Origin of the sequence: Sphaerospermopsis sp. LEGE 08334, assembly GCF_015207205.1 — a bacterium.
Classification (GTDB): domain Bacteria; phylum Cyanobacteriota; class Cyanobacteriia; order Cyanobacteriales; family Nostocaceae; genus Sphaerospermopsis.
Map to the genome: position 1 here is coordinate 1 of NZ_JADEXH010000046.1, position 45742 is coordinate 45742.

The following is a 45742-nucleotide window of genomic DNA, read 5'->3' on the forward strand; positions in this document are numbered from 1 at the left end:
CTGAATGCTGCAATTAATTTATCGCGTTTGGCTAAAGCGTGAAAGTCTACCGAGGGATAACTGCTCCCATGCTCCCGTTGAAGTAGAAAGTAAAGTCTAGTTTTGTCTAGGTTTTATATAGCAGTTAGTTAATAATAAACAAGAATGGAAAACTTGTACCCAATCATTGAGCATTTTAGAGCTATTTAAGTGGTACGAGTGGGATTAGTTACAAACTTCAACAAATAAGACTTATGTTGCAACCACTAGGATTTGAGCAATTCTCTATAAATACCTCTCTAGGTAGGATGGCATACTATATTGCTAGTGGCTCTCCTTGGCAGGACAATAACGAAAAATCTGATCGGGAAACTTTGTTGTTTCTGCATGGTTTTGGAGGTGGTTCTTCTGCTTATGAGTGGTCGAAAGTATATCCAGCTTTTGCGGCTGAATATCGGGTTATTGCACCAGATTTAATCGGTTGGGGTCGCTCTGATCATCCGCAACGCAGTTACAAAATTGAGGATTATTTGACAACCATTCAAGAGTTTATTGAGCAGACTTGTACAAAGCCAGTGATGGTAATAGCCTCTTCTCTTACCGCAGCTTTTATTATTAGATTGGCGATCGCCTGTCCCGATTTATTTAAGTCTTTAATTCTTGTCAGTCCTGCTGGACTTTCTGACTTTGGCCAAGACTACTCTCGCAGCTTTTTTGCCCAGTTGATCAGTGTACCTGTAGTTGACCGCTTGTTATATAGTACAGGTATTGCCACTGATGCAGGTATTCGCAGCTTTTTGGAGCAACGACAATTTGCCCAGTCAAATCGAGTTTATCAAGAAATTGTCAACGCTTATTTACAATCTGCCCAACAACCAAATGCTGAACATGCAGCTTTATCTTTTGTCCGGGGAGACTTATGTTTTGATTTGTCTCTTTACATTCAACAGTTAGCAACTCCTACTGCTATTATTTGGGGACAAAAATCACAATTTACTGGACCTGATATTGGTCGTCGTTTTGCAGAAATGAATCCCCAAAGTGTTAGATTTTTTCAACCTTTAGAAAATGTCGGATTAACTCCCCAATTAGAATTACCTGCGGTGACAATTGGATTAATTCGCAAGTTTTTAACTTTACTAAATGGGTGATTGGTGACTGGTGACTGGGGAAAAAATTTTAGATTTTAGATTTTAGATTTTAGATTGGAGTTCATGAAATACAATCCAAAATCCAAAATCCAAAATCCAAAATCCAAAATTGAATTACCCATTACCAAAATATTATTTATCTTGTAAACGAATATCAATGACAGAAGCGTTGAAATTATAGTTAAACCCTTCTAATTCAAAAGGCATACCTATTTTAACTTTACTATTACCTAAAACTGGACCACTATCAGTAACTTGAGCTTTGCCTTCTAATGTCAAAAGAAAATCTGTACTAAAATTGTTTGCCCTGGGATCTGCTAATTCTTTAACTGTACCATCTGGTTGGGGAACAGTGACAGTTCTTGCTAGTTGTTGAATAGATTTAATCCCAATTTGTCCGTAGGGTTGATTACGAATAATTACGTTTGTTTTACCGCCCTTAGTAAATCCTTGTTTAAATAACTGCTCAGGATCGCGGACGTTTAAACCACGTACTACTAAGTCTACTTCTATAGGTACTGTCTTTGTGCCAACTTGAGCGACAGAACCGGATGTTCCCGGAAATATAAAGATGCCGATGATCACTAATAAGATTACTAATGCAGCACCCAAATCTAGTAAGTTGATTTTGCCGAATAAGCGACCTTTGGAATCTAAAATACGCATAACAAGTTTTTTGAGGTTGGGGTGAATTAAAACAGAGTTTTCAAGGGAAGTAACAATTGTGCCTACTAGATAATCAATTAATACGGTTGTGCAGTTATGCGACAGTCTATCATGGCTGGTATAGTTAGGATCAGGCTGGCTGATATAACAGTTGACAATTTCTGATTTTTAATCATAGCGTAGACTTTAGGGGTTTTTTGTCTTGCCATTGTAGTGTGAAATAATTTCTTTCTGAATTAGGACTTACGCAAGATTGGAATAAAAACCTGATTTTTGCCTAGGGGTAATTCATGAATTACCCCTAATTTAGTTCTGTTTTGCGTAATTCCTGTGAATTTTGATGGTTGTTTGCTTACGGCTAAATGCTTACTCACAAATAAACAGGTATTGAGTTGAGAATGCAACCTAGTAAGCTGTAAATGCGTCCTTATTTTCAATTCTCACACAACTCTCTTTTCACGCTGATTATGATTAACTGGAATAAATTTTTGGCAAGTTACCGTGTATGGCGGCGGCGCTGGTTATATCCGTTGATTTCGGTAATTGTGGCTATAAGTTTGTGCTTGAGTACACCCTTGCCCAGCAAAGCTATCGACTTACTACCGCTGTTATTCCAAGGTGTACAAATATTTCAATTATCTAATTTATCTACTCGTCAGGAAGTTGAGCTTGGTAGGCAGATGAATAATGAACTGCGCCAAGAGGTGAGAATTTCCCGGAATCGGCAGCTTACTAGCTATATAGAGGAAGTTGGTAGAAGGTTAGCAGCTAATAGCGATCGCCCTAATATTCCTTATACTTTCCAGGTAGTTGAGGATGATGCTGTCAATGCTTTTGCAACTTTAGGCGGTTTCGTGTATGTAAATACAGGGTTGATACAAGCTGCGGAAAATGAAGCAGAATTAGCGAGTGTTATTGGCCATGAAATGGGGCATATTGAGGGTAAACACTTGGTTAAGCAGATGCGACAAAGAGCGATCGCTAGTGGTATAGCAAAAGCAACCGGCTTAAATCGCAGTCAAGCTGTAGCTATAGGTGTTGATTTAGCTCTCAACCGTCCGCGCAGTCGTCAGGATGAATATGATGCTGACACAAGAGGACTAAAAATTTTAACACAGGCTGGTTATGCACCCTCCGCAATGGTTTCGTTTATGAAAAAGTTACAGGGAAGAAGTGTTATTCCCACCTTTTTGAGTACACACCCTGGAGCAAGCGATCGCGTTAAGTCACTCCAACGCCAAATAGACGATCTGCCAAGTAATAGCAATTATGGCTTAGATAATGCAGATTATAAAGCTAATATCCGAGCTTTGCTCCTTTAGGACGCAGAGTGTCAATAGACTCGTTGCTTATGACGACGACTGACTTGGATCTGATGTGGTAAAATCCTCGTAACTGCTTTTTCCAAAGGCAAAGTACGAACGGTGTGATTAAAAACATTGGCTTGATAAACTAAGTTGTTGGTAATATCCAATCCGGTTAACCAACCACTACGGGGATGATAAGCACCTGTATCAATATCTAACCAGCCTTCTCCTTGTGCTAATTGACCAGGGGCAACCCCTGGTAAAGTGAAGGTGATGGTATGACCGACGATGATTAACTTGTCAGTAAAGTACGGTAGTTCCATGCTGTGAAATTCATTACGTATCCAGCAAAGTTCCTGGGAGGTTTGTTCAGAGACAGACTTGCTGGGATCAACACCTGCATGGGTTAACCAAACATCTCCTAAGTCAAGATATGTTGGTAAATTTGCAAACCAGTCTAGATGGTCTTGGGGAATTTGCGCTGATTTATAACTGGTCATGGTTGCTTGTCCGCCACTATAAAGCCATGCCTGTATTATTTTATTAGAGTTAAAATCCTTACTCATTACACTTAAAAGCATCTGCTCATGATTACCTAGAAGGCAAGGATAGTTATTGCTCTTAACAAAATCTACTACCTGTGCGCTTTGTGGTCCACGATCTATTAAGTCTCCCAAAAAATAGACTTGATCTTCTGATGTGGGGGCAAATTCCTTCAGAAGTATCATTAGACCTTGATAGTAACCATGTACATCACCAATAATTATTCTGCGTGGCCTGGTTTCACTCATTTGTTCTAGTTGGGAATCAATAAATTGACTGATATAGTTTTACTACAGTTTTATTTAGGGAGCATCCAAATTTTGAAAAAATAAACGCAGACACACTCAAAATCCTCTTAAACTCTCTTAACTTTGTGTACTTTGCGTTCTTTGCGGTTCAATCATATCAAGCCCTGGATGAATTGCCAGATTTCAAAAAAATAAACTTACACATTTGGGATGCTCCCTTTATTTATGGTATTTTCATCTGTAAAGTTGACTAATATCTAATTAATTATATAGTTAATTTTTAACAAATATATTCATTGACCAGGTGAAAACTTTATCAGATACAAGATGATGATAGCTTAGAATATGAACAAGATCCGTTAGCCCAACTTGATAGGTGAAAATGTCTGATCAGTTCTCTCCAGAGTTCTCTCCAGAAATTAGCTCTCGTATCTGCAAACATATGAACGAAGATCATGCAGATGCTGTGGTTATCTATGCTGAGGTTTTTGGTAACGTCAAAAATGCCACAACAGCCCAGATGCTATCAATTGATGCTTTGGGTATGAATTTAACCGCACAGGTGGATGGAGAAACAGTACAAGTTCGCATTCAGTTTGATCACACCTTAGCTGATGCTGAAGATGCTCATCAAACTTTGATTGCGATGGTGAAGCAAGCGCGAGTCAAGATTAGTAGCTAGTTAGGAATAGGAGTCAGTGGTTCGACTTACTTCGACTTCGCTCGGAAATTGTTAAGTGATATTACAAACCTTGGAAAAATATTGAGAAATCGTCCGTCAGCTAAACATGGTTCTAAGGTAGAACCTATAGGATAGACTTGAGGCAAATAATGATGAATAAGAATAATATTCAAAACTATCGCTTTGTCTGCACCTTGACATTTGGCGATATATACGGTCAAATCATTGCTTGGTTAATTACAATTACCATTAGTTTGGCATCAGCTTTGGCATTGATGGGGGCTAGAAGACCAGTCTATGCTTTAGCTACGGTAGGACTTGTAATTGTTCTGACTTTGCCTTTCTTGCTGTTTGCTTTTGTTACCACGTTGTTAAATCATATCGAATTGGCTGCCGTAGAACCGGGAACAAAAACTGAACCTATACCTGGGAATGTTTCTCAACAACAGCCTATTGAAGCTACCAGTTAATATTGGTGACTAGTGACTAGTGACTGGTGATTGGTGATTGGTGATTGGAATTAAACTAATAATTAAAAGCATCATCCCTGTTTATGGACAGGGTATTTTTTTGAGATTGAGGTATTAAAGAGGTGTTAAAAATGTTAGAACATGATGTAATTATAGTTGGTGGTGGTTTAGCGGGATGTCGAGCAGCTTTAGAAATTGCGAGAACTGATCCCAGTTTAAAAGTTGCCGTCGTTGCTAAAACCCATCCTATTCGTTCCCACTCTGTGGCCGCTCAAGGGGGGATGGCAGCATCTCTAAAAAATGTTGATCCTGAAGATAGTTGGGAAGCACACGCTTTTGATACGGTTAAAGGTTCTGATTATTTAGCGGATCAAGATGCTGTAGCTATTCTAACACAAGAAGCGCCAGATGTGGTGATTGATTTAGAACATTTAGGAGTTTTATTCTCCCGGTTGCCTGATGGGAGAATTGCTCAAAGGGCTTTTGGTGGCCATTCCCACAACCGTACCTGTTACGCTGCTGATAAAACCGGTCATGCTATTTTACATGAATTAGTCAATAATTTACGCCATCATGGTGTGCAAATTTACCAAGAATGGTATGTAATGCGCCTGATCTTAGAAGATGGTGAAGCTAAAGGTTTGGTGATGTTTCACCTGCTAGATGGACATATTGAAGTAGTGCGGGCTAAGGCGGTGATGTTTGCAACGGGGGGATATGGTCGCGTTTATAACACTACTTCTAATGATTATGCTTCCACTGGTGATGGTTTGGCAATGACAGCTTTGGCTGGTTTACCGTTGGAAGATATGGAATTTGTGCAATTTCACCCAACGGGGTTGTATCCAGTGGGGGTGTTAATTTCCGAAGCTGTGCGTGGGGAAGGTGCTTATTTAATCAATGCTAATGGCGATCGCTTTATGGCTAATTATGCACCAAGTCGGATGGAACTAGCACCCCGTGATATTACATCTAGGGCGATCGCCTACGAAATTCGCGCAGGTAGGGGTATTAATTCTGATGGAAGTGCAGGAGGTAAATTTGTTTACCTGGACTTGCGACACATGGGTAAAGAAAAAATTATGAGTCGTGTACCCTTCTGCTGGGAAGAAGCACACCGTTTAGTTGGTGTAGATGCAGTCACCCAACCCATACCAGTACGTCCTACTATTCATTATTGCATGGGTGGTATACCAGTGAACACAGATGGACAAGTGCGCCGTAATGCAGATGAGTTGGTGGAAGGCTTTTTTGCTTCTGGGGAAACGGCTTGTGTATCTGTGCATGGCGCGAACCGTTTAGGTAGTAACTCGCTGTTAGAATGTGTAGTTTATGGCAGACGTACCGGGGCGAGTATAGCGAGATATGTGCAAAACCGCAAATTACCAGCAATAAATGAACAACATTATATAACAGAAGCAAAACAAGAAATTCAAAGTTTATTAGAACAAAAAGGAAAATATCGCATAAATCAAATTCGCCAAGAATTTCAAGATACAATGACCCAATTTTGTGGAGTATTTAGAACTTCAGAATTAATGGGTGAAGGGTTGGAGAAAATAGGAGAAATACAACAGAAATATGAGGATATTTATTTAGACGATAAAGGCAATTGTTGGAATACGGAATTAGTAGAAGCTTTAGAATTAAAAAGTTTAATGGTGGTGGGAAATACAATTTTAAAATCAGCATTTAATCGTCAAGAAAGTAGAGGGGCGCATTTTCGAGAAGATTTTTCAAATCGAGATGATGAGAAGTTTTTGAAACATACAATGGCTTATTATTCACCTGCGGGAATTGATATTCAATATATGCCGGTGGTGGTGAATATGTTTGAACCGAAAGAGAGGAAGTATTAAAGTTATGTAGAGGAATTTTCTCACGCAGAGGCGCAGAGGCGCGGAGGAAGAGAAGAAGAGAAAAATTCTCTTTCTCTGTGTTCTCTGCGTCTGGATTTTTCTAATTCCTAACTTTTCATGCCCTTAAACCGTTCTTTTGCCCCTTCAAACGCCTCTTGCATGACATTTTGAATTTTTTGAGGATCTGGCTTTTTCCCACCCATTAAATCCCCAAAATACACACAAGCAGCTTCACCCAAAGACCATGTATAAGCACCTGCCCAAGATGCTGCAATAACAGTACCCAAACCAGGAACAAATTTAATTAATTCCCGTGCAACAGCTTGAGCTAAAAAACCACCAGCGATCGCACTCACAATACCCCCAGCTTGAGAAGGTGTCAATGTCTGACCATATAATTTACCCAATAACCCCACCATTGAAACTTGCAAAGCTGTTAAAACCGGCATAGTTGCAAAAGGTAAAGGTACAGCAGCTAAAGTCCCTGCCATAATCGAAAAAGGTAAAATATATCTTCTGGCAGTATCACGAAAAATATTACCTAATTCCTTACCTGCTTGTTTATCTAATAATTGATAAATTGCTTTTGCTTCTGCTTCAGGTAACATTTCTGCTAAATTATCTCGCAGTGCTTCTAAACCATAAAACACTGGATCATAACCATCTGCTTCTAAAGTAAAATCAATCAAAACTGCTCGATCATATAAACTAGTAAAATTATTTTTAATTTCTGTAAAAGCTCGGTTTAATTCCTCAAATTCTGGGGGATAATGGGGATGATTTTCTATTTCTAGTGGATAAATTTCATGCAAACAAGTTACCGCTAAAAAACAGGGAATATTTGGAAATTGTTGGCGTAATTTTTGGGCAATATTTCGCAGAGTATCCGTAGCGAAATCATTAATTTTCACCGTCAAAATGAAAACCCTAGCACCATTAATTTCGGTTTTTAAATCAGTGATTAACTCTTGAATAATAGTTTCCGTATTTTTATTAACATCACCCAAACCAACCGTATCAGTAAAAACAATTAAAGGTAAATCATCAGCAGGATAAGCATAACGTTGGGTATTTTGAGTATGGGGACGAAAACCCTGTCCAATAATTTCCGCAGAAACCCCCGTTAAACCACGAACAATAGAACTTTTACCAGTTTGGGGTTTTCCGATTAATAAAGCTTCTGTAGTGGGTAACTGAGTGCGGATAGTTGCTAAAATCTCTGCTACTTGAGCATCATTGACACTAAACCATTTTCCTATAGTTTGTGTTACTTGATCCACCGGTAAAAGTTGGGTTAATTTAGCGGTAGTTTTACTAACAACACCAGTGATGCGGTTTTTCCAAGAATCATTGTCTGACTTGGGTTGTGGTGCATCCGTTGGTGTGTTTAATGAGTCTTTGTTAGGTTGTTCAGTCATGGGCGTAATTTCAACAGGCCACCATTTCTAGTATAGCTCTGATTCCTGTGATCAATAATGGACAATTAATTACCTCTCCCTTGAAGGGAGAGGATTGAAAAGCTGAATTTTTTGCTGTTTTTCCCCTTGAAAGGGGAGGTTTTAAACCGTATGGCTATAGCTTGCGTGACGACGTAGGAGTCATACGCCACGCTACGCTATCGGCTGACGCTCACGGCGGAAGCCTTGAATTAAACAATTATCAATTATCAATTGTCAATTATCAATTGATAAATTAGCTACTGACAAAGGCGGTGACAGCTTTGCTAAACCTATTATATAGAAAGTATCACCCTAAATTTTTTTTCTGAAAAACAGAAACATCTTTTAAAAACTGTGGAACATAAGAAATAAATTTTCTATTACTATTTTTTTCTTGTTCTTTTAAATCTTGATAAATTGCCTGTAAATCATTATTAAATTTATGAGAATGTGCCTCTCTAACTTGATAAATCTCTTGGATAATTGGATCTTCCCACATAAATTTTACCTCTCTATCAGTTCTTCAGGTGTACAAATTATTACTGGTTCATAGCCTTGGTAACGACAAATGCGTTCAATTTCTCTCCGAATTATAGCATTAGCAATATGCTTACAATTCCATGTTAACAAATAATTGATACCATTGGTTACGGCAATAGCAATATGTAAAGCATCTTCTGCCGCTTTTTGGGGCATGATTTGAAAATCAAGAAAAGATTGGGCTAAAACTATTGCCTCTTTTCTTGTTTCTAATAATTCTATTGTTTCTAAAATTTTCAGTCTTTGTTCGGCTGCAATAGAGTCCCCAGCACTGGCTTCTTGAATAACTAGCTGTGAAGCGACCAGAGTAAATTTTTCTCGATAATTTTGCCACCATTCTTGGGTGATTTGTTGATGTCCTGCAATCACAATATCTCGGCTAGGACGAGAAGTTAGATAACTTATGACTGAGGTTTCAATATAGACTTTTTCTTTCATTGTTAATTTTTGATCGAATTGAGATATTGTTATTTATTCAGCAAACCCTAAGTATCTTGTCGAAATTTACAGCACTTTCCGGTGTAATGAGGTACACTTTGGGTGGGGAAGACTTGTACTGAGCGGTTAGTGAGCGCAGTCGAACTATGTCGAAGTATGCCCACCCCACAAGAGTTTCATGATGATAATTTGTACCTCGTAATAACGAAATCTGCTGTATATACTTCCTCGCAAAGCGATCGCACTACTAAAACCTCATCAATCTTCCTGGGGGCAATCATCCCACAAAGTAGTAATTTCTCGCAAACTCTGATGAGTACCATTACCCAAAATCAAATGGTCCAATAACGGAATATTTAAAAGTTGCGCTCCTGATAATAATTGCCGAGTTAATTCTATATCTGCTTCACTAGGTTCTAGATTACCAGAAGGATGATTATGGGCAACTATCATCCGTGTTGCACCATGTCGAATAACTTCCCGAAAAATATCACGGGGTGAAGCTAAAGTTTCGGTTGCAGTACCAATAGTAATTATTTTTGTCCCCAAAAACCGATTTTTCACATCTAATAATAAGACTGCAAACCGTTCTTGACTTTGCCACATTAAGTCTTGACTTAGGGTAGCGGCTGCCGCAAGGGGACTATCAATAACCGCACCCTCCGCAGGGCGGGATAAAAAAACCCGTTTACCTAATTCTATCGCAGCCAGAATTGATGTAGCTTTTGCAGAACCCACACCATGAATTTCCATTAACTCTGCGGGGGTAACATCCCGTAAAGCAGCTAAAGGATCTCGTTGATCTTTACCTAATTCTTGTAACATAAGTTGCCCTAAACCGACGGCTGAAAGTTTACCTGGTCCTTGTCCAGTTCCTAGGAGAATGGCAATTAATTCCGCAGTGGCTAATATTTTCGCGCCATGAGTCATCAATCTTTCGCGGGGACGCTCATTTTCAGGTAGGTCGGCAATTCTGAGGCAGTATGTCATATACAAACCAAGGGATTATGCACCAAGATGGAACTATATTTTAGTTATCCCTTTTTTAAGCTCAAAATTATATCCGAGAAGAAAAATATTTATAGGAGGGAACAGGGAACAGGGAACAGAAATAAGGCAAAAGGTAAGAGGCAAAAGTGAATGTTCTTCCCCTGCTTCCCCTTCTTTCTTCACTGTCACCTGTCACCTGTCACCTATCAACTAATAGCTTCTTGATAAATTATCTCTTGAAACTGAATGATGTCTTTTTGAGGATCAGCAATGCTGACTTTTACTAATACTTGTTCACCTAAACTTACAGAACGCCTAAAGACCATTGGTAACTGTAAACCTAAGTCTTCTAAAAGAATTAATGCTAAGTTGCTATCTTCCCGTAACCACATCAAAACGGTGACTTCCCATATTTCTTCAGGATTACGACGCAAATATTCTAAAGCATAATATCTATTAGTTTGCCGTTCTACCATTGTTAGTTCTTGGGTTGTAGTGGTGACGGTCATCATCACTTCTTTGAGTTGTTCAGCAGAAAATGGCAAATCTTCACCCCGTAAATGTGCTTTGAGTTGAAAGTGGGTGAGTAAGTCGCTGTAACGACGAATAGGCGAAGTTGCTTGAGTGTAAGTATCTAAACCTAAACCCGCATGACGTACTGGTGTAATACTCATTTCACTTTTGGGCATACACCGACGCAGGGCGCAAAAACGCACAAAACCGGCAGGAAGTTGTAATAGTTCTTCTTCTGGGGGGAGTTCCGGTTGGGGTTGTCCGCGAAATGGTAGGGGGATGTTATGGGTTTGACCGTATCGTGCTGCTACTTCCCCGGCTAAAATCATCATTTCGGCTACTAATTGCCGAGATGGGGAATCTTCTAATATATCAATGCTGATATCATCGTCTTTGACTTTGATCATCGCTTCTGGCATATTGATGCTAATCGCGCCTTGGTTATATCGCCAAGTTTTCCGCTTTTGTGCCAAATTTGCGATCGCCTCTATTTCTGGTTCTGCTTGTACTCCCAACTCCAGCATTTCATCTACATCTTCGTAGGTGAGGCGATAGGTAGGTTTAATCAAACTGGGATGAATAGTATAATCTTCTACAGCCCCAGTGTCATCTAAAACTACACCAAAACTCAGGGCGCAACAAATTTTCCCCTGTACCAAACTCATTGGACCTGTAGCTAAGACTTCGGGGAACATAGGTATCATTCCCGTAGGTAAGTAAACTGTACTACCCCGTTTTCTCGCTTCTAAATCTAAGTCATCTTCTGGCATTAACCAACGGGTAGGATCAGCAATATGTACCCAAAGCCGTTGTCTTCCATCGGCGAGAATTTCGCAACTTAAACCATCATCTATTTCTGTGGTACTTTCATCATCAATAGTGTATACCTTGAGATGTGTTAAATCCAGACGATTGGTGTCTAAGTCTGCTGGTGGAAAATCCAAATGTTGTTGCGCCACTTCTAATACCTTACTAGGGAACTGAACGGGAATTGAAGAACGACGCAGGAACAGGTTTTCATGAGGACTCCACCAACCCAAGTCGATCAATAGTTGCAGGGCTGCTTGGGGAGTTGCAGAACGTCCCAGCATATTCATGGTTTCTAATACTGGGGCTGGTGGTGGATAATTTCGCACTAAGGCATCCGCATTTATCCCCATTCGCACAATATCCGCCACGAAAGTTGCATATTTTTCTAATGCTTCCAAACGCTGGCGGTCTGGTTTTTGCCATTCTACGCTTTCGCCTTGGAGTGCCTGTTCTACACGCGCTAAAAATTCCTGCTGTCCCTTAGCTTTCTGCGCTTCTACTTCTATTTGGTGTTTCCGTTCTGCTACTTGTGCGGCGCTGCGTGGTTCGTAAACATCGCCTTTTTGCTTGAAATACATTTTGTCATCGGATAACAAGCAATGAGCGGCGTAAGAGTGCTGTGGTTCTGATTCTGAAAACAGCAAATTGGCCATTTGACTGGGGGTGACTGTTTCCCCGTCTTCTACCAATATTTCCCAAGCTACTTCTAAACTAGATGGATCTAGATAGGGTTGAACTTGACTTAAAAAGCTGGGAATATCAGCAGGTTTATAAGTTTGTCCATTAACTGTATAGGTTAGTTGTCGCGGCGCGAGGCTGTGGGATTGACCTCGTTCATCTACCACAAACCAACGGGTCTTTCCGTCTGGACGATCTACCACTCCCAGACGGCGATCGCCTTGAACCCTAAATTCAACTAGCGTCCCCTTCTCCACAACTCTCGCACTCTTTAGTAATTTTAGATTTTAGATTTTAGATTTTGGATTTGTTTTAGGTTGGTAATGGGTAATGGGTAATTGGTAATGGGTAATTGGTAATTGGTAAACACTATTTACTGTCACCTGTCACCTGTCACCTGTTCCCTGTTCCCTGTTCCCTGTTCCCTATTTCCTATAACCTAAATCCAAGGGTTTGAAATCTGGAATGAATTATACACTCCTTTTGGATGAATCAAATTTTAGATTTTGGACGGAAAGTAAACGTTTCATTTTTACCAACGTTACTTTTTTTGGACTTTATCTCAAAATCCTTTCATCCAAAATCCAAAATTTTCTTAGCCTTCGGCGTTGATAAATGGTAACAATGCCACAATCCGAGCGCGTTTAATCGCTAATGTTAATTGGCGCTGTTGTTGTGATGTTAACCCTGTAATTCTTCTGGGTAGAATTTTACCACGTTCTGTAATAAATTTACGTAGTAAATCAACATCTTTATAATCTATTGGTTCTCCTGGCTTAATTGGTGACAGGCGACGACGATAATAGCTCATCTCTTACTTAATTTCCTTGTGAACAGTGTGTTTGTTACAGTGGGGGCAGAACTTTTTCAGTTCTAAACGGTTGGTGGTGTTCCGGCGGTTCTTGGTGCTGGTATAGCGAGAAACGCCTGGAGAACGCTTGTCTGGGTTGGTTCGACACTCGGTGCATTCTAGTGTCACTATTATGCGGGCACCTTTACTCTTAGCCATAATTTTACAAACAGTAAAGCCGGGAGAGATTTAACACAAATGACTATCTTCTCACATTTCGCTGCACTTTTTCAACTAATCGCTTAATTTTTAGCTTAATTTTTAAATCCAGCGAATAGCCACGCCGTGAGGAAACAATTATAGTTCTAGCATAGCGGTCATGGAAAGCCTGTCGCATCTGAGAATCTGACAAGGCCGCACCACAGTCAATTGCTAGGGGTAGCACTAGCAGTATAGCAGTGGGATTAGTTATTATATTCGTTAAGCAGATGGAAACCAATAAGCAACTACCGCCAATAATCGCTTCACGCTGTAATAATGCTTGTAATTCGGGTATTCTGCTCACTGGTTGTCCGTTTTCTATTTCTAACACTTTTAAATTTACTGCCCATCTACCTAAACTTTGCCCATGATTGTTGTAAACTATGATGACTCGTAGAATTAACCAAGCAAGGATAAAAACGAAGATTTGGACAAATTGAATACCTAGATTATTTGTTCCTAAAAGAGAACTAATTAACCATGCTCCTGTAAAATCTATTCCTAATGCCATCCCCCGGCGGATAATTTCTGGCTTGGGGTAGTGTTTTTGTGGTGTTTTAATTATAGTCATATAATAATACCCGCTCTTAATGAGAATATGAATTTTCAGTTATAAATACTTAAAGAATCACGTAAAGCCGAGCTGAAAAACTATTGATTGACAATTTTTATACTTTGCGTCTTTTCAACTCAGCTTAATCAAGTAATTTTCCGCTCCCTAGTCTAAAGTCCAGGAAAGAGGTTTTTTAGTTCCTCTGAAAAGCAGGTTTTATTGCTTATCACTTGACTTCCAACTACTTGTGTTTCGCCGCATTCTTTTCCATTTCTGAAAATTCTAACGTCTTGAGAATTACCAGCAGCCGACACAGAAGCTCCTTTGGGTAATTTAAATTTAACTATGTGTGGAGTCTTTGGTACTGATTCTAGTCTGGAAGGTTTATCTTTTTCAACAATGCTGTAATTTCCATAGAAAAAGTTGTTTGTTGCTTTACCAATCCATCGGATTTCAAAATTATCAATTTCACCAGATAATGCTGTCTTCACTGCGTTTCTTACTGGTGCAACTTCAGTATTATAAATTTCATCAGATGATGCTTTATTTACTGAGGTTTGCACAGGTAAGGATTCGGTAGAGGTTTTATTGGCGGTCAGGTAATAAGTAGTGGTGCTTCCGATGCCGACCCCAATAACTAACGAGATAATTGTAGTTAGTAAACTTTTCATGTTGGTAAATTAACTTGCCAATGTTAGTTTACCCAGCAAAAGGCGATTAATCTCTATTTGCTAAAGTGTGATCTTGATTATCTCAAAAGGAGTTATGCCGATTCTTCCCCCTACTGACAAGCAATGTTTACAGCACGGAGTTTGATCCGGTAATTATCTGGTAATTTTTTATATTAAAATAACCAAAACTATCATCATTAACTATAACTATGCTGTCAGTCAGAGATGTAGAAGCTACTATTTTAAATGCTGTAAAACCGTTAGATAACCAGCTAGATGTGGAATTTGTTGATTTATTAATGGCGCATAATCGCATTTTAGCAACTCCTGTGATCAGTTCTCTGGATTTTCCCCATTGGGATAATTCGGCGATGGATGGTTATGCGGTGCGTTATGCAGATGTGCAGTACGCTAGGGCGGATAAACCTATTATTTTGCAGGTTGTGGAAGAAATTCCGGCTGGGTATAAACCTCTAGTGACAATTAAACCAGGACAAGCGGCAAGAATTTTCACCGGTGCAATGATGCCCCCTGGTGCGGATACAGTGGTGATGCAAGAAAGAACCCACCGTCAGGAAAATCAAGTTTTTGTGTTTATTGCACCTCAACCCCAGGAGTTTGTCAGACATAAGGGGGATTTTTATCAAGCCGGAAACGAAATTTTACCCACTGGTATTCCCTTAACTGCGTCCGAAATAGCGGTTTTAGCGGCTGCTGGACGGGAACAAGTGAGTGTTTTCCGTCGTCCCCGTGTGGCTATTTTATCAGTTGGCGATGAGTTGGTGATGCCGGAACAATTGCTAAAACCTGGGCAAATAGTTGATTCTAATCAGTATGCTTTAGCTACTTTGATGCGGGAATTGGGGGCAGAAGTGTTACTGTTAGGAATTATTCAGGATGATCCGACAACTTTACAAGAAATTATCGATTATGCGATCGCTAATGCTGATATAGTCATTTCTACTGGTGGTGTATCTGTGGGCGATTATGATTACATATATAAAACTTTAGCTTCTTTGGGAGCAAAAATTCATTTTCGTTCTGTACAAATGCGTCCGGGAAAACCTCTGACTTTTGCTACTTTTCCCAATAAGTTATACTTTGGTTTACCAGGAAATCCGGTTTCGGCTTTGGTGACTTGTTGGCGGTTTGTAAAACCTGCAATTAAAAAAATGTCAGGACTGGCTAAAGGTTGGGAAAGTAAATTTGTGAAAGTTAAATCTTCATCAGAATTACAATCTAATGGCAAGATGGAAACCTATATTTGGGGTAAGTTACATCTGGTAAATGGTGTTTATCAATTTCAGAAATCTGAAGGTAATTATAGTTCTGGTAATTTAATTAATTTAGCTCAAACTAATGCTTTGGCTGTGTTACCTGTGGGTAAAACTTTTGTTTATCCAGGTGAGGAAGTTTTCGTTTTGCAAATATAAATAGGAGGGAACAGAGAACAGAGTTTTTGACTTTTGACTTGATTTTTCCCTATCTTTGAGAGTCCAGATTTAATAATAGGCTCTGATTCATATACTATTTAGTGTAAGTCAGAGCCTGATAGATGACATTCTGATATTATAACTTTAACGTGGGACTGAGAATAAAGATAGATATTCCTAGATATTAATTCTTAGGACATGAACCATCTTTAGGTTCTTGAGTTATTACAGTAATGTCTTTGTAACCTGCTGCTGATAATATTCTTTCTACTATTTTTTTTGCGTTACTATTAGCAGCATCTATAATATCATTTCCGCAAGCTTCTAATTTAATTCTAGCAAGTGCATCTTTTTGTGCTTGATCTAGTAGTTCAATCTCAGCGTTAGGACCAAACCAGTTTTTGTGATGATCTAAAAGTTGAGATTTATCAGCTTCTAGAACTGTTTCGGTAATATAAGGAGGAGGTAAAGTAATTGTAATTTTCTGGTTGTTGATATCTACATCTGTTGCTTTCAATGCTTTCATATCTATACCAGCACGTATTGTACCTTGTCCTTCATAAATAACCTTAGTATCTCCAACATAGAATGAAAACAACCTTTGCTCTTTAGTTTCAACTAATGATGCTTTACTGGACATTTTTACAGTATTGAGTTCACTTGTTTCTTTTAATCCACCCAAAATAACATCTATCATTTTTGCACTCTCATTTGTTTTAACCCACGGCCAGCTAAAAAACAAGAATGCTGCTAGAATAAATGCTAAGATACCAAATAAAATCCATCTGTAAATGATTAATTTATCTGTAGTAGATTGTATGGTCTGTTTTAAGCCACTGAAAGAAGTCATTTTTATTACTCCTAAATCCACTTGTATTTATATCCATCTCTTATAGACTAACAGAGTACACAATTAAGTTCTACAGTAGTTATACTTATTTGTGCTAATTTTTACATTACATAATCTTGCTCTAAAAACAGTAAGTACCTTAAATAACACCGAAAGTTGGAATAGTTTTTTTAGCGTTCGCTTGACATTCAAGACAGTCGCTACATAATTTTCTGATTTCCTTTTTTTTTGAGCTTAACCGATATAATATTATTCAGTAATAACCTAGTTTAAGGAGTCAAGTATATGCAAAAAAAAAATTTACTCTCGAATACTGGTTAGATGATAGCTGGTATGTAGGAAAATTAAAAGAAATTCCGGGAATATTTAGCCAAGGAGAATCATTAGAAGAGTTAGAAGAAAATATTAAAGATGCCTATCAGCTAATGTTAGAAGAAAGCTTAGAAAATCATCCCCAAGCGCAAACTAAAGAAATTTGGGTTGATGTGGCGTGAAACGAGGAAATTTTATTAGAGAATTAGTTGATGCAGGGTGCTATTTAAAACGTCATGGGAAGAAACATGATATCTATATTAACCCTATTAATGGAAAACAATCGCCTGTACCACGTCATCCAGAAATCAAAGAAAGTCTCTGTCGTTTAATCAAAAAACAGTTAGGAATTTAAATAGGAAATGCGCTTGAAAGTCTTTTTTTGATGGTTAGGAGTCAGGAGTCAGGAGTCAGGAGTCAGGAGTCAGGAGTCAGGAGAAATAATTAATTTTTTACTCTATTACCTATTTCCTTCTTACTGTCACCTGTCACCTGTCACCTGTCACCTGTCACCTGTCACCTGTCACCTGTCACCTAATTAAGCTACTGCTACTACTTTTTCCTTTTCAGGAACATAGGGTTTTTCTGCACCTTGGGCTAAATAAGCAGCTAATTGACTTTCGATTTCATCGCGGACAATTTGCCGATATTCCATAAAATGCTCGATGTGAGCGCAGGTAGAAACGTACTGTTCTATCACTTTGGGATTATGCTTGAGAATGCTAAAGAAGTGATGCCAGAATTTCCAGCGAGTTTCTCTTTTAAAACCTTGTCTCCAAATAACAATTAGCAAGGCTTTGATAACTACCCATTCTGGCATTTTAGCTGGTGCTGTCCATTGGGGAGAACCCAACATCATAAAACAGCGATAGGTGCGATCTAAATAGGCTACAGGGTCATATAAAGCACAAAAAGCTTCCACATATTCCCTAGCCAATTCTTCTAAAGGACGGGTAGGAATAAAGTTCATCAATGTGGTTTGATTGATATTCCCGTCTTTGTTTTCCCGCAGTCTACCTTCTTTTTTCAAACGATGCCATAAAGCGGTGTTGGGTAACGCTTGTAACATGGCAAAGGTAGTGGAAGGAATGGCAGCTTGTTCTGCAAATCTGACAATGCGATCGCCTGCACCGGCTTTTTCACCATCAAAACCAATAATAAACCCAGCCATTGGCCGCAGTCCAGCTTTTATGATAGTTTCTACAGATTCAGTTAAAGAACTGCGAGTATTTTGGAATTTCTTAGTGAGTTGTAAACTATCTTCATCTGGTGTTTCAATACCCAAAAATACGGCTTTAAAACCACAGTCAACCATCAACTCCATCATTTCTTGATCTTGTGCCAAATCAATGGAAGCTTCGGTGTCAAAATTGAAAGGATATTGATGTTCAGCCATCCAAACTTTTAACTCTTTTAGCAACAATTTGACATTGCGTTTGTTGCCAATAAAGTTATCATCAACCATGAACACACCACGCCGCCAACCCAACTCATAAAGATAATCTAATTCTGCTAAAAGTTGGGCAGGTGTTTTCGTTCTCGGTTTGCGTCCATATAATACAATGATGTCGCAAAATTCGCATTGGAAAGGACAACCCCGCGAAAACTGCACAGACATCATATCATAGGCATTAAATTCTAATAAATCAAAGCGGGGGATCGGTGTAGTCGTCACATCTGGTTTTTCAGTGGCGCGGAAAACCCCAGATTTTTCACCTTTTTGTACCGCTTCCACAAACATGGGTAAAGTGATTTCCCCTTCATCTAAAATCAGGTAATCTGCCCCTGCTGCTTCCACTTCATGGGGTGTAGATGTGGGATAGGGACCACCCAAAGCTACCAACTTACCCCGGCGTTTTGCTTCCCGAATTTGATCTAATAAATCTTGTTTTTGGACAATCATAGCCGAGAAAATGACTATATCTGCCCATGCCCATTCTTCTTCTGTGGCAGCGCGGATGTTACGATCTACAAGTTTAAATTCCCACTCTTGGGGTAAGATTGCTGCAACTGTGACTAAACCCAATGGTGGTAATAGAACCTTTCTATCTACGAGTGCTAGGATTTTCTCATAGGACCAGAAGGTTTTGGGAAATATTGGATAAACTAGCAAGACACGCATAGTATCACCCCTCACGATTTATTTTGTAATCTAACTGTAACTAAATTTAGGACTGATTGACGTTTTTATAAGTTGCAATGTTGTGTGTGATAATAGAGGAACTGTCAGAATCAGGATGTCCAGGATGTAAGGATTTACAGGATGAAGACAGTAATTTTATCACTAATTACGTATCATCACCTGTACAAGCCTGAACTTGATAAATAACAACTTGGGTAAATCTGATTTTTTATGGATAAGCTGAAGAAAAGTTAAACTACCTTTATTTTAGGAATTACATCCTATGCAGCAAACCCTAAAAGCTATTTATCGTAATGGTACATTTATTTTACAAACTCCTTGTAACTTACCTGAAGAGATAGAAATTGAACTTGTAGTTAAATCTCCTCAAGTTATACCACCGAAAATTACTGATATTAATGAGAGACGCAACTTTCTAAAATCACTGGTGGAAAGAATGCAAGAAAACCCTATTCCTGCTACTGCTCCTCAGTTTACACGGGATATGTTGCATGAACGCCGTTGATACAAATATTTTGATTTATGTCCATGATCCACGGGATACTAATAAACAGGGAATAGCAGCTTCCTTAGTAGCTAATTTAACAGATGGTGTTTTAATCTGGCAGGTTGCCTGTGAATATTTAGCTGCAAGTCGTAAACTAGAATCATTAGGGTATGATAAATCACAAGCCTATCAATACATTCGAGATTTACAACAAGTTTAGTACACTGCCTTACCAACTTGGAATGTGATTGATCGTGCTGAGGAATTAATGAAACGTTTTAGTCTCTCACATTGGGATTCAATGATTATTGCTGCTTGTTTAGAGGCTAATGTTCAAACCTTGTATACAGAAGATTTTGGTTATGAAGTGATTGATGGTTTAAAGATTGTTAATCCTTTTAAGTCACATTCTTAAAATGTGTGTTGTGTGTAATAATAGAGTGATAATTTTGATAGCTTAGTTGATTATGAAAGCAAACTTTGCGCCAATTTTTGAGCTAGGGTTGTCAGAAAAGCTACAACTTCTAGAAGATTTATGGGATGATATTGCGACTCAATCAGCAAATGTTCCTGTATTAGACTGGCAAAAAGACGAACTGGATCAAAGAAAAGCTCTCCATTTACAAGATCCGAGTTTAGCTAGTTCTTGGGAATCAGTAAAAGCAAGAATCCGTAGTAGGAAAAATGGTTAAGAGTGTTATTACCTTACCACAAGCAGAACAAGATATTGCTGATGCTTATGACTGGTATGAGGAACAAGAACTGGGATTAGGTGAAGAATTTTTGCGGTGCGTTGATGCTTGCACACAATACATTGCGAGAAATCCTAAGATGTATGAATTTGGGTATGCTACTTATAGGCGTGCTTTAATTCGTAGATTTCCCTATGCTATTTTTTATGAGTATGTTGAAAATGTAGTAACTATATATGCAGTTTTCCACTGTTCTCAAGATCCTAAAAAATGGCGTAAGCGGTTAAAATAATTTATTTTTTTATCTGCTATGTATTAACTTTTGTATAAAGAATATAATGATTTATTAATTTTTTCACACAAAAAATTATATATTTATTTTTTATTTCCCTTCCAGGTATATTATTAACAACATAAAGGTGCGAGGGAAATGTTATGAAAAAAATTATTATAGGTTTATTAACAATAATACTTACAGGATGTACAAGCGTTAAGGAATCAGAAAAATCAACTTCTGAAGTTGAACGTAAAATATCGGAAAAACCAATGAGTGAAAATTTAGCTATTCTCGACGGAAAAAAAGATCCAGCAAGCTTAGAACTTTACGACAAGGAATTTAAAAAGCTAAAAAATCTATGTTTTGAAGATGAAAGAGAAATTGGACTTATGATTTTTAAGATTACGAAATTTGAAAAGGAGGCTGGTTATACTACATATAGTAACTTTGATACTTTACAATCTTTTAAATCAATTGCGGAAAGTTATTTCAATCGTAAACGGGGAGAATGTATCCAAGTTTATATAGATATGACAAAGGAATATAAGAAAGAGAAAGATGAAAATTAGAGTTTTAGTAACCCACCTTTTTTACTTGCATAGATAGGAGTGATACCTGCGGTTAGCTAACGTTAATGCCCTCTTTCCAAAATCAAACGATATTATCAAATTACCAAAACCAACAAAAAATCTCTCTCAAACTCTCTTCCCTTCGTGTCCTTCGCTTCTTCGTGGTTCATTCCTTCTTAATCTCTGGATTTTTACTTTTTTCCAAAGTCAAACGATACCTACATTAAGTAAAGCGATTCGCATAAGATAAACTAGAAGAAAAATCGTACTAATTGAGCAACTTTTATTATGTTTGCTGAAACATCCTCAAGATATGTAACACGAAATCCTGAAATTTTAGGTGGAGAACCAATTATGATCGCATTACTATTAATCCTCACATTTGTTTAGGACAACCAACAATTAGAGGAATGCGGATCACAGTAGCTTTTATTCTCAAATTACTAGCCAGTAAACTTTCCATTGAAGAAATTTTAGCAGCTTATCCAGAATTAGAAGAAGAAGATATTAGACAAGCTCTTAACTATGCAGCCTGGACAGTTTCCGATAAAATTACCAGCATTCCTTCAGCATGAATAACCTACGTTTTATTGCTGATGTTCATATTTCCCCTCTCACAGTAGCAGCATTAAAATTGAAGGGATATGATATTTTACGTTGTACAGATTTGCTACCTAACACTGCTGCTGATGTAGATATTTTAGAACTTGCAAGAGTGGAAAATCGCATTATCATTAACTCAAGATTTAGATTTTTCGATGTTGATAGCTGTTTGCAAATATCACCAACCAAGTTTAGTAACATTGCGTTTATCTTCTGCAAAACCTGATGTAATTACACAAAGATTGTTAGACGTTTTACCTCAGTTAGAGGAAGAACTTATTCAAGGTTCAGCATTAACAATTGATGATAATTCTGTACGTATTCGTAAACTACCAATTAGTTGATTTTCATGTTATATCAGGTGAGCGATACTTTGGGTAAGCGTTGCTAACGCCTAAAATAAAATAGATAAGTGCAATCACTCTCATAACCATGAATCTTAACCTTCAGCTTATTCTGACTCACCTTAAAAAAGAACTCACTAACCTGTATGGCGATCGCCTAAAAAACCTCACCCTTTTTGGTTCTCAAGCGCGTGGTGATGCAGAACCCGGATCAGATATAGATGTGTTAGTAGTGCTAAAACCTCCCGTAAACCCAGGTGAAGAAATTAAACGCACAGGAAAAGCGATCGCTGATCTTTCCCTAGAATATGATGTTGTCATTAGTTGTATTTTTATGGACGAAACCCACTATCAAACTCGCAATGGTTCATTACTCAGGAACATCCGTAAAGAAGGGGTTTTGCTATGACAGATGAACAAAGAGAACTCCTGCTCAAAGCTCAACAGAGTTTAGAAGCTGCAAAACTCCTACTTAACAACCACTTCCCAGACTACGCTACTTCCCGCGCCTACTACACCATGTTCTATATTGCAGAAGCATTTCTAGAAGGTAAGGGACTTTCATTTTCTAAACATTCAGCCGTTATTGCCGCCTTTGGTCGAGAATTTGCCAAAACTCAACAAGTTCCAACAGATTTTCACCGATTTTTGATTGAAGCACAGGAACTGCGAACTACTGGGGACTACGGACAATTAAACGCTGTTACAACCGATCAAGCGACAGAACAAATTGACCGATCAGAACAATTTTTGTCCCTAGCAATTCAGATGATTGGCGCAATAAATTGATGAAATAATTATACTCAAGAATTTTTCATGATCAAGAGCGATCGCCCTATTTCCAAAATCAAAAGATATTATCAAGTTAACAAAACCAACTAAAAACCCCTCTCAAACTCTCTTCCCTTCGCTTCCTTCGCGTCTTCGTGGTTCATTCCTCCTTAACCTCTGCCATTTTTAGTAATTTCCACAGTAAAGCAATAGCTAAGAAGAGGAAAGCAAACGCAGATAGCAAAGTCATGAGAGAGATAAAATCAGATAAACTAGAAAAAAGCAATACCGATTTATTTTTATTGATTTAAGGGTTTCAATATATGACAAAACGTGAACAACTAATCCAAGAACTAGAAGAAACTCCTGATGATATCGTACAACTTTTACTAGATTATTTACATCGTGTGAAAGCTACACGCAAAGAACATCCCTTAGCTAAATTTGCAGGAATTTTAAGTGATGCAGAAGCAGCAGAGATAAAACAGTCAATTGCTGAATGTCGGCAGGTAGATAAAAATGAGTGGTGAAATTGCTTTAGATACTTCTGTTGCAGTTCGTTTTTTAAATGGTGACACAGCAATTATTGAAAGAGTATTGGCTTTACCAGAAGTTATTTTACCTTTAGTAGTAGCTGGAGAATTATTATTTGGTGCTGAAAATTCATCCCGTCCATTGCAAAATTTACCTCGTTATTTAGAGTTTATTTCAAATTGTACAGTTGTACCTTTAGGACTAGAAACAACTGCTATCTATGCTAGAACTCGGTTACTATTAAAACGTAAAGGTCGGCCAATCCCAATAAATGATATTTGGATTGCTGCTCAATGTTTGGAAAAGGGGTGGATATTAGTTACAGATGATACAGATTTTGACTATGTGGATGATTTGGTATTGGAGCATTGGTAAGTGGTAAAGCAATACCTATTTCTTATGTCCCGTAAGGGATACGAGTACCGTCAGGGATACGCTATCAAACCTGCAATGGTTCATTACTCAGGAACATCCGTAAAGAAGGCGTTTTACTATGACAGATGAACAACGGGAACTCCTGCTCAAAGCTCAACAGAGTTGAGAAGCTGCAAAACGATAATATAAACTATCACCCACATCCGCCTGAGATTGAAATCTCAGGCTAATAGCAAAAGTCGTCTCAAGACGACTGATAAAATATTGAATTTTTGATAATTATTTTAGTCGGTTTTAACCGACTTCCGTTATGAGGCTGCATTGATTCCCAGAAGGATCTGCTTCTCTCCTCCTTTGCGTCTTTGCGTGAGATACAACCCATCTTCCTTCGCTTCCTTCGCTTCTTTGTAGTTCATTACCTTAAAAATAGGAAAATAACAAAAATTACCAAAAACCGAAATCATGAACTTCCGCGAAGAATTTAAACTCCTCCTCCGCGCTCGCTACCCCCTCATTTATATCCCCACCTACGAAGAAGAACGGGTAGAAGCTGCTATCCGGGAAGAAGCGACAAACCAAGGAAACCGCCCTGTGTATACCTGGGATTTTGTGGATGGATATCAAGGCAACCCCAATGATGCCGGCTTTGGTAAACGCAACCCCCTCCAAGCATTAGAATTTATTGAAAAATTACCCCCTACCGCCCCAGCAGTGCTAATTCTCCGGGATTATCACCGCTTTTTAGAAGATGTGGCGATCGCTCGCAAACTCCGCAACTTAGCCAGACTCCTGAAATCTCAACCGAAAAATATTGTTTTATTATCCCCACGCATTGCTATTCCTGACGATTTAACCGAAGTTTTAACGGTGGTGGAATTTCCCTTACCCGCAGCAGCAGAAATAAAAACCGAGGTAGAACGCCTATTACAACCCACTGGTAACGCACTTTCCGGTAAATTTATTGATGACTTGGTGCGTTCCTGTCAAGGTTTATCAATGGAACGGATACGCCGAGTTTTAGCAAGAGCTTTAGCATCCCACGGAGAATTACAACCAGAGGACGTTGATTTAGTTTTGGAGGAAAAACGCCAAACTATCCGCCAAACCCAAATCCTGGACTTTTATCCGGCAACTGAGCAAATATCTGATATTGGGGGACTCGATAATCTCAAAGATTGGTTAATTCGTCGGGGTGGTTCATTTACAGAACGAGCGCGACAGTACGGATTACCGCATCCCCGTGGTTTAATGTTGGTGGGGATTCAAGGAACTGGTAAATCTTTAACAGCAAAGGCGATCGCCCATCATTGGCATTTACCTTTATTACGCTTAGATGTGGGGCGCTTATTTGGCGGTTTAGTCGGTGAATCAGAATCTCGCACCCGGCAAATGATTCAAGTTGCTGAAGCCCTTGCACCTTGTGTATTGTGGATTGATGAAATTGACAAAGCCTTTTCTGGTTTAGGTAGTAAAGGTGACGCGGGAACAACTAGCCGGGTATTTGGGACATTTATCACTTGGTTAGCAGAAAAAACTTCACCCGTGTTTGTGGTTTCCACCGCTAACGATATTCAAGCTTTACCCCCGGAAATGTTGCGGAAAGGGCGATTTGATGAAATTTTCTTTGTTGGTTTACCCACTCAAGAAGAAAGAAAAGCCATTTTTACTGTACACTTATCCCGCTTGCGTCCCCATAACATCAAAAGCTATGAGATTGATCGGTTAGCTTATGAAACTCCTGATTTTTCCGGTGCAGAGATTGAACAAACGTTAATTGAAGCGATGCACATTGGTTTTAGCCAAAATCGTGATTTCACAACTGATGATATTTTAGAAGCGGCTAGTCAAATTATCCCTTTGGCGCGAACTGCGGTAGAACAGATCCAAAAACTGCAAGAATGGGCAGCAGCGGGGAGAGCGCGTTTGGCTTCTAAGCATAGTTCTTTGAGCGATCGCCTCCGGCGCACTACGTGAACGCATACAACGCCAAATGTAATAATATTTTGCTGGTGACTGGGGAAGAAGGTGACAGGTGACAGGGAACAGGTGACAGTGAAGAAGAACTTTCTATGATTTCTGACTCCTTGATCTCCTGACTCCTTGATCTCCTGACTCCTTGATCTCCTGACTCCTTGATCTCCTGACTCCTTGATCTCCTGACTCCTGACTAAAAGATATGAAAATAATTTCCGGCTTTTTTAAACTTATACTTGGTTTTGTATTAGCGATCGCAGTTTTATTAGGTAGCGGACTCACAATAGCTCTCTATTTTGTTAATCGTACCGCTCTTCCTCCCGAAAAACCCATGTTTGCTAATGATAATCCTCAACCTAAAGTTGACAAACCAAAAGTCACTCCGGTAAAAGCTACATCCACCTCTAAACCTACTCCTACTAGCAGTCCTAAACCTAGTCCTAGTCCTACTCCTACTCCTACTCCCACTGAATCACCTGATACCTTACCACCAGGAGCTTATCAAGCTATTGTAACTTGGCCGCAAGGGTTGAGTATGCGAGATCAACCAGCCTCAGATGCACAAAGTATTGGTGGTGTTGGTGGTAATCAAAAAGTGATTATCTTAGAAGAAAGCGCGGATAAAAATTGGCAAAAAATTCGCATTGCAGGTACTGATAAAGAAGGTTGGGTGAAAGCTGGTAATACTAAACGAGTGGAAGAATAATTCTTGATCTTTAGGGAACAGGGAGTTCACTTTCAATTTGATCATGATTAAATTGACAATGATAAATGTGAACCTTGCTGATTTTTATTTACTTCAATCCGGGCTTGAAATGCTTCTTTGAGGTGAGGAATGTGTGTAACAGTGAGAATACAAGCAAAATCAGCAGATATCGCATTTATGGACGCAATCAGGCGATCGCATCCTTCTGTATCCTGTGTACCAAATCCTTCATCTATAATCAACAACTGCAACGCTGCACCCGCACGTTGGGCTAATAATTTTGCTAATGCTAAACGAATCGCAAAATTAATCCTAAATGCTTCTCCACCCGAATAAGTTTCATAAGCTCGTGTACCCCTTGCATCAGCAATTAAAATATCTAACGTATCAATCAACTTGGCATTTTTCCGCGTTGACTTACCACTTCTTCCCGCTTTCTGAGTAACAAATTGTACGTGCAATTGATTCGCACTCAACCTCGACAGGAGTAGATTTGTCTCAGCTTCTAGTTGGGGTAACACATTTTCAATCATCAAAGCTTGGATACCATTTTTACCAAAAGCTTGCGCTAATTCCTGATAAACTCGCTGTTGCTGTTTACAGTATTTTAATTGTTCTTGTTCTTGCTCATATTGATTTTGCAACAGTTCTAACTGATGTATCTGTTGTTCTAAACGCCCCAAATAAGCAATTTTTTCATCCATTTCTCGGCGAAAAATGGCTATTTTCTGCTCTAACGCCTGAATTTGCTCAACAGGATTCGCACTAACTTTTAATTGCTCTACAATACTATTCATTTCAATCGCAAGTTTTTGTTGATCTGCTGACCTGCTCTTATAAGCAGTTGTTAAATCCTCCAATCTTTTCTGAAGTTGGGGATATTGCTGTTGAGCAGATAATAACTGCTGATAGGGTAACTGCCAACATTGAAACTCCTTAACACCTTTACGAATATTACTATGTTGCTCAGAACTGTAAGCAATTTCTGTAATTTGGGTTTCTAGTGCTAATATTCCTCTTGCTATCTCTGAATTTGTTTGTTCTGATGCTATTTGCGCCTTCAATTCCTCAATCATAGCTTGCAGCTCTGGTTTTCTCGCTGCTATTTGAGCTTGTTTTTTCTTGGCATCTTTAATCTGGACTTGTTTAATTTCTGCCCATCGTAAGGTTTCTACTACACTTCTAGCTAAAGCATGATCTTGTTCATTGTAATTCAGTTGTTTGATATATTCATCTAACTCTTGAATTTCTGCTTGTTTATCAGGTGCATAATCACCTTCTAAAGCAATCTGTAACTTTTCTTTCTCTGTTAAAACTTGTTGTAGTTGCGTTTGCAGTTCAGCCGACGCTTGTAACTGGGCTGCTAATTTCCCCTTTTTTTCCCTTAAAGCGTCATAATTTGCTACTTGCTGCGATATTTCTCGATATTCCTGCCTTAATACCTGAATTTCTCGGTCAGAAACTGCCATCTGTTCCCGCAGTACCCAAAATTGTCCTTGAGTATCTTCATATTCTATTTGGGTTTTTTGTATTACTCGATGCCAGTGATTTTCATCCAAAGGATGTTCACACAAGGGACATAAAGCATTAGGATTTTGGAGAAGTTGTATTTTTTGTTCTAAGTCTCCTAGTAATTTTTCGTAGTCTTTTTGATGAGCTTGTAAACGTTCTATAAAATGGCGACGTTCATGTCCTTTGTCCTGTACCCTTTGCAAATAAACTCGCTTCTTTTCCAACTCTTCAATTTGCAAATCTACTTCTATCACATCTTGTTGTAACTGGGATTGTTTGCGAATTTGAAATTCAATTTGTTTTTCTCTCTCTTGTAACTGTTCTAAACTTGCTAATAATCTACTATGGATACGTTCTAATTCAGTTTGTAAATTTGCTCTTTGTTCTAATAAAGGTTTGACTTGTATTTGCAAATTTTCTAAAGAGTTAAGATGATCACGTGCAGCAGATAATTGAGATAAAGCTGTTTCAATTTCTCCAGACTTTTTCAAAATTGGTTTAATTTCTTGTTGTTCTTTTTCTAAATTATTTAATTCAGCTTCTGCTGCTTGTATTTTGCGTTCAATAGATTGAATTTGTTTATCCAGTTGCTGTTGTTGTTGTTGTTTTAAAGTAATAGCGCGGGTATGTTGTTCAAACTTAATAGCAAAAACTTCTTCTTGAGATTGCAAAGTTTGAAATTGAGAGTATCCAGCTTGAATTTGGTCGGATTGATGTAAAATAGATTCTAAAGCTGCCAATTGGGATTTGACAGCTAACTTGTCTTGATTTAGGCGATCGCAATCTTCACTAAGATTTTGATATTGCTGTCTGACAAAACTCAGTTTTTCCTCTAAATTTTGGCGTTGACTGTGAATAACTTTCAAACTTTGTAATTGAATATTATCAGCAGCTTGCTGTTGTTGCAGATGATTGAGTTGAACTTCTAAATCTGCTTTTTCTGCTGTAGTTGGTTCCCGTTGTTGAAGTTGAGATTTAATATTATCCAAAGAACGTTCTAACTCTTCCGCCCGTCCTTTATACTGTTTAGAATTATCCTTAGCCTTTTCTTCCAACTGATCATATTGATTAAGTTTTAATAACTCTGCTAAAATTTCCTTCCGTTCCGTGGGACGCTTGAGCATAAACTCATCCGCCCGACCTTGGCGCAAATAAGCAGAATTAATAAAAGTCTCATAATCAAGCTTGATATGTTGTAAAATCACATCTTGGGTTGCTCGCATCCCCTTACCAGTCAGAGGCCGAAAACCAGCCGGAGTTTCAATTTGAAATTCCAAAACGCTAGTTGCACCCCGGACACGGGTACGAATCACCCGATATTTTTGTAAATTATTGTAGAAAGTAAAATCAACTCTGACCTCTGTTGCGCCAGAATAGATCACATCATCTTCAACAGTGGCACGGCTTTCACCCCAAATAGCCCAAGTAATAGCTTCCAGCAGAGAAGATTTACCCGCACCATTAGAACCACAAATACAAGCCGTATGCAAACCGCCAAAATCTAAAATTGCATCACGGTAACTCAGGAAGTTTTTTAGGATCAGTTGAACTGGAATCATTGAGGCTATAGTGCCATATCTACAATTTCTATTATTAACAGTACAGATGCACTTTGTGTTAGTTTAACCATATAGATATTAGCTTTCTACTCTGGAAAACATCTGATTACAAAAATTTACAACTAACTAGGGAATCGGCAATAGGAAATCGGGAACAGGGAAAAGCCACCCCTCTTGATAACTTTTGTAACTTGTACATCAGTGCTATAAATCATCTATCAGATTCAGGATTCACCATATTCATAATCTATCCTGAGATTCTAATTGCTTATGTCAAATTAAAGATGTAAAAAATGTTTTTTTGGTTTTAAATGTTGAATATTGCTCAAATTTGTTACATTAAACCCACAGCAACAAAATATCTGTTGTCATCATAATTCATGTAGGAGTGAATGTGAATACTATGTTTCTACGTAAACATTTTGTTTGTGTGCCAAGTCTAGCCGCCCTGACAATTTTAGGTAGCAGCGTTTGTGCAACTGCTCAGACAAACCAGCCTGATACCGCTATCATGTCTGAAGTACAGCAATTTCCCAATGTCGCTACTCTAAAAACGACTCATCGGACAATCATACCCGTTCCAGGGACAGTAGCTACCTCATCAACAATCTTGACTGCGGAAAATACAGAACCTACATCCCAACCATCTGCGGCTCAAGTCACACAGCCGAAAGAAATAGCACAAGCAGATATTGATCTAGGAAGACCTACCCGTGGTGGTAGTAGCTATGTTGGCGTTGCTGGCAATATCGGGTTAAGTGGCGGATCTTCAGCCTTGGGCGATGGTAATTTTACAGTCATCAGCAAAGTTGGTTTCACCAGGACTCTATCAGTTAGACCATCGGCCATTTTAGGGGATGATACTGTATTTCTCGTTCCCCTAACTTATGATTTTTCCTTCCAGCCCATAGGAGATCCATTTAGTGAACCTTTACCCATAGCTCCCTATGTGGGAGTTGGTGCAGCTATTAAAACTGGTAACAACTCGGAAACTGCTGTCATGGTGACAGGTGGTGTTGATATACCTCTAAATAATAGATTCACTGCCACAGCCGCTATCAATGCAGGATTTTTTAATCAAACTGATGTCGGTTTGTTAGTTGGTGTTGGGTACAACTTTGGTGGATTCTAAGTAGGTTAACTACCCAGATCCTCAACTTCTTTAAGAAGTCGGGGATCTATCCAGTATCCAGTATATTAACGTTTTATTTCTTGCAAGGCAGCAATAAAAACATCAATTTTTGAACGCGTATTATAAAAATATAAACATTATTATCTATAAAAAGTAAATTAATACTTATTTCTAGAGATAGAGTTAATGCAAAAAAACAAAGTTTACCGTAAAAGGATCAAGAATTTTACAAAAATAAGTTACTTCCGGGCATCCTGCCCGCTAATTATACAGGTTATACAGGGCTGGCAGGATGCCTACCCCACAATATGAGATACTTGATTAAATAGGAATAATTATGGTTAGACGTATAGTTAAAAACTTCAGCTTTAAAGAAATCAAAAAAACTGACGACGGTGCATTATCTATTGGTAAATTTACTAATGTTCCTGATATTAACCCACCACAACCACCCGGCAATATTGCTAATTGGTTTTTAGGTACACGGGCGGAAAATGGGGAAGAATTTAAACAACTTATTGCCCAAGCTGTGGATCATATTATTGATTATCGGCAAAGTTATTTACCAGGTGATCCAGAAACAATTACTCAGGATGTTAAAGCTGCTCCAGAATATCAAACAGGAATGCAAGCTTTAAGGGATGTCTACAATCAATTGTTACAGCATTTGCGAGAATATGGTACGCCATATTTTAGTATGCGTTATCAAGGTCATATTCTTTGGGATACTACTATACCGGGAATGCTGGGTTATTTTGCTGCAATGTTGCATAATTCCAATAATGCCACCATTCAAGCTTCTACTGCTACGACTTTATTAGAATTACAGGTAGGGCGTGATTTATGTGCAATGATTGGTTTTCCTGAAACCGATAAAATTGAACCTTGGTGTCATATTACTGCTGATGGTTCTATTGCTATTAATGAGGCGACTTGGGCAACAAGAGAATTAAAATTCTTTCCTTTTGCTGCGAAAAAAGCTTTACAAAAACAACCAGCATTAGCTAAAGCTAAAGCATTAAAAGTGAGAATTGTTGATGGTAGTCAACCAAAATTATTAGAAGCTACTTCTTGGCAATTATTTAATATTTGCATGGATGATATTTTGGCTTTACCGCAGCGAATTTGGGAATTATGCGGTGAAAGTGAAAATATCAAAGATGTTTATGATGTTTGGGATTTGATTATTCCTTATAATCTCAATGCACGGGGCTGGTTGGAAATGAATTGTTCTTGTTTTGCAGATGTAGGTAAAATGAAAATTATTGCACCATCTTCTAAACATTATGCTTGGCCAAAAGCAGCAGCAGTTAATGGTATTGGCACAGATAATTTAATTGATGTTTTTGTTGATGCTGATGCAAGATTAGATTTAGGAAGGTTGAATAAAACTTTAAATCAATGTTTAGAAAATCGCCATCCAATATTGTTAACTTTGGCGGTTTTGGGGAGTACGGAAGAAAGTGCAGTTGATCCCATAGATGGAATTTTAGAACTAAGAGAAACCTACAGGAAAAAGGGTTTAGAGTTTAATATTCACGTTGATGCTGCTTGGGGTGGTTATCAAATTTCTACTATTCGCCGTGATTATAATTTTGAAGAACAAAAATCACCTCTATTTATTGATGATTATAGTCAAGTGATGTTTAATGAACACACTATTAGGCAATTTAAACGTCTTCGAGATTGTGATTCTGCTACTATAGATCCTCACAAATCGGGGTATATTCAATATCCGGCTGGTGGTTCACTTTATCGCAATAGTTTATTAAAACATTTGACAACTTTTACTGGCACTTATATTGGTGGTTCTAAATCTATTCGTCCTTTAGAACCATCGGTAGGAATTTACGGTTTAGAAGGTTCAAAACCTGGAGCAGCAGCAGCTTCTGTTTTTCTTTCTCATCAAGTAATTCGTCCTTCTGTAAGTGGCTACGGTAAGATTATTAATCAAGCAATGTTTAATGCCAAACTGTTTTATTTGCGGTTACTTTTTATGTCCGCAGATACAGATAATTTTATCGTTGTTCCATTACCACGTTTACCCATTGATCGCAGTGATAATAATATTAATTTTAATGGTGAACATGAGCATTATATAGCCCATTTGCGTCAAAAATTACAGGGAAAAAATCAAGCCCAAATATTCGCAGATCCGGAATCTATGGCATTATTACGGGAAATTGGACCTGATCAAAATATTCTCAGTTACGCCTTTAATTTCAAACATTGCGATCATCGTCTGAATGATAATGCTGATTTATTTAATGAGTTGAATAATCAAATTTATGATCGTTTTCACATTCATTACTATCAAAGTGGTGAAGCAGAAAATATTCACAAATATCAATTCATGCTAACTAGAACTATTTTTAGATTAGCAGATTATGGTGAGACATTCATTAATAATTATGCCCAACGTTTAGGACTGGCAACAACTCCAGAGGAAATGTCAATTTTGCGATCAGCAGTTATGGATCCTTATTTAAGTGATTTACCTAATGGGGGATCATTTTTTGATGAAATTATGGAATTGATTCGCCAAAATGTCACTGAAATTATTGAACAAAATTTTCGTTAATTAATTCCGCTGTTTCAATCCTCTCCCTTGAAGGGAGAGGCAATTTTTACAGGTCAAAAGTCAAAAGGTAAATGATTCATTGTTATAGCCGTAGACAGAGTAATTAGGACATCAATTGATCATGAAAGTCTGACTACAATAGGGTTTTACTCCTAACTCAAGAGGGCAACCACAGGGAGTTGCCCCTACGACTGACTCCTAACTCCTGCTGTCATTGCTCATTATTGAGGACTAACCTTGTCTATCACCTTGATTTTACCGTCATCTCCTACGGTCCAAACATCATAGACACCAACTACATCACCGTTAGCATCAACATCTACATTACCGCTTGCGCCTTGGTAGTTGATTTTTTGCCCTTCTTTCAGTAGCTTCAGTCCTTCACAGACATCACTAACTTCTGTTCCTTCACCAGCAGCAACTTCTCGAAGTTTACCAGCAATACCTACACCTGTATTTTCTTTAGCTGCTTGGGCTGATAATACCAACAAAGCCGCTGCATCCCAAGCTTGAGGTGCATATTCTCCTGGTGAACTGCCTTTTTTCTCTTGCCACAATTTCTTAAATGCTTCTAATGCTTTACCATCAGAACCAGGAACAGTACCAATAGCCCCAGTTAACAGATATTTGCCATCAGGACCTTTACCCACTTGTTCCGGGAAAGTATCTGATTTTACTCCGTCAGTGAGCATGATCTGTACTCCTTTAGCTACACCTTGCTGGTAAGCAGCTTTGAGGAATAAACTACCTGTTTCGGCATACATGACTGCTAATACCGCATCTGGTTTACCTGCAAAAGCAGCAGCAGCTTCAGTATCAAAGGTTTGGGCTTTGGGATCGTAACGAACTGGTTTATCTTTATTAACTACTGTTCCACCTAATTTTTCAAAAGTTTCTACAAATGCTTTTTCAAAACCTACACCATAGTCGTTGTTGATGACGACGGTAGAAACTCGTTGAAAACCTTTTTTCTTCGCAAGTTGGGCTAAAGCTAATGCTTGGTAAGTATCTGGGGGAGCAGTCCGCGCCCAATATCCTTGAAAGTCACCTTTTTGCGCTTTTTCGGTAAATACGGGACTGGTGCTACCAGGGGAAATTAACATGACTTTGTTAGGGGTAGCAACGGAAATGGCAGCGGTAGAAACACTACTAGCAAATGAACCCACGACACCAGCAACTTTATCTACTGTGGCTAGTTTGGTCATACCTGCTGCACCAGCTTTAGGATCAGTTTGATCGTCTACTTCTACTAAGGTGACTGGTTCACCGTTAACACCACCACAAGCGTTGACGGTTTCTACCAGTAGGGGAACTGAAGCAACCATTTGTTGACCGATGGAAGCTAGGTCTCCGGTTGTGGGTAATAAAGTACCGATTTTTAACCCTTTACCTGTGTTAGTTGCGCTGGTATTGTTGTTATTTGCTGGGTTTGTAGTGGTGGTATTTTCACAGGCGGACATCAATAGGCCGCTAAATATGGTAACTAAACTCAGAAACAGGGAAACACTGAATTTTGGCATATTTTCCTTTCACTCCTCTATGTTGAGGAGCTTGAATATCAATATATTAAACTAACTCGTCAGTTTAGCTGGAAATGACTCAAGCTCCAAGAGGTAAATAATAACATCAAGCTTTGAATATGTTAGAATTTATAGTCAATATAAAAAAATACCCGGCTGTTTCTTAAAACCCAGGTAGTTTTGATGATTATTGATTTTAAACGGAGAGGGAGGGATTCGAACCCTCGGATGGACCTTACGATTCCATCAACAGATTAGCAATCTGCCGCTTTCGACCACTCAGCCACCTCTCCAGAGGTAACACTATACTATATTAGCAGTGGTTTTTTGGTTCGTCAAGAGATATTTTGTGATTTGTTAGGGGACTGGGGACTGGGGACTGGGGACTGGTGATTCTATTTTGGATTTTGGATTTTGGATTTTGGATTGTATTTCATGAATCAAATCTAAAATCTAAAATCTAAAATTCTCCTACCTCCTGCCCCCTGCCTCCTTCTATAACACTTGCGATCGCATCCAAGCAACTGGTAAGGTACGTAATTTTTGCCACTGAGGAACATAAGCACGTTGACTGAAAACTTCATAATCATTGCGCTCAATTACATCTAAAATCTGTCCATAGAGCATAGATGCTGCCCACACTGGCCAACGGGCATCCGGGTCAAGATAAGTAATTCCCTTATCGGCTTTAGTATAAAATTCCCTAGCTCGTTCAATTTGAAAACGCATTAGGGAACGCCAACGTTCGTCTAATACACCTTGGAAAAGTTCTTCTTCGCTATAGTTGAATTTAGCCAAGTCTTCTAGGGGAAGATAAATTCTACCCCGACGTGCATCTTCGCCCACATCACGAAGAATATTAGTTAGTTGGTTGGCGATACCCAGGGCGATCGCTTCATCTATGGGTAAATAAGGTTTTTGATTCCGATGCCAAGGGGCTGTGTAGATGCTGGTATCTACACCCATAATTGTGGTGGACATTAAACCCACTGTTCCAGCAACGCGGTAGCAATAGAGATACAAATCCTCAAAGGTTTCATAGCGACTGCGGTATAAATCCATGCGCTGACCTGCAATCATATCCCGAAAAGGTTGAATATCCAAAGGGAAATGTTGCAGGGTATCTACTAAAGCGACATCGTAATTATCTAATGGGTGTCCAGCAAAAATTGAGTCCAGTTGCTTTTCCCATTGTTCTAAAGTTTCTGGGGTGGTTCTGGCAGCAGCAGGACCATCTACTAATTCATCTGTACGGCGACACCAAGCGTATATTGCCCAAACAGATTGACGCTTTGCCGGACTCATCAGCAATGTACCCAGGTAAAAGGTTTTGGCGTACTTGGCTGTGAGTTCTTGGCAAAGTTTGTAGGACTCGTCTACAGAGACCAGCGTTTTCATGCGCGGGGGGGATTCAGGCAGTTGCAGCATTCGTTGCGGGCGGTCGAGTTAGCGTTTGCAGGTTGGAAGTATTGGCTACCGATGGCGCTTGAGAGATCGCCTGTGCTGTTAGCTTACCAGAAAGCACTGCACCTTCCATACTGCCTAGATAGCGTTGCATGGTATAACTTCCGCTTAAAAAGAAGTTGGCTATAGGGGTTTTTTGGTCTGGGCGGTACTGTTGACGACCAGGGGTAGCTGTGTAAACTGAACGGGGCGTTTTGACGACATGAGACTTCAGCAGTTTTGCTGGGTTGTCTCCTGTAAAGTGGTCAGGAAAGAGTTTTTCCAACTCGGCCATAGTAGCGGAGATGATTTCCTCATCAGATTTGCTAATCCAGTCTTTGGCAGGTGCGAGAACTAATTCCAGCATTGAACGATCCGGGTTAGCATATTCCCGACAGGTGTTACTCATATCAGCATAAACGCTGAGGAGGGGCGATCGCGAAAATAATAGATGATCAATATCTGTTAATTTCCGATCAAACCACAGATGCAGGTTAATTACTGGTACACCTTCTAAACCGTCTAATTTCTGGAAAAATTCCATTTTTTTCCAAGGTTCTGGCAACATAACTTTTAATGGGTCAACTGACATAGCTGAAACGTAAAAGTCTGCTGTCACTTCTTCATCTGGTTTTCCATCTAAACCCCGCAGTAGGAAACCTTTGACTGTACCATCAGAGTTCAGCAAAATCTCTTTTAAGGGAGCATTGAGTCTAACTTCTCCACCCCGTTCGGTAATGTAATCTACTATGGGTTGGCAAAGTCTTTCTGTGGGTGAACCATCTAAAAAGGCAATTTTTGATCCGTACCGTTCTTGTAAAAACCGATTGAGGGCGGTTAATAAAATTGTAGAGGAAACTTCTTCAGGGTTGATAAAAGTTAAGGCTTTGGAAGCAGCAATAAATACATCACTGGCGACTCTTTCACCTATACCTTGTCTTTTTAACCATTCAGCGAAGCTGTATTTGTCCATGTCCTCTACATACTGTTGACCCCGCACGATCGCAGGAAACAAACCAATGGCAAAACGGATCTTTTGTTCCCAGGTCAACATATCATTGTTTCGCATAATGGAAGCAATGATGTTAAATGGTGAGGGAATGTCAGGAACATCAAAACGGGAGAGAGTTCCTGGTTTATCTGGTTGGTTAAAAATCAGGGTATGCTGTTTCCACTGGAGTCGGTCTTCAATACCTAACTCTTTGAGTAGTTGCAGCATATTGGGATATGCCCCAAAGAAGGCGTGTAAACCGGTTTCGTACCAGTCGCCATCTGAGTCTTTCCACGCTGCTACTAAACCACCGAGTACATCCCTCCGTTCTAAAACAATGGGAGTGTAACCCTCATCTACTAGATATTTAGCGCAGGAAAGTCCTGCTAAACCAGCGCCGGCAATAGCTACTCGCATTTAAACCTACTGTTTTCAATATTTCTTAATAGTTTTGTCGTTTTCATTATACTTTGCATTCTGTTACATTTGGCATGGCTTTGAGAAATAAGGGAACAGGGAACAGGGAACAGGGAACAGGCAAGAGGCAAGAGTTGAAAAATTAATTCTTTATCCTGACTCCTGACTCCTGACTCCTGACTCCTGACTCCTGACTCCTGACTCCTGCCTTCTGCCTCCTGCCTCCTGACTCCTGACTCCTGAATATGAAAGATTTACAAAAATTCGGTAATCATTTAATTTTCGGTGTTTCTGGTACAACTCTTAGTGATGATGATAAGCGGGCGTTGAATGAGTTAAAACCCGTGGGGGTGATTTTTTTCACTAAAAACTTTCTTGATGGTGTTCCTTATCCAGTTTGGTTAAAAGGCTTTGAAAATTTACTTAAACAAATTAGAGAATATACTGAACGAGAAACGCTGTTAGCCAGTATAGATCATGAAGGTGGAAGGGTTGTCAGAACTCCATTTCCTATTACTCGCTTTCCTTGTGCTTATTTGGTGAAGTCGCAAGCTTATGAAGTAGCAAAAGCCACAGCGTTAGAATTAAAATCACTGGGAATTAATCTTTCTTTTTCCCCTGTCGCTGATATTTTTTCTAACCCCCAAAACCCTATTATTGGACCCCGTGCTTTTGGTATCACTCCCAAAACTGCTAGTCAGAGTGCGCGGGAATATTACCGGGGACTCAGGGAAGAGGGTATTCTTGGTTGTGCTAAACACTTTCCTGGACACGGAGACACTAGCACAGATTCCCATTTAGAGTTGCCAATATTAAATTTAAGTTTAGAAGATTTACGAAACCGAGAATTAATTCCTTTTCAAACATTAATTCAGGCACAAATCCCGCTAATTATGACAGCGCATATTTTGTTCCCGCAAATTGATCCAGAAGTTCCAGCGACATTATCTACAACCATTTTAAATCACATTTTACGCCAAGAATTAAATTTTCAAGGTGTGATTGTTTCCGATGATTTAGATATGAAAGCTGTTGCGGATATGTTCATGCGTCCGGGAACAGTTGCCCGAGCTTTTAATGCTGGCTGTGATTTATTTATAGTATCACGAAATATCAATTCTTCATCTTTGGAAAGAACTTATAAAATAGCCGAAGATTTTGCTAATTGTTTGAGTAATGGTAGTTTAAATGAAGAGATTGTAGAAAGTGCGAGAGAGAGAGTAGAAAGTTTATTAAAAATAACCCCTCAATATCCAGTTTATCAACTGGAAAAAGAGGTTTTAGTTAATCATGCAGAGTTAGCGATTACTTGTTGTTTAGAGTAGACAGACCCCCGATTTTCTAAGGAGTCGGGGATTTGCATATTCAAGGGAATTGGATTAAAAGCGTGCCACATTTATTTTTTATTTCCTAGTCTTCCCAGCCTTGGTATTGAGCTAACATTGCTTCTTTATCTGTGATGTTACCAATTTCTGGGGGACTTAAATAAGCAATACCTAAAGCTTGTAGATATCTGCTGTAATTGAACTTAGTTTTATCCTCTTTACCACCTTGTTCACTTTGTCCACCGTTAATATTAGCAGCAGTTTCAGGGCTGAGATCAGCAAATAATTCATTTTTGATGTTTAACATCAGTTTTTCTCCAAAATTCACCTGGGAAATAAGGTTAGTTGAAAAATAATTTTTGTTATTCAACTAATCGCTTGATTTCTATAGTAAATTTAATAATTTTTAATTACCTCCGAATTAGATAATTTAATTTAGGTACTAATTTTAATATTGTCCAACTGCTGCGAGTTATTGAGATTAATATAAAAAATCTCTGACATATATAACGTAAAGTTTACGTTTTCAGTAAATAAGATTTGGCTGATTTCTCAATAAGCGAGTTATTGAGAAATTAGTGAAAAATATTAGCTGTTAAATGCTGTAAGCATTGTGTGGTAATGCTTCCAATATTTGCATTTACTAATATCAATTTTTCTATCTCAGTAATATTTGGATGCAAGCTGGTTATGGATTAAGCCTTAGATGAGAAAATGTAATATTTATTAATATACAGCACTTTCCGGTGTAATGAGGTACACTTTGGGGGGCAGATGGCCACCCCACAAGAGTTTCATGATGATAATTTGTACCTCATAATAACGAAATCTGCTGTAAAAGGATGTTTTAAAAGTCCCTCTTAGAGTGATTTTAATCAAATGCTACCAAAGGATAAATTTGCGTTTGAAAAAAGAACATTAAATTTAGCTATATCATTTTGTTTTGTCGGTGATGTGGGTTATGATACCGATGATATGTACAATCGTGAATATAAATTTGAAGATGGTAAAAAAAATCTATGGTTTTGACTTTAACCCATGATCATAATTAATTCAATACTTTTCGGTTAAGGTTTTTTACGCTATGCCCAAACGCCTCTTAGTGGTTGAATCACCCGGTAAAGTCAAAAAACTGAGTCAAATTCTCGGTACAGATTGGATAGTTCGCGCTAGTTGTGGACATATCCGCGAACTCAGTAACGAGGGTGAAGATTCGCTAGGATTTACAATGGAAGGTAACAGTGTCCGCTGCCATTATATCCCCCGTGACCAACGCGCTAAAGAAACCATTCAACAACTCAAAGCTGCTGTTAAACAAGTTGATGAAGTCATTTTAGCAACAGACCCAGACCGAGAAGGAGAAACCATTGCTTGGCATCTTAAAGAAACTTTAGGATTAAGAGAACCCAAGCGAGTAGTTTATACTGAGATTACACCATCGGCGGTTAAAAGTGCGATCGCTCATCCTAGAAAACTTGATTCTAACTTAATCGGTGCGGGATTATGTCGAGATTGTCTCGATAAGCTAGTAGGATACAAAGGTAGTCCCCTAGTTTGGGCATTAAATAACGGTGCAAAAAGCGTCGGTAGAGTCCAAAGCGCGACATTACACCTCATTTGTCAGCGCGAAAGAGAAATACAAGTATTTGTCCCCCAAGATTATTGGAGTGTGTGGGTAGATTATCAAGAAGGATTTCGCGTTTTTTACAAAGGTACAGCTAACACTCCCACAGAAACACCAGAAACGGAAACGGAAACCCACGATGATGCAGCTAGTAATAACCCAGAAAAACCAGAATCTAAGCGGGTTTTATCAGAAGCAGAAGCAGATAGATTAGTTGCAGAAGCTAAACAACATCCCCATAAAGTCATCCAAGTTGAAGGTAAACTCACCCATCGTCAACCGCCTCCACCTTTTACCACTTCCACCCTACAACAAGCAGCCGGTTCTAAACTGAAATTTGCCCCGGAAAAAACTATGCAGGTGGCACAGAAGCTATATGAGGCGGGTTTAATTACCTATATGCGAACAGATTCAGTGATGTTGAGTCCTGAATTTTGTGCCAGTGCGCGTAAGTGGTTGGAAGAACATGATCCGCAAAACGTACCACAACAAGTAACAAAACATCGTAGTAGCAAAACAGCACAAGAAGCACACGAAGCAATTCGTCCTACAGATGTATTTCGTCCTTCGGTGCAGTTGCGGGCAGAATTACCTGAAGATGAGTTTAACTTGTATGTGATGATTTGGAAACGGGCGATCGCCTCCCAATGTCGTCCTGCACAGGTGAGAAAAACTCTAATAATTACTCAATCAGGTAATATTTTATGGCAAGCTAGGGGACAGGTTGTAGAATTTTATGGTTATGCGAAATATTGGCCTAATTTGGGTAAAGATGCCGTTTTACCAATTGTACAACAGGGGCAAAAATTAACTTTAGAAAATGCCGGACATGAAAAGAAACAAACCCAACCACCACCAAGATATAGTGAACCAAAACTGGTACAATTAATGGAAAGAAAAGGTATTGGTCGTCCTAGTACCTACGCGCCTACAGTGGCTACATTAAAGAAACGTAATTATATTGAATTAATAAAAGATCATCTTCATCCTACAAGTTTAGGGTTAGAAGTTGATGATTTTTTACAAAAGGCATTACCAGATTTATTAGAAGCAGAATTTACCGCCAAGATGGAAGCCGAATTAGATAAAATTGCTGAAGGTAAAAATTCCTGGCAATCTTATTTAACTACTTGGAATGAAAGTTATTTTGTCCCTGCGCTGTCTCAAGCTAAAACTGTGGTTATTAATTCAGGAAATATAGGTAATAATCATGGTAAAGTTGAGCGTAAATATGACAGTTCAAAAACTAAATGTCCTGAATGTAGTAACTTTTTAGCGAAAATTCCTAGTAGTAAGGTGAAGAAGAAATACTTTCTTAAATGTGTGAGTGGGTGTGAAAATATTGTTTTGTTTTGGAGTGATTTTCATAAACGTTGGGAAGCACCGAAAACTAAAACATCAGCAGATGAAAAGACTAATAAACCGGAAACTAAACTCACATCTTATCCTTGTCCGGTATGTAAGAAACCGTTGGAGGAGTATAGTTATATTAAAGATGGGGAGAATAAAACTATGTTACGGTGTTCTGGTCAAGATTCTTGGAAGGATAAAAAACATAAGGATGCGGCTTATTTTCATACTGCAAAAGGGTGGTGGAGTCCTAAGTTTGGCAATTTGATCATATAATTGTCACAAATTAGGATGTATAGGACTTGAGGATTTTCAGGATGTTGTTTATTAGTTGTAGTTAAAACTTTTTAAAATAGTTTCTAATTTAATAGATGTTATAGTAAGTAGGGCTTGCTGATAGCGTAGCGTGGCGTTAGCCATATAAATCTGAAAACTTTACAGGTACAGGGTTTTAGCTAGGGAACAGGGAACAGGAAAGAAGGCTTTCAGTATGTACTGAGTTCTGTTCAAAAATCAAATAGGAGTCCTATATCCTACCTTCCGCACCCCCCGGTGTCACAATCGGTTTTTTCGTAATTTCATTACGACCAAATGTTGTATTTTGTACCAAAGATAATGAATATTGGTAGGCGATCGCCAATTCTAAATCTCCAAATGACCAATTTTCGTTGTGTGACAGTTGAGGGTGCGGAATGTGGGCTATATATATGTTTTTAAATACTGATTTTGCATGAAAGCAGTGGGTGATCTGAGATTCGAACTCAGAACCAGCGGATTAAGAGTCCGATGCTCTGCCGTTGAGCTAATCACCCATCAATAAAAGTTATAATAGCAGACTTTTGAGGCTGGCGCTAGTGGGGCAGTTAAAAAACTGGATGCAGGGGAAATTTAACAGTGAAGGTGATTTGCTGATTTAACCCTGCTAGTAACCAGACTTATGTAGATTTTCCCTCAGATTTCCCTCAAGTTAACTGTGGAGTGAGGGAAAAATGAGGGAAGACTCAAACCAAGATACAGTAAGCAATTTATTGCTACATTAGATGAAGCTGCTTCTGATTAGTTATTAGTCATTAGTTAATTCTACCCAATCACCAATCACCGAAACAACCTGTAAGCACTGATTCCTGTAAGGATACCGACTACCAACCAGGTAATAGCTAAACCGACAACTTCACCTAAAAATAACTGTGTCCAATGACGTAAAAATATACCTATAACCGAACCAATACTGAGAGCTACTGCCCAACTTGCGCAACTGAGGAACATCCAACACCATCCCCAAGGGAGTGATGAGGGAATAGCTAACCACCATTGTGCCAGTCCAATTACTATACCACCAATACCCCCGGAAATAATTCCAAAGAAGATGCGGAAATAAAACAACTCTGTTGATAGTACAAACCAACCCACAGCACCAACACCGATGGTAGTGATGAGTACCCAACCTAAGACTGTGGAGATCATCCAGCTTAAAGGTAAAATTTTTTGTCTGAGGAGATAAGATTGGGGAAGGGCGATCGCAAATCCACCAATAGCAACATCTAACACTCTGACATCAGACTTGTCACCAATTTCAATCAAAAATAAACTGAAGATAAAACTACCTAAAGTAGTCAAACTCCACATCAAAGTAAAAGTATACAATTTACTAAATTTATTTTTGATAGCGGCTAATTCCATTTTATTTTTGGGAAATTATACTTTATTTAACACAACTGACACAAAACAGAATAAAAGTAGGGGTAATTCATGAATTACCTCTAAGCAAGAATAGGGTTTTTAGTCCAATCTGACGTAAGTTCTATTTAAATTTAACGGTTTAACAGCCTTATTGGCAAACATCTCTAAAAAAGCCTTACGTCGTTTTTGTGGTGATTCAGGAGAGATGTAACCCCACAAACTTTCCCAATAGAAAAAAGAAAAGCCAAAAAATTTATGATCTCGCACAATTTGTACCTGTTCTTTAATACTTTTAATATCTACAGGACTAAGTAAAGTTCCTGTAGAAATGCCAATGCTCACAGGAATCTTCTTCATTGCTAATTTTACCGCAGGTTTTTCAATTTCGGCAATAAAAGATTTTTTATCATCTCGATATACTTGCAAAATCAACTCATCTATCCAACCTTTATTTACCCAATTTTCCCAATCTTGTAAATAGTATTTATAGGCAAAATACTGAGAATTGGGAGAAAGTGATATTTTCACTTGTGGCTTAATTTTTTTGACTGCTTGATTGATTCTGCCCATAAAATTAGTAATTTTATCTGCCCGCCACCGCATCCATTTTGCATCATAAGGATCAGTTGGTGGAGTCTTTCCTAAATGTTCTTTTTGGTAGAGTTTAACTGTAAATGAATCATAGCCAAATTCTACAGGCATTCCAAAGTGATCATCAACTTGAATGCCATCAACATCGTAATTTTTCACAACTTCTAAAATTAAACCTAATATAAATTCTTGCACTTGGGGATGGAGAGGATTTAACCATACCTGCCGATTAAAAATACCATTCTGGTTAATTTCTTCTGGCAGATTTTCATGAACAGAATTTATGCCTTTTTGCCCACTGGTTAACCATTCTGGACGTGCTTTTGCTAAGGCAGAATTAGGGGGAGTCATAAACCCATATTCAAACCAAGGAATCACGCTTAAATCTTTATTTTTAGCCAATTTTATCAACTTTGCTAAAACATCGTTGCCGCGGTTCATTAAATTCAAAAATGGTTCAGTATTTTCGCCAGTAATACCTTGGGCAATTTTACTTTTATAGAAAGTATAACCTCTGTTCCATACTACTGGATAAATAGTATTAAAATTCAGTGCTGCTAATTGGTTTATAGCTCTTTCCATACCCCAAGGTACAAAAAGCACACCACTAGCAACATTAGTCAACCAAACACCGCGAACTTCTGTAGTTAAAAAACTTGTTTTTTGAGAAATAACAGAAGTTGAAGAAATCGGAAATATGGTTAAGCTGAATATAAAACCCAAACAAATTAAGAAGGAAAAACAACGATGTATTACCCTATTCATCTGCTAAATAAACTTAGGTTACTCATCAGAAGTGTTGAATGTTAAGATTTTCAGGATTTTGTCCAAGTTATGCATTGGTATTAGTGATACCAAATTTGAGCAATTAATCTAATGGTAGGCTTTTTCTCCCATTATATAAATGACTTTTTACTACTACTATCCCCTTATCTGTTTTACCAATTTCTCCAATAGACATCTCCGGAGATTAAATAAGCATAACCTGAAACCCTTGGTAGGGACAATTCATGAATTGTCCCTACATCTTTTTCGGAGAAGTCCAATATATTGTCTTCCCACGCCTTCGGTAAAGTTACCACTTTTCTCCTGAATTATCAATTATCAAGCTAAATCCGATACAAAAAAGCTAACTAATGCTAACAAGAGCCAGCTTTTTCTTCCTGCTTCACCCTAGAAGTGTCGGCACTATCTAGTCCACAGGCTAACACGGTCAATCTGACCGCTTCTTGTTGTAAATTCATCGCAGCGTTTAAATCTCTGTCACTCTCAAAGCCACAACTATCACATTTAAACACTCTTTGAGACAATGATAGTGATGGTTTTTTCGCACCACATTTAGAGCAGGTTTTACTACTG

General features: G+C 38.6%; 48 protein-coding genes and 2 tRNA genes. 27 read left to right on the top strand and 23 right to left on the bottom strand.

Annotated elements, in window-relative coordinates; translation table 11 throughout:
* The first annotated feature begins 233 nt into the window (after nucleotides 1-233).
* The gene (locus tag IQ237_RS21215) at nucleotides 234-1130 is read left to right on the top strand and encodes an alpha/beta fold hydrolase (RefSeq protein WP_194058809.1); all 897 of its coding nucleotides are present in this window, start codon (nucleotides 234-236) and stop codon (nucleotides 1128-1130) included.
* A gap of 132 nt (nucleotides 1131-1262) precedes the next feature.
* Here IQ237_RS21215 and IQ237_RS21220 read toward each other — a convergent pair whose 3' ends face one another.
* Entirely contained in the window at nucleotides 1263-1796 is a 534-nt protein-coding gene (locus IQ237_RS21220; protein WP_194058811.1) for a DUF4330 domain-containing protein, read from the bottom strand.
* Nucleotides 1797-2263: 467 nt separating this feature from the next.
* Between IQ237_RS21220 and IQ237_RS21225 the strand changes: the two genes are divergently transcribed.
* Nucleotides 2264-3118, top strand: coding sequence for a M48 family metallopeptidase (locus IQ237_RS21225; RefSeq protein ID WP_194058813.1), 855 nt, complete (start codon nucleotides 2264-2266; stop codon nucleotides 3116-3118).
* Between the two features lie 11 nt (nucleotides 3119-3129).
* Here IQ237_RS21225 and IQ237_RS21230 read toward each other — a convergent pair whose 3' ends face one another.
* Nucleotides 3130-3894, bottom strand: coding sequence for a metallophosphoesterase family protein (locus IQ237_RS21230; protein ID WP_194058815.1), 765 nt, complete (start codon nucleotides 3892-3894; stop codon nucleotides 3130-3132).
* Nucleotides 3895-4276: 382 nt separating this feature from the next.
* Between IQ237_RS21230 and IQ237_RS21235 the strand changes: the two genes are divergently transcribed.
* From IQ237_RS21235 to IQ237_RS21245, 3 genes are all read left to right on the top strand, one after another.
* Nucleotides 4277-4576 carry a DUF2470 domain-containing protein gene (locus IQ237_RS21235; RefSeq protein WP_194058817.1) on the top strand — a complete coding sequence of 100 codons (300 nt, stop codon included), beginning with the start codon at nucleotides 4277-4279 and terminating at the stop codon, nucleotides 4574-4576.
* Nucleotides 4577-4728: 152 nt separating this feature from the next.
* On the top strand, nucleotides 4729-5046 hold the full coding sequence (locus IQ237_RS21240) for a hypothetical protein (protein ID WP_194058819.1): 318 nt from the start codon (nucleotides 4729-4731) through the stop codon (nucleotides 5044-5046).
* 131 nt (nucleotides 5047-5177) lie between these two features.
* Nucleotides 5178-6905: a succinate dehydrogenase/fumarate reductase flavoprotein subunit gene (locus IQ237_RS21245; protein ID WP_194058821.1), complete on the top strand. Its 1728-nt coding sequence runs from the start codon at nucleotides 5178-5180 to the stop codon at nucleotides 6903-6905.
* Between the two features lie 107 nt (nucleotides 6906-7012).
* On the opposite strand, the gene IQ237_RS21250 is transcribed toward IQ237_RS21245, so the two are convergent.
* The 9 genes from IQ237_RS21250 to IQ237_RS21290 form a co-directional block, all read right to left on the bottom strand.
* Nucleotides 7013-8323 (bottom strand): YcjF family protein, encoded by a 1311-nt coding sequence (locus tag IQ237_RS21250; protein ID WP_194058823.1) that lies wholly within the window; start codon nucleotides 8321-8323, stop codon nucleotides 7013-7015.
* Nucleotides 8324-8651: 328 nt separating this feature from the next.
* On the bottom strand, nucleotides 8652-8843 hold the full coding sequence (locus tag IQ237_RS21255; protein ID WP_194058825.1) for a hypothetical protein: 192 nt from the start codon (nucleotides 8841-8843) through the stop codon (nucleotides 8652-8654).
* Nucleotides 8844-8848: 5 nt separating this feature from the next.
* Complete coding sequence (locus IQ237_RS21260; RefSeq protein ID WP_194058827.1) at nucleotides 8849-9322, bottom strand: type II toxin-antitoxin system VapC family toxin; 474 nt, start codon at nucleotides 9320-9322, stop codon at nucleotides 8849-8851.
* Between the two features lie 258 nt (nucleotides 9323-9580).
* Nucleotides 9581-10312, bottom strand: coding sequence for a DNA repair protein RadC (radC, locus tag IQ237_RS21265; RefSeq protein ID WP_096572405.1), 732 nt, complete (start codon nucleotides 10310-10312; stop codon nucleotides 9581-9583).
* 206 nt (nucleotides 10313-10518) lie between these two features.
* Entirely contained in the window at nucleotides 10519-12570 is a 2052-nt protein-coding gene (locus IQ237_RS21270) for a ribonuclease catalytic domain-containing protein (protein WP_194058829.1), read from the bottom strand.
* A gap of 338 nt (nucleotides 12571-12908) precedes the next feature.
* Nucleotides 12909-13124 carry a 30S ribosomal protein S18 gene (gene rpsR, locus IQ237_RS21275; RefSeq protein ID WP_096572408.1) on the bottom strand — a complete coding sequence of 72 codons (216 nt, stop codon included), beginning with the start codon at nucleotides 13122-13124 and terminating at the stop codon, nucleotides 12909-12911.
* Between the two features lie 3 nt (nucleotides 13125-13127).
* Entirely contained in the window at nucleotides 13128-13322 is a 195-nt protein-coding gene (gene rpmG, locus IQ237_RS21280; RefSeq protein ID WP_096572409.1) for a 50S ribosomal protein L33, read from the bottom strand.
* A gap of 43 nt (nucleotides 13323-13365) precedes the next feature.
* Nucleotides 13366-13935 carry an RDD family protein gene (locus IQ237_RS21285; protein ID WP_194058831.1) on the bottom strand — a complete coding sequence of 190 codons (570 nt, stop codon included), beginning with the start codon at nucleotides 13933-13935 and terminating at the stop codon, nucleotides 13366-13368.
* A 152-nt stretch (nucleotides 13936-14087) separates the two neighbouring features.
* Complete coding sequence (locus tag IQ237_RS21290) at nucleotides 14088-14588, bottom strand: hypothetical protein (protein WP_194058833.1); 501 nt, start codon at nucleotides 14586-14588, stop codon at nucleotides 14088-14090.
* Nucleotides 14589-14797: 209 nt separating this feature from the next.
* Here IQ237_RS21290 and glp point away from each other — a divergent pair, with 209 nt between their 5' ends.
* Nucleotides 14798-16021 carry a gephyrin-like molybdotransferase Glp gene (glp, locus tag IQ237_RS21295; RefSeq protein ID WP_194058835.1) on the top strand — a complete coding sequence of 408 codons (1224 nt, stop codon included), beginning with the start codon at nucleotides 14798-14800 and terminating at the stop codon, nucleotides 16019-16021.
* Between the two features lie 184 nt (nucleotides 16022-16205).
* Here the strand turns inward: glp and IQ237_RS21300 are convergent, their stop codons facing one another.
* Nucleotides 16206-16871 carry a DUF4230 domain-containing protein gene (locus IQ237_RS21300; RefSeq protein ID WP_096572412.1) on the bottom strand — a complete coding sequence of 222 codons (666 nt, stop codon included), beginning with the start codon at nucleotides 16869-16871 and terminating at the stop codon, nucleotides 16206-16208.
* A gap of 490 nt (nucleotides 16872-17361) precedes the next feature.
* Here IQ237_RS21300 and IQ237_RS21305 point away from each other — a divergent pair, with 490 nt between their 5' ends.
* Complete coding sequence (locus tag IQ237_RS21305) at nucleotides 17362-17538, top strand: type II toxin-antitoxin system HicA family toxin (RefSeq protein ID WP_194058837.1); 177 nt, start codon at nucleotides 17362-17364, stop codon at nucleotides 17536-17538.
* A gap of 183 nt (nucleotides 17539-17721) precedes the next feature.
* On the opposite strand, the gene IQ237_RS21310 is transcribed toward IQ237_RS21305, so the two are convergent.
* Entirely contained in the window at nucleotides 17722-19305 is a 1584-nt protein-coding gene (locus IQ237_RS21310) for a B12-binding domain-containing radical SAM protein (protein WP_194058839.1), read from the bottom strand.
* A gap of 283 nt (nucleotides 19306-19588) precedes the next feature.
* Between IQ237_RS21310 and IQ237_RS21315 the strand changes: the two genes are divergently transcribed.
* The 15 genes from IQ237_RS21315 to IQ237_RS21375 all read left to right on the top strand — a co-directional run bounded on the left by IQ237_RS21315 (nucleotide 19589) and on the right by IQ237_RS21375 (nucleotide 26658).
* Nucleotides 19589-19831 carry an antitoxin family protein gene (locus IQ237_RS21315; protein WP_194058841.1) on the top strand — a complete coding sequence of 81 codons (243 nt, stop codon included), beginning with the start codon at nucleotides 19589-19591 and terminating at the stop codon, nucleotides 19829-19831.
* Nucleotides 19818-20033 carry a hypothetical protein gene (locus IQ237_RS26430; protein WP_228020562.1) on the top strand — a complete coding sequence of 72 codons (216 nt, stop codon included), beginning with the start codon at nucleotides 19818-19820 and terminating at the stop codon, nucleotides 20031-20033. The genes IQ237_RS21315 and IQ237_RS26430 overlap by 14 nt, the downstream gene beginning before the upstream one ends.
* Before the next feature lie 24 nt (nucleotides 20034-20057).
* Nucleotides 20058-20228, top strand: coding sequence for a hypothetical protein (locus tag IQ237_RS26435; protein WP_309225797.1), 171 nt, complete (start codon nucleotides 20058-20060; stop codon nucleotides 20226-20228).
* A gap of 52 nt (nucleotides 20229-20280) precedes the next feature.
* Nucleotides 20281-20505, top strand: coding sequence for an addiction module protein (locus IQ237_RS21325; RefSeq protein ID WP_194058843.1), 225 nt, complete (start codon nucleotides 20281-20283; stop codon nucleotides 20503-20505).
* Nucleotides 20498-20797, top strand: a complete 300-nt coding sequence (locus IQ237_RS21330) for a type II toxin-antitoxin system RelE/ParE family toxin (protein WP_194058845.1) — start codon at nucleotides 20498-20500, stop codon at nucleotides 20795-20797. The genes IQ237_RS21325 and IQ237_RS21330 overlap by 8 nt, the downstream gene beginning before the upstream one ends.
* A 143-nt stretch (nucleotides 20798-20940) precedes the next feature.
* The gene (locus IQ237_RS21335; protein WP_194058847.1) at nucleotides 20941-21351 is read left to right on the top strand and encodes a hypothetical protein; all 411 of its coding nucleotides are present in this window, start codon (nucleotides 20941-20943) and stop codon (nucleotides 21349-21351) included.
* 368 nt (nucleotides 21352-21719) lie between these two features.
* Complete coding sequence (locus IQ237_RS21340; RefSeq protein ID WP_375539915.1) at nucleotides 21720-21926, top strand: DUF433 domain-containing protein; 207 nt, start codon at nucleotides 21720-21722, stop codon at nucleotides 21924-21926.
* Nucleotides 21923-22180 carry a DUF5615 family PIN-like protein gene (locus IQ237_RS21345; protein ID WP_228020564.1) on the top strand — a complete coding sequence of 86 codons (258 nt, stop codon included), beginning with the start codon at nucleotides 21923-21925 and terminating at the stop codon, nucleotides 22178-22180. The genes IQ237_RS21340 and IQ237_RS21345 overlap by 4 nt, the downstream gene beginning before the upstream one ends.
* Nucleotides 22155-22298, top strand: coding sequence for a hypothetical protein (locus tag IQ237_RS26440; protein WP_228020565.1), 144 nt, complete (start codon nucleotides 22155-22157; stop codon nucleotides 22296-22298). Before IQ237_RS21345 ends, IQ237_RS26440 begins: the two co-directional genes overlap by 26 nt.
* A gap of 88 nt (nucleotides 22299-22386) precedes the next feature.
* A complete protein-coding gene (locus IQ237_RS21350) occupies nucleotides 22387-22707 on the top strand; it encodes a nucleotidyltransferase domain-containing protein (protein ID WP_194058849.1) in 321 nt (106 codons plus the stop codon).
* On the top strand, nucleotides 22704-23087 hold the full coding sequence (locus IQ237_RS21355) for a HEPN domain-containing protein (protein WP_194058851.1): 384 nt from the start codon (nucleotides 22704-22706) through the stop codon (nucleotides 23085-23087). The genes IQ237_RS21350 and IQ237_RS21355 overlap by 4 nt, the downstream gene beginning before the upstream one ends.
* Nucleotides 23088-23392: 305 nt before the next feature.
* Nucleotides 23393-23599, top strand: coding sequence for a hypothetical protein (locus tag IQ237_RS21360; RefSeq protein WP_194058853.1), 207 nt, complete (start codon nucleotides 23393-23395; stop codon nucleotides 23597-23599).
* Complete coding sequence (locus IQ237_RS21365) at nucleotides 23589-23978, top strand: type II toxin-antitoxin system VapC family toxin (protein ID WP_194058855.1); 390 nt, start codon at nucleotides 23589-23591, stop codon at nucleotides 23976-23978. Before IQ237_RS21360 ends, IQ237_RS21365 begins: the two co-directional genes overlap by 11 nt.
* 462 nt (nucleotides 23979-24440) lie before the next feature.
* Nucleotides 24441-25952, top strand: coding sequence for an AAA family ATPase (locus IQ237_RS21370; protein ID WP_194058857.1), 1512 nt, complete (start codon nucleotides 24441-24443; stop codon nucleotides 25950-25952).
* Between the two features lie 208 nt (nucleotides 25953-26160).
* A complete protein-coding gene (locus IQ237_RS21375) occupies nucleotides 26161-26658 on the top strand; it encodes an SH3 domain-containing protein (protein WP_194058885.1) in 498 nt (165 codons plus the stop codon).
* Nucleotides 26659-26705: 47 nt separating this feature from the next.
* Here the strand turns inward: IQ237_RS21375 and sbcC are convergent, their stop codons facing one another.
* The gene (sbcC, locus tag IQ237_RS21380; protein ID WP_194058859.1) at nucleotides 26706-29729 is read right to left on the bottom strand and encodes an exonuclease subunit SbcC; all 3024 of its coding nucleotides are present in this window, start codon (nucleotides 29727-29729) and stop codon (nucleotides 26706-26708) included.
* Nucleotides 29730-30132: 403 nt separating this feature from the next.
* Between sbcC and IQ237_RS21385 the strand changes: the two genes are divergently transcribed.
* The gene (locus IQ237_RS21385) at nucleotides 30133-30861 is read left to right on the top strand and encodes a hypothetical protein (RefSeq protein ID WP_194058887.1); all 729 of its coding nucleotides are present in this window, start codon (nucleotides 30133-30135) and stop codon (nucleotides 30859-30861) included.
* 337 nt (nucleotides 30862-31198) lie between these two features.
* Nucleotides 31199-33442 (top strand): pyridoxal-dependent decarboxylase, encoded by a 2244-nt coding sequence (locus tag IQ237_RS21390; RefSeq protein WP_194058861.1) that lies wholly within the window; start codon nucleotides 31199-31201, stop codon nucleotides 33440-33442.
* 221 nt (nucleotides 33443-33663) lie between these two features.
* Here IQ237_RS21390 and IQ237_RS21395 read toward each other — a convergent pair whose 3' ends face one another.
* The 4 genes from IQ237_RS21395 to pds all read right to left on the bottom strand — a co-directional run bounded on the left by IQ237_RS21395 (nucleotide 33664) and on the right by pds (nucleotide 37813).
* The gene (locus tag IQ237_RS21395) at nucleotides 33664-34962 is read right to left on the bottom strand and encodes an ABC transporter substrate-binding protein (RefSeq protein ID WP_194058863.1); all 1299 of its coding nucleotides are present in this window, start codon (nucleotides 34960-34962) and stop codon (nucleotides 33664-33666) included.
* A 201-nt stretch (nucleotides 34963-35163) separates the two neighbouring features.
* Nucleotides 35164-35255, bottom strand: a tRNA-Ser gene (locus tag IQ237_RS21400).
* Nucleotides 35256-35457: 202 nt separating this feature from the next.
* Complete coding sequence (gene crtB / locus IQ237_RS21405) at nucleotides 35458-36390, bottom strand: 15-cis-phytoene synthase CrtB (RefSeq protein ID WP_194058865.1); 933 nt, start codon at nucleotides 36388-36390, stop codon at nucleotides 35458-35460.
* Nucleotides 36374-37813 (bottom strand): 15-cis-phytoene desaturase, encoded by a 1440-nt coding sequence (pds, locus tag IQ237_RS21410; protein ID WP_194058867.1) that lies wholly within the window; start codon nucleotides 37811-37813, stop codon nucleotides 36374-36376. Before pds ends, crtB begins: the two co-directional genes overlap by 17 nt.
* A 245-nt stretch (nucleotides 37814-38058) precedes the next feature.
* Between pds and nagZ the strand changes: the two genes are divergently transcribed.
* Nucleotides 38059-39138, top strand: coding sequence for a beta-N-acetylhexosaminidase (gene nagZ / locus IQ237_RS21415; protein WP_194058869.1), 1080 nt, complete (start codon nucleotides 38059-38061; stop codon nucleotides 39136-39138).
* A gap of 85 nt (nucleotides 39139-39223) precedes the next feature.
* Here the strand turns inward: nagZ and IQ237_RS21420 are convergent, their stop codons facing one another.
* The gene (locus IQ237_RS21420) at nucleotides 39224-39445 is read right to left on the bottom strand and encodes a hypothetical protein (protein ID WP_194058871.1); all 222 of its coding nucleotides are present in this window, start codon (nucleotides 39443-39445) and stop codon (nucleotides 39224-39226) included.
* A 572-nt stretch (nucleotides 39446-40017) separates the two neighbouring features.
* On the opposite strand from IQ237_RS21420, the gene IQ237_RS21425 reads away from it, so the two are divergent.
* Nucleotides 40018-40167 (top strand): hypothetical protein, encoded by a 150-nt coding sequence (locus IQ237_RS21425; RefSeq protein ID WP_194058873.1) that lies wholly within the window; start codon nucleotides 40018-40020, stop codon nucleotides 40165-40167.
* A 55-nt stretch (nucleotides 40168-40222) separates the two neighbouring features.
* On the top strand, nucleotides 40223-42388 hold the full coding sequence (gene topA, locus IQ237_RS21430) for a type I DNA topoisomerase (protein WP_194058875.1): 2166 nt from the start codon (nucleotides 40223-40225) through the stop codon (nucleotides 42386-42388).
* Nucleotides 42389-42852: 464 nt separating this feature from the next.
* Here the strand turns inward: topA and IQ237_RS21435 are convergent.
* The 4 genes from IQ237_RS21435 to IQ237_RS21450 all read right to left on the bottom strand — a co-directional run.
* Nucleotides 42853-42924, bottom strand: a tRNA-Lys gene (locus tag IQ237_RS21435).
* Between the two features lie 283 nt (nucleotides 42925-43207).
* Nucleotides 43208-43792 (bottom strand): hypothetical protein, encoded by a 585-nt coding sequence (locus IQ237_RS21440; protein ID WP_194058877.1) that lies wholly within the window; start codon nucleotides 43790-43792, stop codon nucleotides 43208-43210.
* 99 nt (nucleotides 43793-43891) lie between these two features.
* On the bottom strand, nucleotides 43892-45148 hold the full coding sequence (locus tag IQ237_RS21445) for a glycoside hydrolase family 10 protein (protein ID WP_194058879.1): 1257 nt from the start codon (nucleotides 45146-45148) through the stop codon (nucleotides 43892-43894).
* Nucleotides 45149-45522: 374 nt separating this feature from the next.
* The coding region (locus tag IQ237_RS21450) for a zinc ribbon domain-containing protein (protein ID WP_194058881.1) at nucleotides 45523-45742 on the bottom strand (220 nt) is incomplete at its 5' end.

What these genes read in the sequence shown, in the direction of transcription:
- IQ237_RS21215 (WP_194058809.1), top strand. Translation starts at nt 234, where the DNA reads ATGTTGCAACCACTAGGATTTGAGCAATTCTCTATAAATACCTCTCTA.
- IQ237_RS21365 (WP_194058855.1), top strand. Translation starts at nt 23,589, where the DNA reads ATGAGTGGTGAAATTGCTTTAGATACTTCTGTTGCAGTTCGTTTTTTA.
- IQ237_RS21355 (WP_194058851.1), top strand. Translation starts at nt 22,704, where the DNA reads ATGACAGATGAACAAAGAGAACTCCTGCTCAAAGCTCAACAGAGTTTA.
- IQ237_RS21285 (WP_194058831.1), bottom strand. Translation starts at nt 13,935, where the DNA reads ATGACTATAATTAAAACACCACAAAAACACTACCCCAAGCCAGAAATT.
- IQ237_RS21225 (WP_194058813.1), top strand. Translation starts at nt 2,264, where the DNA reads ATGATTAACTGGAATAAATTTTTGGCAAGTTACCGTGTATGGCGGCGG.
- IQ237_RS21360 (WP_194058853.1), top strand. Translation starts at nt 23,393, where the DNA reads ATGACAAAACGTGAACAACTAATCCAAGAACTAGAAGAAACTCCTGAT.
- topA (WP_194058875.1), top strand. Translation starts at nt 40,223, where the DNA reads ATGCCCAAACGCCTCTTAGTGGTTGAATCACCCGGTAAAGTCAAAAAA.
- IQ237_RS21255 (WP_194058825.1), bottom strand. Translation starts at nt 8,843, where the DNA reads ATGTGGGAAGATCCAATTATCCAAGAGATTTATCAAGTTAGAGAGGCA.
- IQ237_RS21420 (WP_194058871.1), bottom strand. Translation starts at nt 39,445, where the DNA reads ATGTTAAACATCAAAAATGAATTATTTGCTGATCTCAGCCCTGAAACT.
- crtB (WP_194058865.1), bottom strand. Translation starts at nt 36,390, where the DNA reads ATGCTGCAACTGCCTGAATCCCCCCCGCGCATGAAAACGCTGGTCTCT.
- rpmG (WP_096572409.1), bottom strand. Translation starts at nt 13,322, where the DNA reads ATGGCTAAGAGTAAAGGTGCCCGCATAATAGTGACACTAGAATGCACC.
- IQ237_RS21300 (WP_096572412.1), bottom strand. Translation starts at nt 16,871, where the DNA reads ATGACTTCTTTCAGTGGCTTAAAACAGACCATACAATCTACTACAGAT.
- IQ237_RS21220 (WP_194058811.1), bottom strand. Translation starts at nt 1,796, where the DNA reads ATGCGTATTTTAGATTCCAAAGGTCGCTTATTCGGCAAAATCAACTTA.
- IQ237_RS21445 (WP_194058879.1), bottom strand. Translation starts at nt 45,148, where the DNA reads ATGAATAGGGTAATACATCGTTGTTTTTCCTTCTTAATTTGTTTGGGT.
- IQ237_RS21230 (WP_194058815.1), bottom strand. Translation starts at nt 3,894, where the DNA reads ATGAGTGAAACCAGGCCACGCAGAATAATTATTGGTGATGTACATGGT.
- IQ237_RS21325 (WP_194058843.1), top strand. Translation starts at nt 20,281, where the DNA reads ATGAAAGCAAACTTTGCGCCAATTTTTGAGCTAGGGTTGTCAGAAAAG.
- IQ237_RS21345 (WP_228020564.1), top strand. Translation starts at nt 21,923, where the DNA reads ATGAATAACCTACGTTTTATTGCTGATGTTCATATTTCCCCTCTCACA.
- IQ237_RS21440 (WP_194058877.1), bottom strand. Translation starts at nt 43,792, where the DNA reads ATGGAATTAGCCGCTATCAAAAATAAATTTAGTAAATTGTATACTTTT.
- IQ237_RS21395 (WP_194058863.1), bottom strand. Translation starts at nt 34,962, where the DNA reads ATGCCAAAATTCAGTGTTTCCCTGTTTCTGAGTTTAGTTACCATATTT.
- nagZ (WP_194058869.1), top strand. Translation starts at nt 38,059, where the DNA reads ATGAAAGATTTACAAAAATTCGGTAATCATTTAATTTTCGGTGTTTCT.
- IQ237_RS21370 (WP_194058857.1), top strand. Translation starts at nt 24,441, where the DNA reads ATGAACTTCCGCGAAGAATTTAAACTCCTCCTCCGCGCTCGCTACCCC.
- IQ237_RS21310 (WP_194058839.1), bottom strand. Translation starts at nt 19,305, where the DNA reads ATGCGTGTCTTGCTAGTTTATCCAATATTTCCCAAAACCTTCTGGTCC.
- IQ237_RS21235 (WP_194058817.1), top strand. Translation starts at nt 4,277, where the DNA reads ATGTCTGATCAGTTCTCTCCAGAGTTCTCTCCAGAAATTAGCTCTCGT.
- IQ237_RS21390 (WP_194058861.1), top strand. Translation starts at nt 31,199, where the DNA reads ATGGTTAGACGTATAGTTAAAAACTTCAGCTTTAAAGAAATCAAAAAA.
- IQ237_RS21425 (WP_194058873.1), top strand. Translation starts at nt 40,018, where the DNA reads ATGCTACCAAAGGATAAATTTGCGTTTGAAAAAAGAACATTAAATTTA.
- pds (WP_194058867.1), bottom strand. Translation starts at nt 37,813, where the DNA reads ATGCGAGTAGCTATTGCCGGCGCTGGTTTAGCAGGACTTTCCTGCGCT.
- IQ237_RS21350 (WP_194058849.1), top strand. Translation starts at nt 22,387, where the DNA reads ATGAATCTTAACCTTCAGCTTATTCTGACTCACCTTAAAAAAGAACTC.
- IQ237_RS21290 (WP_194058833.1), bottom strand. Translation starts at nt 14,588, where the DNA reads ATGAAAAGTTTACTAACTACAATTATCTCGTTAGTTATTGGGGTCGGC.
- IQ237_RS21245 (WP_194058821.1), top strand. Translation starts at nt 5,178, where the DNA reads ATGTTAGAACATGATGTAATTATAGTTGGTGGTGGTTTAGCGGGATGT.
- IQ237_RS21335 (WP_194058847.1), top strand. Translation starts at nt 20,941, where the DNA reads ATGAAAAAAATTATTATAGGTTTATTAACAATAATACTTACAGGATGT.
- radC (WP_096572405.1), bottom strand. Translation starts at nt 10,312, where the DNA reads ATGACATACTGCCTCAGAATTGCCGACCTACCTGAAAATGAGCGTCCC.
- IQ237_RS21330 (WP_194058845.1), top strand. Translation starts at nt 20,498, where the DNA reads ATGGTTAAGAGTGTTATTACCTTACCACAAGCAGAACAAGATATTGCT.
- rpsR (WP_096572408.1), bottom strand. Translation starts at nt 13,124, where the DNA reads ATGAGCTATTATCGTCGTCGCCTGTCACCAATTAAGCCAGGAGAACCA.
- glp (WP_194058835.1), top strand. Translation starts at nt 14,798, where the DNA reads ATGCTGTCAGTCAGAGATGTAGAAGCTACTATTTTAAATGCTGTAAAA.
- IQ237_RS21250 (WP_194058823.1), bottom strand. Translation starts at nt 8,323, where the DNA reads ATGACTGAACAACCTAACAAAGACTCATTAAACACACCAACGGATGCA.
- IQ237_RS21260 (WP_194058827.1), bottom strand. Translation starts at nt 9,322, where the DNA reads ATGAAAGAAAAAGTCTATATTGAAACCTCAGTCATAAGTTATCTAACT.
- sbcC (WP_194058859.1), bottom strand. Translation starts at nt 29,729, where the DNA reads ATGATTCCAGTTCAACTGATCCTAAAAAACTTCCTGAGTTACCGTGAT.
- IQ237_RS26430 (WP_228020562.1), top strand. Translation starts at nt 19,818, where the DNA reads ATGAACGCCGTTGATACAAATATTTTGATTTATGTCCATGATCCACGG.
- IQ237_RS21240 (WP_194058819.1), top strand. Translation starts at nt 4,729, where the DNA reads ATGAATAAGAATAATATTCAAAACTATCGCTTTGTCTGCACCTTGACA.
- IQ237_RS21315 (WP_194058841.1), top strand. Translation starts at nt 19,589, where the DNA reads ATGCAGCAAACCCTAAAAGCTATTTATCGTAATGGTACATTTATTTTA.
- IQ237_RS21385 (WP_194058887.1), top strand. Translation starts at nt 30,133, where the DNA reads ATGTTTCTACGTAAACATTTTGTTTGTGTGCCAAGTCTAGCCGCCCTG.